The following is a 57,671-nucleotide window of genomic DNA, read 5'->3' as shown; positions in this document are numbered from 1 at the left end:
CAACAGGGCAATTATAATTATTTGTGCTTGAATCTTTGTGTTTTTCATCGCCAGCAAAACTATAACTCATACAAGGATAAAAGATTTTATCCACTCCTTTTTTCAAAAGATTCTCAATATGTCCGTGCAGGAGCTTAGCAGGGTAGCATACCGTATCGCTTGGGATACTATATTGCCCTAAGGAAAAGGTTTTTCGTGTGGTAATATCAGAAACTACCACTTCATAGCCTAATTCACTAAGCAATGTATGCCAAAAAGGTAGATTCTCATACATATTAAGCCCTAAGGGAATGCCTATTTTTCCCTTTGTAAGGCGAGATTTGTCCATATTTTCATAAGCACAAAGAGATTTAATTTTATTGAGTTTATAATCATACAAGTTGGGCAAAAAGAGGAGCTTTTTAAAGCCTAGTGGCTTATCACAGCGATTACCTGATATAAACTTTTTGCCCTCGCCAAAGCGATTAATCGTTAAATGGCAATTATTCCCACAGATTTTACATACACTTGCGGTTGCAGTATGTTTGAAAGTGGCTAATTCCTCTTGTTTCATTGTGCTTGAATGTTCTAACCCTAAGTCTTTTGCATATAATGCTGCGCCAAATGCTCCCATAAGTCCGCTGATTTTAGGTCGGACAACCTCTCTACCGATTTCTTTCTCAAAGCTTCTAAGCACTGCATTGTTGAGGAATGTTCCACCTTGCACGACAATTTGCTTACCCAAATCATCTGCATCGCGTGCGCGTATAACTTTATAAATAGCATTTTTAACTACACTCATAGAAAGCCCAGCACTAATATCTTCAATGCTTGCACCCTCTTTTTGTGCTTCTTTAACCGAGCTATTCATAAACACCGTGCAGCGGCTTCCAAGCTCCACAGGTTGTTTGGATTCTAAACCAAGCTTAGAAAAAGTTTGTATATCATAACCCATAGATTTTGCAAAAGTTTCAATAAAGCTTCCGCAACCTGAGCTACACGCTTCATTAAGCATTATAGAATCTATGGTTTGGTTTTTGATATAAAAGCATTTCATATCTTGTCCGCCAATATCAATAATAAAATCTACTTTAGGATTAAAGTATTTAGCAGCTTTAAGATGTGCCATTGTTTCTACAAGTCCAGCGTCTAAGGTAAAGGCAGCCTTTATAAGCTCTTCACCATAGCCAGTAACCGCACTTCCTTTAATGTTGATTTTATCACCAAAATGTTCATAAATGTAAGTAAGTTGCGTTGATATGACTTCTACGGGATTGCCTTTGTTAGAATTATAATATTGATATACAATGGCATTATGACTATCAAGCATAACAAGCTTTGTTGTTGTGCTTCCGCAATCTATGCCGATATACACATCAATTTTGTGATGATTATTTGCCTTGTAGGCTTGCTCAATTTCTATTTCTTCTACACTTGCACTTTCGTGCCGTGCAATAAAGGCATTATAATCAGATTCTGAAGCAAAAAGTGGCTCAAGATATTTATTGCTTGAAGTAGTGTTTTTGCTTTCTTCAAGTATGGTAATGAGTGACTGACAAGTATAAGTTTTTTCTAACTCACGTGCTTGAAGAGAGACGCCAATCGCCACGGCATATTGTGCAAAATTAGGAAAAATGGCGTGTTCTTTATCAAGTTTTAAAGTTTTTGCAAATCGCTCTTGCAAGCCCTTATAGTAAAAAAGCGGTCCTCCAAGAAAGAGAATCTTCCCTTCAATTTTGCGTCCTTGAGCTAATCCTGTGATAGTTTGATCTACGACAGCCTGAAAAATACTTGCAGTAATATCTTCTTTATTGACACCTTGATTAAGCAATGGCTGGACGTCAGTTTTAGCAAATACGCCACAACGAGATGCTATGGGGTAGAGTTTTTGGCATTTAAGTGAAATATTATCAAATTCTTCTGGTGTAATTGCAAGTAAAGTTACCATTTGGTCAATAAATGCGCCTGTTCCACCTGCACAAGAACCATTCATACGCTCCTCTGTTCCACCTGTGAGAAATATAATCTTTGCATCTTCTCCGCCAAGCTCAATGACTGCATCGGCATCAGGCACAAGATGGCGCACTGCTCCAGCTGTGGCAAATACTTCTTGCACGAAATCAATCCCTGTAAGTTTGCAAATACCAAATCCCGCAGAGCCTGAAATAGCAACTTTAAATTCTCTATCGCCAATAATTTGAGCAATACTTTGCACGATTTGTATGCTTTTTTCGCGCACTTTTGAATAGTGTCGCTCATACACTTGAAAAATGATGTCATCTCCATCCATAAGAGCGACTTTTGCTGTTGTGCTACCAATATCAATCCCTAGCGTTAAACTCATAAAAACCCCTTAGTAAAAACAAAACTCAAGCATAAAATAACATTGTATCAAAAAAAGGAAAAAAACGATGCATCAACAACAACAAATTTTTAATATATTGTCGTGAATCTGTATCCATATTGATGAATCTATATCAATATGTTTTTTGCATTTATAGCATTCAAGATTGGCGACTTGCAAAGCAATCATTTCTTTTTGCCGCAAGGTGGGATTTGCTTCCAAAAGTTCTAAATATTGATTTTTAAAGACATATACACTTAAGGTGCTATCAATAGTTTGTCCTTCTCTCATTTGTTTTAAAATATCACTGCATAATGGGCAGAGCTCAAGTGGGTAGTCGTTATATAATCCCACTTCGCTTATTCCTTGTTTGATGCTCAAGCTAAAAGCATTGCGTTTTGTAATCTTGGCGGTGTAATGGCGATGAGTGAGTGTGTGGTGCTTATTTGTTGGATTAAAGTCAGTTTGAATATTATCACATTGACAAAAATGCAGACGAGGCAAACCATTTGTTTGAGATTGTTTATAACTAATGCGCTTTTCATATAAAAACACAGGCGCAAGCATACCCTCGCCTAGAAGAACATATATAAAATAGTGTCCAAAGATTAAATCTACCGATGAGACACTGATGCCATCACTATGGAGCATATCAAAAAGTGTATCTTTGATAACGTGTTTTTGCGTGTTTTGGAAAGATTGAATAGTTTTAGGAAATAACATTTGTGTTGCCATTTTCGCCACATTCGCTTTCAATAATATCACATAAAATATGAATAATTAAAATGTGTAATTCTTGGATTCTAGGCGTGTCATTATCTGGCATAATAAGATTAATATCACAAAGCGCACTAAGTTTTCCTCCATCACGCCCACTAAGTCCGATAACGAAGCAGCCCATATCGCGTGCTATTTGTGCAGCTTTAAGAACATTATGAGAATTGCCACTTGTAGAAATACCAAAAAATACATCGCCCTTTTGTGCGAGAGATTCTACTTGTCGTGAGAATACATATTCAAAACCATAATCATTGCCAATGGCTGTAAGCGCAGAAGTATCTACACTTAAAGCAATGCCTGCCAAGCCTTTTCGTTCTCTTTTGTAACGTCCTGTGAGTTCCGCAGCGAAATGTTGTGCATCAGCTGCGCTACCACCATTGCCACAAATGAGAATTTTGCCCCCATTTTTAAGAGATTGAATAAGAATATCTGCTGCTTTTTGTATTGCAGGAGTGAGAGTAAAAATCTTTTGTGCGCTTTGTAAATGAGCGTTGAATTCAGATTCTATGAGTGTTTGCATATTTTGCTCCTTTGGATAGATTCTATGATATTTGAAGTAGAGTGCCCTTCAATAAAATCAATAAGCACAACTTCTTTGGCGTATTCTTTCCCAACAACTTCCTTATTATGATAATCACCGCCTTTGACAAGCACATCGGGCTTAATAGCCTTAATAAGCTCTAAGGGTGTGTCTTGACAAAAGCTCACTACATAATCTACACATTCTAAGCCAGCAAGCATAAGGGCACGATTATGTAAGGTATTGATAGGACGTTCCTTTCCTTTAAGTCGTTTTATAGAATCATCATCATTTAATCCCACAATCAAAATATCGCCCAAATCACGTGCCTTGTTGAGATAGCTCAAGTGTCCTATATGTAAGATGTCAAAGCAACCATTTGTAAAAACGATTTTGCTTTGTTTCAAGTCTTTAAGGAGCGTGAATAAGCTTTCTTGAGAGATGATTTTAGATTCTATATATTGTTGTAGATTAGAGGGTTGAGTGTGGATATATTGTAGAATCTCACTATGAGTTGCAACTGCACTCCCAACTTTACCCACAACGACTGCTGCTGCGACATTTGCAAATTCACACGCTTGAAAAATATCACAACCACTACTTAGAGCAAAACTAAGCGCAGCAATTACCGTATCTCCCGCACCTGTAACATCATATACTTCTTTTGCACGAGTAGGGATAATATGTATTTGATTATTATCAAATATGCCAATCCCATCTTCGCTGAGTGTAATGAGTGAAATATCAAGCTGGCATTGAGTTTTGAGTGCCATACCTGCTTTGATGAGCGAATCTTTATCGCAGATAGTAATGCCTGTGGCAAGTTCAGCCTCTTTTTTATTAGGAGTGAGGAGTGTTGCACCTGTGTATTTACTATAATCTTTGCCTTTAGGGTCGCAGAGGACAAGCTTAGATTTGCTTTTTGCATAATCAATGACAAAATGTGTGAGTTCATCATTTAATAATCCCTTGCCATAATCAGAAATAATAATACAATCCACTTCATCAAGTACAACGTGGAGATGTTGGACAATATTATTATGAATATGAGAATCTATGGGCATTTTACTTTCCCTATCTACGCGTAAAACTTGTTGATTAGCAATGATAACGCGCGTTTTTTTAGTCGTAGGACGCGAAGTATCTACAAAAAGATAAGAAATATCCACCCCCATAGATTCTAATTTTTCACCAAGCCAGAATCCTGCCTCATCATTACCCACAACGCCACACACAAAGACTTGTGCATTCAAAGCAATGAGATTATGCACGACATTGCACGCTCCACCTAAGCGATTATTTTCATCTTTGACATCTACTACTTGCACAGGAGCTTCAGGCGAGATACGCTCACAGCTTCCCCATACATAATGATCTATCATTAAATCACCAATAACAAGAATTTTAGGACTCTTAGATTCTAAACCAAACATTATCTACTCTTTTATCCTTAATATTATATTTTTGGATTTTCACGTTCAAAAATTGCTTTGATTTCTTTAAGGTATGTCTTTATGCCTTCTTCAAGACTAAAACGTGGCATATAAGAGAGATGTTCTTTTGTAGAAGCAATATCAGCTTGTGTATGAGTTTGGAAAAAAGCATAAGGATTATCAAAATATTCCACTTCAAAATCTCCAATTCCATCTTTAAGACACGCAATAATATCATTAAAGCTTCTTGCCTCGCCACTGCCGACATTATAAATACCACTTTGCATAGATTCTATGGCTTTGATATTAGCTTGAATAACATCTTTAATATAGACAAAATCTCGCTTTTGCTCACCATATTTAAAGAGTCTCACTTTTTTATGTTTAAGTGCTTGTAGTCCAAGTTGCAAAATCATTGAGGCAGTTTTGCCTTTATAAAATTCCCTCTCTCCATAAACATTAAAATATCTTAATCCAATAATAGGATAACTAGGATTTGAAGTAAGAATCCTCCTTACACTTTCGTCCATACAGAGTTTAGAATATCCATAAATATTTTCCGGCATTTCGCCGCTTCCTACACTATTGGGTGCAGGAGAATTACCATAAGTTCCAGCCGATGAAGCATAGATAACCATTGCTTGGGATTGAGTGGCAATATCAAGCAAGCGCAAGAATGATTCGTGATTAGTTTTCATAACAAGCTCTTGATTAAGCACGGTGGTATCAGAAATAGCAGCTTGATGAAAGATAATGTCAAAATCATAAGATTTAAGCTTTTCTAAATCGCTAGGATTATTAATATCGCCTACAATCACTTTGTCTTTAAAACCAATAAGATTCTTAAAATGTCCAAGTGTTGTTGGGTTGCCACTAGGGAAAGTCTCATCATTACGAAACTTATCAAATACATATACTTGAGCAAGTGGGTGATGTTTTTGAAAATAAAAGGCGAGATTGCTTCCAATGAATCCAGCTCCACCTGTAATGAGTATTTTTTTTTCTGCAAGGTCATCATAAATGTATTTCATACTTGCTCCTTTAAAAGTGAGATTCTTTTATTATACTATGGAGTTGGTGTAAAGTTGCAATCTTTTGCACATTTTTAAGCGAATTATCATTTACTTGTGCCTCTCCTAGTAAAAATTTCCCATTAATATGTGCATTTTGTGCACATTGCATATCTGTAATTTTATCGCCTATAAAAAATGAATGTGCTAAATCAATATTAAAATCTCTGCAAGCCGCTTTAATCATACCTATTTTAGGTTTCCGACAATCACAATTTTCGCTCGGTAAATGAGGGCAGTGATAGATTCTATCAAAACCAAAGCCAAGTTGTGCTTTGAGTCTCTCTTGCATATATTGATGAAGTGTGTTCAAATCAGATTCGCTATAATAGCCGCGCGCAATGCCAGATTGATTTGTAATAACAAGTAAGAGGTAATTTTGTGCTTTAAGTGTCTCTAGTAATGCAAAAAGCCCATCACAAAAGATAAAGTCTTTAATTTTATATACATAGCCATTATCTTGATTAATCACTCCATCTCTATCAAAAAATGCACATTTTTGCATAAACTCTCCTCAAAATATTTAGAGTATTTATAACAAATTTTATTTATTTTTTGTGAGTATTTTATAAATTTTGTGCAATTTTTTTAGATTTTCACTTCACTTTCTCTCAAGTTTAATATAGAACTAAGAATATCCGTTTCCTATAATTTATAATTTTGCCATAAATTTAATGTCATAAAATATCAAAACATAAAAAATTATAATACAAAAAAGCTGTGTTTCTTTTGTATTAATCAAGCACTTATAAATCCTAGAGCCCTAAGAGCTTTATATATTTCATAGCAACCAAAGCCTATCATACCCACGCCTCCAAGTCGCAAAAATAATATTCGCTTATTTTGCATTTTTGTGCTTATAAGACCTAGTGCAAGTAATGCAGGTGTAGCAGCTATGCCAAAAAGGCACATTGTGATTGCGCCATTGATACCGCTGCCAGATACCGCGGCAGTGAGTAGAAAATAATAGACTATGCCGCAAGGGAGTAATCCATTGCATAAGCCAAGTGCATAAAGTCGCCATATTGAACCTTTTGTGAGCAAAAAACGCATTATTTTGCTAAGTGATTGAAAAGGAAGTGGTGTATGTAAAAATCTCGTAACTTTAGGTAGCCACGCTATTCCTATGCCAAAAATGACAAGAAGCGTGCCTACAATAAGCATTATTGCATATTTTATTTCATTATTTGGTGAAGCAATATATCCTATGCTCCCAGCTAAGAAACCAAGTATAGCATAAGTAGTAGTTTTACCGCAATGATAAAGGAGGTGAAAGGGTATTTGTGTAATGAATGAGGAGATAAAAGATGTGATATGGCTTTTTGGCTTTTGTAAAGTGTGTGAAGCTGTGCTTACTTGCGAATCTTGCACAGGCATATAAAGTGTGCTATATGCTAATACTATACCTCCGCACATACCTATGCAATGCCCAAATGAGGCAAAAAAAGCAATGCTTAAAAGGCTTATAATCTCTATATTTCCCATAACGATTTAGAAGAAGAGTGAATTGACACTTTCATTATGGCAGATTCTACGGATAACCTCTGCAAAAAGTGGTGCAACACTTAAAACTTTAATTTTTGGGTGTGCAACGCGCAGAGGAATAGAGTTTGTTACCACAACTTCATCAAGCGCACTTTTGGCTATTCTCTCAAGTGCTGGACCACTAAGCACAGGGTGTGTGCCTAATGCAATAACACTATTGGCACCACGAGATTTGAGCACATCAGCGGCTTTGCACATTGTCCCAGCAGTGTCAATCATATCATCTATGAGAATGACGTCTTTGCCATCTACATTACCGATGATATTCATCACCTCACTTTCATTTGCCCTCTCACGCTTTTTATCTACGATAACCAAATCCATTCCGATTCTATCAGCAAAATGTCTAGCTCTCGCTACACCTCCAATATCAGGTGAAGCAACAATAGGATTTTTAAAGGATTTAGTTTTCAAATAGTCACGAAATACAATAGAACCATAGAGGTTATCCACGGGTATGTCAAAAAATCCTTGAATCTGCTCTGCGTGTAAATCCATTGTGATGACGCGGTGGATACCGCTTTGTTCTATGAGATTTGCTACAAGTTTAGCAGTAATGGGCACGCGTGGGACTACTTTTCTATCTTGTCTTGCATAGCCAAAATATGGAATCACTGCATTGATATTTTTTGCTCCACTGCGTTTAAGTGCATCAGTCATAATAAGAAGTTCCATTAAATGGTCATTTGCTGGAGCACAAGTAGGTTGAATAATAAAAATGTCTTTGCCACGCACAGATTCTCCAATTTGCACATTAATCTCACCATCGCTAAAGCGGTTGATTGTTGTTTTAGAGAGGGAAATATCAAGGCATTTGGCAACTTCATTGCTAAAAAGTGTATGAGCTGAACCACTAAAGATTTTAAAACCTCGCATAAAGAATAGCCTTTAAAAAGTAAAGTTAAATGTTTTGTATTATAGGTAATGTCATTTTATATTTGGCTTATTTGGTTTGAAATATCTTCATTTTCTTCTATGGAGCATTCTAAGAAAAGTTCTGTTTCTTTTTGACTTAAAAGCTTAGCATTGATATGTTTATCAAGATTAATGAGCATTTCACTCCGTGCCCTATCACGGATAAATTGATTACTTTGGACAATAATACAAGGCGTATTTAAAATGGCTTTGTTAAAATGATGGATTCTATAAATTTGTAAGATTTCGTGAGGTTCTTTACTTTCATCGCTAAATTCTTCAAGCGTGAGTTTAAAGCGTTTAGGAGCGATTCTATTATAGAGATTTGAGCCTTTGGTGCTTGAGTAATAAAAAAGAATATTTTTACCTTGATTGTAAATTTGCGTCATACTTTTGTTGGAGCGAAGCGTGCGCACATCAAATATTGATTTTTGCTGATTAAGAAATGCTTTAAGAGCTTTAGAGCGAGGTAAAAGTGCGTAAGATTTACCATAGAGGGCAATATTTGCATCATCTTCTTTTAGTATAAAGATTATACCTTCATTGACATAGACTTCTTCAAATTTTGATTTTGTTTTAAAATGAGATTGGGATTTGGCACTTTCTTCCTGAGCTTGTTTAGCAGAGGGTTGATTTTCTAAGGGTGCATTTGTTTTTGCGCAGCCTGTGATAAGTATGCTTAATCCAAGATATATATAGCAGATGGCGAGATGCAGAGATACTCTCATTTGTGCTTCCTTATTGCTAATCCGAATCTAAGTTTAATAAAATATCGTTGGAAAAATATTTTATTAAAAGAAGCTATAAAAAGTCTTTAAATATTTTATTCCCCTTTTTATTTTCACACCTTAAGTAAGCAAAAAATGAGTATTATAAAGCCTGATATTTGGTATTTGCAAGGGGTTTAAGCGAAAATTATCAAAAAGTTATTTTATCAATCTAAAATCCAAATTTAATCCAACTTTGGTTAAGATGTCTTGTAAAAATATTTTATCAAATAGAGAATCTCAATGAAAACAATTGCAATTTTGGGCAAACCCAATGTAGGCAAAAGCTCCCTTTTTAATCGACTTATCAAGCAACATTTAGCTATCACTTCAGATGTAAGTGGGACAACGCGTGATGTAAAAAGAGCGTGTTTTGATATAAGTGGCGTAGAAGTAGAACTACTTGATACAGGTGGAATTGATAAGGTAGAGGGTTTATTTGCCAAAGTATCTGCCAATTCGCTCAGAGCAGGGCAAGAGGCAGATTTAGTTTTATATATGGTTGATGGGAATGTTGTGCCTCAAGATGATGATATTGCATATTTTCGCACAATTCAAAAGGCTAAAAAACCGCTTGTGCTTGTTATCAATAAGGTTGATAATGATAAAATCAAGCAACAAGCGTGGGATTTTGCGTGTTTTGGTGCAGAACAGATGTATTTTATTTCTGTGCATCACAATCGTGGGTTAAGTATTTTGCTTGAAGCTATTTTTGAACTCCTCTCTCTTGCAAAGGAGCAATCTTTAAGTAATAATTTGCGCTCACAAATGGATAACGAAGAGATTGATGAGAGTTTAGAGGAGTTTTTGGGTATTTTAGAATCTACTCCAAATAAGAGTGAGGAAAACATTGCTGTTGGGATTATTGGACGCGTAAATGTAGGCAAAAGCTCCCTCTTAAATGCACTTTTGGGTAAAGAGAGAAGTGTAGTAAGTGAAGTGGCTGGAACGACTATTGATCCTGTAGATGATGAAATGGATATAGAGGGCAAAAGAGTAAGATTTGTGGATACGGCAGGGATTAGACGCGCGAGTAAGATTTGGGGGATTGAAAAATTTGCACTTTTACGCACAAATGCAGCACTTGCCCAAAGTCATATTGTGATTTTAGTCCTTGATGCGAGCGAAAGTTTTGTTGAATTAGATGAAAAAATTAGCTCTCTTATTCCTAAACACGCTTTGGGAGTGATTGTTGTGCTAAATAAATGGGACAAAAAGCATAAGGAATATAAAGAAATCATCAAAGAATTTAAGCATAGATTCCCATTTCTTTCTTTCGCTCCAGTGATGACATTGAGTGCTCTTAATGGGCGTAATATTGATAAACTTAAAAAGGAAATTTTGAAGGTTTATCAGCGTTTTGCATATAGAATCCCTACAAGTGCGCTTAATGATGTTATCGCTCAAGCAGTAGCACATCATCATATTCCAAGCGATCACGGCAAGATTGTCAAAATTTATTATGCTACGCAATATGCCACACATCCGCCACAAATTGCGCTTGTGAGCAATCGCCCAGAAAGTTTGCATTTTAGCTACAAGCGATATATTATCAATATGTTAAGGGAGCAATTTGATTTTGAAGGTGTGCCAATTTTATTAAGTGTAAAGGGCAAAAATGCCAAAGATGAGGAAAATACATCTGCAAAAAAAGAATCTCCAAGTAAAGTATCGCATAGAGAATCTAAAAATCGCAGATTTGTATAAGAAATTTCTATAATTTATTTTATACCACAAAAATCTTTAATTGCTTCAACTTTATCTGTTTTTTCCCAGCTAAATTCGTTTAATTCGCGTCCAAAATGTCCATAAGCTGCTGTTTTACGATAGATTGGACGGAGCAAATCAAGCGATTCTATAATACCCTTAGGTGTTAAACGAAATACTGCTTTTACGCATTCAGTGAGTTTAGAATCTTCAACTTTTCCTGTGCCTTGCGTATCAACAAGAATTGAAACAGGTTCTACTACCCCAATAGCATAGGCTACTTGCACAATGGCTTTATCACATACACCGCTTGCTACGAGATTCTTAGCAACATAGCGTGCTGCGTATGCAGCACTTCTGTCCACTTTACTAGGGTCTTTGCCACTGAATGCACCACCGCCGTGAGGGCAGCTTCCGCCATAAGTATCTACAATGATTTTGCGCCCTGTCAAGCCTGCATCACCTTGTGGTCCTCCAATAACAAACTTGCCTGTGGGATTAACAAAATAGCGAATATTATCATTTAAATATTCTTGTGGAAGCACTTTTTGCACGATTTCTTCAATTACAGCATCTTTTAAATGACTTTGTTGCGTTTCTGGGCTATGTTGGGTTGAGATAACAATCGTATCAATACTCACAGGTTTGCCATCTTCATAGCGCACGGTTACTTGTGATTTGCCATCGGGGCGCAAAAAAGGTAGAGTGCCATCTTTTCTTTTTTGTGCCAAACCTTCCGTAAGGCGATGAGAGAGCCAAATAGGCAGAGGCATAAGTGAAGGTGTCTCTTTACACGCATAACCAAACATAAGTCCTTGGTCGCCTGCACCAATTTCGCCATCTTCTCTATCTACGCCTTGATTAATATCTGGGCTTTGCTCACCAATGCCATTAAGCACTGCTGCTGAACGATAATCAAAACCATAAAGTGCGTCTGTGTAGCCAATTTCTTGCACTACTTTGCGGGCAATTTCTTGCATAGGCGCATACACACTTGTTTTTAGTTCGCCTGCAATAACACAAAAACCATTGCTCACAAGCGTTTCACACGCTACACGAGCTTTTTTATCACGCTCAATAATATAATCAAGAACTGCATCGCTGATTTGGTCAGCCATTTTATCTGGATGTCCTTCTGTTACGGATTCTGAAGTGAATAGAAACGATTTTTTCATAAACTCGCCTTGTAATTTAAATTTTATGTGAAATGCTAACACAAAATTTTAAACTTACATATTGTATTTTGTATTTTCTGCAAATCTTGCACATTGCATTTAGCAAAACATTAAGACTTGCACACAATTCAAATTTGTTTTTTTTTGCAATAATGTCTAGAAATTAATTTGGGTTGGAGAGTTTTATGGGAAAAATTTATGTTTCTATGGGAGTAGCGATGCTTTTTAGCACTTTTGCTTATGCAGATAATATTTTAGAATCTGCTGCAAATGAGCGCTCAAACACGAGTAGAGGCATTGTAGAAAATAAACGTGTATTACCTAAATCTGTAGTAAAGGCGGTTTTTAGCAAAGATTTACAATCTACAACAAATATAACCTGGCAAGGTAAAGATACGATTTTGCACAGCGGCGATATTGCCAAGTCAATGCTGCAAGTACCTGGATTCTCTATGACTCGCAAAGGTGGTGGTGGAAGTGAGGTTATATTTCGCTCACAAGTTGCTTCAAGATTACCTATATTTTTAAATAGCGGTGTGTTAAATGGTGCTTGTGGCGGGCGTATGGATACGACTACGACTTATATATTTCCGGAAAATTACAATCGTATCACTTTTCTTAAAGGTCCTCAAGATGTTCGTTATGGTGCACTTATAAGTGGTGGCTTACTTTTTGAACGCGATATTTTAAGACTTGGTAAGGGAAGTTTTAATGTTGATACAAGTGCAATGTATGGGAGTTTTAATCGTTTTGATATAAATGCGAATGCTTTAGCTGGGGGAAAATATGGTTCTTTGCAGGCGATAGTTTCACATTATGAATCTGCAGATTATCGTGCTGGAGATAGGAGAATCGTGCATTCAGCCTATAATAGAGAATCTGCAAGTATTATAGGCACACTTACACCTACTTCAAGCACAGCTCTTGAGTTTGATATTGATATAGGACGTGGCTGGGCTTCTTATGCAGATAGAGCAATGGACGCTCGGACATTTGATAGAATCTCCTATAACCTTGCCTTAGAGCAGCATATTAATGATACTTTTGATAGGCTTGATGTGCGGCTTTGGCATAATGCTATAGACCATATTATGGATAATTTTTCACATCGCCCACCACAAGCAATAAATAATAATCTTTACAATATTAGTAATCCTAAACGCACAAATACAGGTGGTAGGGTAGAGGGGAGATTCTATTTTGGTGAGAATGTAGAGTTTTATGTGGGGAGTAATTATAACCACGATTCGCACGAGAGTCGCAATGGTGGAGGTGCGACTTTGCAAGATGCAAATAATGTGCTTAACCAAAAATACAATCCAAACTTTACTTTCAAAAATCTAGGGTTTTTCACACAAGGGCAATATCATTCACAATCAAACTTTGGTATAGCCTTTGGTGCAAGATATGATTATCTTGTAACAGAACGAAAACAGCTAGCAGCACGAAGTGCAGCAGAGGATAAAAATAACCTTGCAAGTGCCTTTGTGCGATATGAACATTATCTAGATAAATCCACATTATATGCGGGATTAGGTGTAGCGCAGAGAGGAGCGGACTTTTGGGAGCGAAGTAAGGCTAATGGTATGAATCTTTCACCAGAAACAAATACCCAGTTTGATGTGGGGCTTACTTATCAAGACGATGTATTTAAGAGTAAGGTTTCAGCCTATGCTTCGCATATGGCAAATTATATTTTAATCAACTATATTCCAGCAACAGCAAGTGCTTTTAATACCGATGCTTTTCTTGCAGGTGGGGAGGTAGAAGCAGAGTATATTGTGTGGGATAGTTTGCACTTCTATGGTTCACTTGCTTATACTTATGGTTTAAATCTAAGTACCCAACAAGGCTTACAATCTCATTCACCACTTCCACAAGTCGCCCCACTTCAGGCTCAAATCTCAAGCTTTTATGAGAATGGCAATTGGCTTTTACGCCTTGATGTAATTGCAAACGCTGCACAAAATCGTTATGCATTTAATTATGGTAATGTGGTAGGTAAGGATTTAGGGAATTCTAAAGGATTTGTAACGCTTAATCTTTATGGAGGCTACAAACATAAATATTTTATGCTTCTAGCAGGAGTAGATAATCTCACAAATACACTTTATGCTTATCATCTCTCTAAAAATGGCATAGACATTGGAGCATTAGATATTGCGCCCACAACTAGAATCTATGAGCCAGGACGCAGTATATGGACAAAAATGAGAGTGTATTTTTAAGCAGAATTTAAGGGGGTATAATATCGCTTTTAGTAAGAATCTAAGGAGATTTTGATGAAAAAGCGATATTATATATTTTATGCTTTAGTAACTGCGCAGATTCTTAATGTAGATAGTTTGAGTGAAAGAAAAGCGGAACTTGAGCGAAAAATTCGTGAGATTGAATCTCAACAAGCCATAGAGGAACAAAAGAAGTAAAAAGAAGTAGAAAAGCTTGAGCAGAGGCTCAAATCACTTCAATATTCCTATCCTGAAGAAAAATTACAAAATAATCCTGTGCAGCAGGATTTTGCGCAAACTAATAAAATCACACAAGAGCTTGATGAAGAATCTGATAAAATGTTTGGAAAAAATCGTAGCGGTGTGTTATTGGGCATTAGTGCGGGATTTATGCCTATGGAATATAAGACTTTATTACATTCTGCAAAAGGTGATTTGGCTGTGGGTGGCGCAAGATTGGGTTATCAATATTTTTCCATCAATAATAGTATATTTGGCTTTAGAATCTATGCTGATGCACATATTGGCAGAGGAGAAACAGAGAATACTTTAACACAAGTTGAACAAGATTTTATGGCTTGGAATATTGATGTACTTGTTGATTTACGTATTCCTAATACTTATCAATATATTGGGTTTTTTAGTGGAGTTGGATTTGGAAGTTTAAATTTTGAAAGCACAAAAGTATATTGAACTATGTGTATTTAAAAGGTGGAAGAAATTTTTATAATTTTGGTTTGGCTTTTACCGGTGGTGCAAAACATCATTTGGAGTTGTATTGCAAAATGCCGATGAAAGCAAACTATGATGAGGAATTTTATTGGAAAAGCCCAATGCTCGCAAGCATAGCTTATCAATATACTTTTTAATACAATAAATTGATATTGTTACTATTGAGTTACTTGTGCGTATTACAATAGCATTTCAATAACAATTTGTTATTAATATTTTTTATTAGGAGTTCAATATGTTAGTTACAAAACCAGCACCAGATTTTACAGCGGAGGCGATTAAAGCAGATGGAACTTTTGAGGATAGTTTTAACCTCTACAAAAACATCGGTAAGAATGGTGCAGTTGTATTTTTTTGGCCTAAGGATTTTACTTTTGTATGTCCTAGTGAGATTATTGCTTTTGACAAACGCGTGAAAGATTTTGAAGCACGTGGTGTAAAAGTGATTGGAGTATCTATTGATTCTAAAGAAGTGCATTTTGCGTGGAGAAATGTGCCTGTAAATCAAGGAGGGATTGGCGCAGTAACATTCCCTATGGTATCTGATATTACAAAACAAATCTCTCGTGATTATGATGTGCTTTTTAATGGTGCAGTTGCACTTCGCGGTAGCTTCCTTATTGATAAAAATAAAGTAGTTCGCCACGCAGTCATTAATGACCTTCCACTTGGACGTAATGTTGATGAAATGATTCGTATGGTAGATGCGATGTTGTTTGTTGAAGAGCACGGCGAAGTATGTCCTGCAGGCTGGAATAAAGGTGATGAGGGTATGAAAGCTAATGCTAAAGGTGTAGCAGAATACCTTGCTAAAAATGCTGATAAGCTCTAAGATGATACAAAAGCTACAACCTTGCACTTTTTGTGCGAGGATAGCTTTAACAAGCTACTTTATTCTTTAATTTCTTTGTTATTTTATAATTCTGTTTTCTTGCTTTTGTCTAAAATCTCAAATAGAACTATGAAATTATTATGTTACAATTCTTCTATTTTTCAATAAAGTTTTATACAATAATTACTTTTAGTTTCATATATTTTTTTAGTATAAATATATGTTACCTTTTGCACAAGCTTTTGAGTAATGGGATTAACGTAAATAAATTTAGGAGGAGAGTATGAAGCTATCTGAAAATCAGCAAAAGGCAGTTGTAAAGTTTAGAAATTTTATTGCTTTTAGAAATAAAATTTCACTTATCTTATCACTTGTTGTTTTGGTTTGTTATTATGTATTTGTAATAGGTGTGGGGCTTTTCCCCGAAGTATTGGGCTATCGTTTAGGTCCTAGCTCTATTACACTTGGTATTATACTAGGAATTTTTCTTATTGCGCTTTGTATTATTGCCACAGGGCTTTATACATTTTTGGCAAATACTTATTTTGATAAAGACCAAAATGAAGTGCTTGAGCAATTAGAAAAAAATGGTGTGCTTGAAGCACTTAAAAGTGGCGAGATTCACTATAAAGAGCAAGCAGCTGAAACAGAAAAGGAGGAAAAGTAATGAAAAGTTTATTTTTTAGCTTAAGCTTATTAAGTGTAAATTCGCTTTTTGGTGCATCTATTGATTTTGGTGGTGCAAAATCAGACATTAATCCAATAGCGATAGGTATGTTTTTAGCCTTTGTGCTTGCAACTTTATTTATTACTTATCTTTCTAACAAAAAGAGTCAATCTGCAAGTGGTTTTTATACTGCAGGGGGTAATATCACTGGTATGCAAAATGGTGTAGCTATTGCTGGAGATTATATGAGTGCAGCGAGCTTTTTAGGTATTACTGCGCTTGTATTTACAAATGGCTTTGATGGACTTATTTATTCCATAGGATTTTTAGCTGGGTGGCCTATCATTTTGTTTTTGATTGCTGAAAAATTTAGAAATTTGGGTAAATTCACTTTTGCTGACATTACTGCCTATCGTTTAGATGCAAAGCCTATTCGTATTATTTCTGCTATTTCTGCTTTGAGTGTTATAGTGTTTTATCTCATTGCACAAATGGTTGGTGCAGGACAGCTTATACAGGTGCTTTTTGGCTTACCTTATAGTGTAGCAGTGGTGCTTGTGGGAATCTTAATGATTTGCTATGTCGTTTTTGGTGGAATGCACGCTACAACTTGGGTGCAAATTATTAAAGCAGTGTTGCTTTTAGCGGGTGCAAGTTTTATGGCAATTATGATTTTGTATTTGACAAAATTTGACTTAAGCTACTACTTCTCACAGGCGGTTTCACATCACCCTAAGGGAGAATCTATTATGTCGCCTGGAGGTTTTTTACCTGATAGTATTTCTGCAGTATCGCTTGGGTTAGCTCTTATGTTTGGAACAGCAGGATTGCCTCATATTTTAATGAGATTTTTCACGGTAAAAGATGCCAAAGAAGCTCGTAAATCTGTATTTTATGCAACAGGGTTAATTGGATATTTTTATATTCTAACTTTCATCATTGGTTTTGGTGCAATTGCACTTTTACTTGGGAATCCAGATTATACAGATGCAAATGGTGCTTATAATGGTGTTACAAATATGGTTGCTGTAAATCTTGCTTCTGTGCTTGGCGGAGATTTCTTCTATGGCTTTATTTGTGCGGTGGCATTTGCTACAATTTTGGCAGTTGTTTCTGGATTGGCAATTACAGGTGCAGGTGCAATCAGCCACGATTTATTTGTCAATGTTTGTAAAAATGGACAATGTGACCCTGCACTTGAAATGAGAGTAACTAAAATCGCTACAATTTGTATTGGAATATGTGCAATTGCACTTGGCATTGTATTTGAAAAGCAAAATGTTGCTTTCACCGTTGGATTAGCTTTTGCGATTGCCGCAAGTGTGAATTTTCCTATTTTGCTTTTGTGTATTTATTGGAAAAACCTTACCACAAAGGGTGCATTTTGGGGCGGACTTATAGGGCTTATAGTGGTGCTTACACTTGTAATTTTAAGTCCTAGTATTTGGGTGAAAAGCTTTGGTTTTGAAAGTGCGATTTTCCCTTATGATCACCCTGCGATTTTTACTATGCCACTTACCTTTATCCTTATTTTTATTATTTCAAAATTGGATAATTCTAAACGAGCACAAATTGATAGAGCAGGTTTTGAAGCACAGGATTTCCGTGCACAAAGTGGTATAGGAGCAAGTGAGGCTGTAGCACATTAATTATAGAGTTAGAATCCTGCTACATAGTGCGGATTCTAGCAATTTCATCTCTTAATCTTGCTGCCTCTTCAAACTCAAGTGCTTTAGCTGCTTGGTGCATTTTAATATTGAGCTCTTTAATGATACTTTCGCGCTCACTTTTTGGAATTTTTTTGCTTGCTTTTTCATAAAGCCTACTTAAGCCACTAGATTCTATTTTAAGCTCTTGCTCTACATTCCTTTGCACAGATTTGGGCGTAATGTTATGAATGCGATTAAATTCTTCTTGCTTAGTGCGGCGATAATCAGTAACTTCGAAGGCTCTTTGCATTGAACCTGTAATCTTTTTTGCATACAAAATTACTTTTCCCTCTACATTGCGTGCAGCTCTACCCATTGTTTGTATGAGACTTGTTTCAGAGCGCAAGAATCCCTCTTTATCTGCGTCCATAATGGCAATAAGGCTCACTTCAGGTAAGTCAAGTCCTTCACGCAAGAGATTTATACCTATAAGCACATCAAATTCTCCAAGCCTTAGAGCGCGTATTAAATGATTACGTTCAATCGCGTCAATATCGCTGTGCATATAGCGCACCTTAATGCCAAGTTCAGCATAATATTTACTTAACTCCTCTGCCATTTTTTTTGTAAGTGTGGTAATGAGCACTCGTTGATTTTTGGCAATTCTTGCTTTTATCTCATCATATAAATCAAGCACGGCATTATCAGCATCTCGCACTTCATAGAGCGGGTCAAGCAATCCTGTGGGGCGGATAATCTGCTCGGCAATATGTTCTTGGCTAAGTTCTAATTCTTTTTGAGCAGGAGTTGCAGAGACAAAGAGAAAATGAGGCGTTTTATTGATAAATTCATCAAAGCGTAAAGGACGATTATCAAGCGCGCTTGGCAAACGGAAACCATACTCTACAAGCACTTCTTTACGACTCCTATCCCCTGCATACATACCTCCAAATTGTGGCAAACTTACGTGTGATTCATCAACGATAAGAAGATAAGGTTTGCCTTTTTGTTCAAAATAATCAAGGAGCGAATAAGGCGTTTCACCTGCTTTTTTGCCTGTGAGATGGCGTGCATAATTTTCAATCCCTTTGCAAATTCCTGATTCTTTTATCATTTCCAAATCAAACTCTGTGCGGGTTTTAAGTCGCTGATATTCAATTTGTTTATCTTGGGAAACAAATTCTTCAAGGCGATTTTCAAGTTCAGCTTCTATATTTTTAATTGCACTCTGAAGTCTTTGTGCCCCTACAATAAACTGATTTGCTGCATAGAGGACAAAAGATTCTAATTGTGTAAGAGCGGTGCGCTCTAATGCATCAAATACGCCAATACGTTCAATTTCATCGCCAAAAAACTCAATGCGAATAAACTCTTTTTCATTGTATGCAGGAAAAATATCAATGACTTCTCCATTTACGCGGAAGTTTCCACGTTCAAAAATGGTGTCATTGCGTGTATAACCCATATCTACGAGTTTTAAAAGAAGTGTTTTTTGAGCTTCTTCTTGTCCGATTTCAAATTTGTGAATCATTGTGAGATATTCGGCAGGGTTTCCTAAGCCGTAATTTGCCGATACACTTGCTATGACAATAATATCATCATAAGCTAAAAGTGAGGTTGTAGCTGATAGACGCAATCGTTCCAAATCTTCATTAATACTAGAATCTTTTTCAATAAACAAATCACGGCGCGGTATATATGCTTCTGGTTGGTAATAATCAAAATGCGAGATGAAGTATTCCACGTGATTTTTAGGAAAAAATCCACGAAATTCGCTATAAAGCTGCGCAGCAAGAGTTTTGTTATGTGTCATAATAAGTGTGGGGATATTAAGGTTAGCGATAATATTTGCCATTGTGTAAGTTTTGCCACTGCCCGTAACACCTACAAGAGTAGAGTATTGTGCGCCATTATGAATAAATTGTGTGATTTTTTGGATAGCTTGGGGCTGGTCTCCTGCGGGCGCAAATTGAGAATCTAAGATAAATTTTCCCATTTTATCCACACTCCTTGAAGATTTTGTGTTAAAATTATAATCTATTTTTCACAACCAAAGGATTGTAAAATGAGTAGCGTAATGGAAAAACTCTCCCACAAAATTGAAGAAATGCTCTCAAAAATTGCTCATCAAAAAGAAGAAATAGAATCTTTACATCTTGAAATTTCTTCACTTAAAGCACAAAATGAAGCCAAAGATAGCCAAATCTCTAATTTATATGAAGAAATTGCTTCTAAAGATAGAGGCTTTGAAAACCTTTTTGCTAGAATTGATGAAGGTTTAAAATAATGGCACAAGAAAGCCTTGAAATAGCACTTAATGGCAAACGTTATATGATTTCGCTTGATTGTTTGCACGATGAGGTAAGGGGGAAACTTAAAGAACTTTCTGCCCAAAAAATTGAACCACTCACTCTATTAAAACTCTATATCACTAAGGCACAAGAATATGCCCTCATCTGTCAATCACTTGAAAATCTCTATAAAAGCCTTGAAAGTGTAGAGATGCCTACTCCGCATACAAGTGTGGAGATTCACGCCATAGAGAATCTGTGAATTATTACCTTATAGCTCCGATTGGACTAAAATCCCCGCCGCTTGTTTATGAGTGTGAAGAGGAATGTGCCAAAGAGAGTATCTGTTCTATTGTTGTGCGCGGTAAATCCTATCTTGGTGTAATATTGCAATCGCTTGATAAACCTTCTTTTGAATGTAAAATTGCGCATAAGATTACAAATTGTTTTTTGCCCCATCAGATACTTTTAGCTTCATTTATTGCACAATATTATTGTGTGGGATTAGGGGAAAGTTATGGGCTTTTTGTCCCTCAAGAAAGCAAGAGCGAAGAGAGCGCAAATAAGAATCTCGCAGAGCTAACATTTGAGCTTAAAACTTTAAGCCGGGAGCAAAATGAAGCTCTCAAATTTTTGTTATCTCACACTAATCCTTTGCTTTTTGGTGACACAGGAAGTGGAAAGACAGAAATATACATTCATCTTATTGCTCACACACTTGCTCAAGCTAAAAACACACTTTTTTTAATGCCAGAAATCGCTCTTACGCCACAGATAGAATCCCGCCTTAGAGAAGTATTTGGTGATGCGGTAGGAATTTGGCATAGCAAAGTTACTCCGGCACAAAAAAGAAAACTTCTTTTGGCTTTGCATAGTGGCACGATACGCATAATTGCAGGAGCAAGAAGTGCATTATTTTTACCTATAAGAGAGCTTGGGCTTGTTATTGTTGATGAAGAACACGATGACGCTTATAAATCCCAAAGTACACCATATTATAATGCACGTGATATGGCACTTTATCTCGGGAGCAAAACAAATATCAAAGTTGTTTTAGGTTCGGCAACACCAAGTGTAGTCAGCTACTATAATGCAATTAAGCAAGACAGCGTATATCGCTTGAGGGGGCGATATTTTACTTCGCATAAATCTATTTATATAGTAAGCCAAAATCCGCAAATGACAATAGAAACAGAATCTACACCCATTGATGAAGGGCTTGTAGCAAAAATCAAAGAAAAACTTGAGCATAATGAACAAGCCATTGTATTTATCCCTACGCGTGCACATTATAAGATGCTGGTATGTAGTGAATGTGGAAGTGGTATAGAGTGTGCATTTTGTTCGGTAAATATGTCTTTACATCTTGATAAGAATGCACTTATTTGCCATTATTGTCATTGGAGTTCACCTATTCCTACATTATGTCCTAAGTGTAAGAGTGAGAGTTTGCACTCTCATCGTATTGGCACTGCTCAAGTTGCACAAGCCTTACAAAAAGCACTTCCAAACGCAAAAATTACACTTTTTGATAGGGATAATATCACCTCACACACAAAACTCAAAACGATACTTCAAAAGTTTAATGATGGTGACATTGATGTGCTTGTTGGCACACAAATGTTAAGTAAAGGGCACGATTATCATCGTGTGAATCTTGCGATAATATTAGGTATTGATTATGTGCTCAAAGGAAGTGATTATCGCTGCAATGAGCGAGCAATAAGTTTGTTACATCAAATTGCAGGGCGTAGTGGGCGTAAATACGATGGCGAAGTGTATGTTCAAAGTGCTAATAGTATATTTTTAGAGCAATTTTTGAGAGATTATGAGGATTTTTTACATTATGAATTGCGCAACCGCCCTCATCTCTATCCGCCTTATCAGAGATTAGCTACTCTTACTTTTTCACACAAGATAGAATCCAAAGCTCTTAATGCTATGCAAAATGTGCGTGAAATACTTTTAAAACGCGGTTTAGGAGAGGTAGAGATTGTGGGGGATTCTAAGGCATTGGTAGAGCGACTCTATAATAAGTATCGTTTTATATTATTGCTTCGCTCACCTTCTGCACGAGCACTTTTAGAGTTATTACATTATCTTAATGCTCATACTCATCAGGATTTAGGGCGTATGTATGAAATTGATATAGACCCTTTAAATATAGTATAGAGGTAGATTAGCTATAATAAAGTATTGTATAACCTAACATAATAAAGGAGAGCAAATGAAAATTGCTATATCTTGTTTTTCGCCATTAATGCAAAATAGTTTGAGTTTTTTCTTAAAAGACTATCTGAGTAGTGAAAGTGAATGTGATTTTATTATTACTGATGATGTCAATGAGAAAAAATATACCAAAGCAGTGTGTTTTGTGAGTGATGATGTGCATTCACACATTCGCAAACCTTTTACACAACAAAGTTTGTTTGAAGATATACAAGCTTTTTATGAGAATATTCAATCTCAAGCAGTAGATATGCCTAGTCAATCCGCACATTTACAAGAAGTGCAGAGTTTGCCAGAAGTCTTTGAGCCACCTATGTCACCACCTAGTTATCCACAGCGCAAAATTCAAGGGCAACTTGAAGCACAAATAGAACAAATTTGTCAAGAAAGTGCAAGAGATCTTACACAAAAAATTATCGCTCTTTTGAAGCATACATAACATTTTAATAAATATTGAGCACATTAACATAGAACAAGCGATACAAAGATGGGCGTTGTAAAATTTCATATTCAAGCAGGCATACTTAAACATCTCCCTTTAATATGGAATAATCAAGAAAGCACGCGCCCAACGAAATCTATTGTGCGAGAATCTTTTTTTAACACAATGGGCACAAATATTGTAGAGTGTGTATTTGTTGAAGCATTTGGTGGTTGTGGTTCGATGGGAATTGAAGCACTTTCTCGCGGAGCAAGTGAAGCAATATTTTATGAGATAGACAAAAGAGCATATAATATTTTGTTGCAAAATCTTGCATTTGCACAAAAAAGAGCATCAGGGCTAAAATTTTATGCTTACAATACCGATTTTTTTACACAAAGTTTTCAAAGATGGATTACTGCAAAAGAAAATGTGATTTTATATTTTGACCCACCCTTTTGCATTAGGGAAGGTATGGGAGATATTTATGAACGTCTTTTGACAATGGTAGAAAATCTTGGACAATGTAGTGTGAATTTTATTGTTTTTGAACATTGGAGTGGGTATAATATGCCTTCCATTGTTGGGGAATATATACTGCTTAAGACTCGTCAATTTGGTAAAAGCAGCCTCACTTATTACATATTAAAGGATTAATTATGGCAGAAGAAGAAAAAGCAGCAGAAAGTGGCGGAGATAAAAAAAGCAAAGCAATTTTATTTGTTATTATTGGCATTGTGGTAGTGCTTCTTCTATTAGTAGGTGTTGTAGTGCTAATGATGACAGGCGGAGGACACGATGAGGAAGAACACGAACAAAAACCTGCAGAGGTTGCCCAGACTCAAACTAGTGCACCTTCACAACAAGCTGCTAAAATCATTGTAGGCAATACGGTTTCAGTGCGTAGCACAGATAAATTTGCTCCGGGATTGATTTATCCTGCAGAGGGTCCTATCCCTTTTACGGTGAATTTAATGACGCAAACAGGCAAACGTTATCTCAAAACAAGTGTGCAATTTGAGCTTGATAAAGATGAGATAAAAGCAAATGCTACTAAGGCAGAGTTGGATAAAAAACTGCCTATGGTGCAAGATACCATTATTGAGATTCTCTCTTCAAAATCTATTGAAGATGTTGCTACAGTAAAAGGAAAAAATCGTGTCAAAGATGAGATTGTAAAACGTATTAATGAATTTTTGATTGATGGACAAGTGAGTGATATCTTTTTTGTTGAATTTGTGGTGAGTTAGTTGATTGATAGGGATTGATATTATTAGTATTGCTCGTATGCAGAAATTTATAGAGAAGTTTGGCAGAGGTGCATTGGAGCGTTTTCTTTGTGAAAAAGAGATAGCTCTTTGTATGAATACCAATAAATCTATAAATATTCCTCGTGCAGCTGGATTTTGGGCGGCAAAAGAAGCGTGTTCTAAGGCATTAGGTGTAGGTATAGGGAGCAAGCTAAACTTTTTAGATATGCACATAAGCAAGAGTAGTACAAACGCACCCAGCATTCATCTTGCATCTGAAAAAATAAATGATTTTAATGTAACAAATATTGCACTAAGCATCAGCCACGATGGGGGATTTGCCATTGCTGTGGTAGTTGTCATTTAGGCTTTTTTGGTCTTTGTTTAATCCAATCAACATTACTTAAATCATTTATCTTTATATTTGTTTTATCATAATTTTTGATAATTATTTCATTTGCAAAACTATGAGATAGTATGCCAAAAGCAATACCAATAAAAACTAATATTTTCATCATATGATTTCCTTATATAATTTTTTTAAAATGAAATCTTATTCTACCATTTAAAGTTTAATTACAAGGTTTATTAAAACTTTATAGAGAGTTTATGAGCGATTTTTAATCATATCTGCAATAAGAAAAGCCATTTCAAGAGCTTGAGTAGCATTAAGTCGTGGATCACATTGAGTATTATAATTACAAGCTAACCCTTCTTCGGTAATTGCTTGTGAACCGCCAATACACTCTGTTACATCTGCTCCTGTCATTTCTAAATGCACCCCTCCAGCATAGCTTCCATAGGCTTTATGGATTTCAAAAAAGCTTTTAACTTCATCAAGCACACTATCAAATACACGCGTTTTGTAACCATTATTTGCCTTGATTGTATTGCCGTGCATAGGGTCGCAACTCCACAAAATCTCACGTCCTTCTGGATTGATAGAATCTAATAATAGAGGCAGATTACTTTTGATTTTTTCAGCCCCCATTCGCACAATGAGATTAAGTCTGCCACTTTGATTAAGCGGATTAAGTTTATCGCAAATACCCATAATATCTTCTTTTGTGGCATTTGGTCCAATTTTTACACCCACAGGATTATTTACACCACGCAAGAATTCGATGTGTGCTTCATCAAGTCCTCTTGTGCGCTCACCAATCCATAACATATGTGCCGAACAATCATACCAATCTCCCGTAAGAGAATCTTGTCGGCAAAGTTGTTCTTCATAATGAAGCACAAGAGCCTCGTGTGAGGTATAAAATTCTGTCTCGCGCAATGTAGGAGAATGTTCAGAATCAATGCCACAGGCTTTCATAAATTCAAGAGCTTGAGTTATACGAGAGGCGAGTTCTTCATATTTTTGCCCAAATGTATTATTCTTAACAAAACCAAGATTCCATTTATGCACCTGATTGAGGTCTGCGAAGCCTCCTTGTGCAAATGCACGCAAAAGATTGAGTGTGGCTGCACTTTGATTATAAGCTTGAATAAGGCGATTTGGGTCGTGCTCACGCGCTTGTTGTGTGAATTCCATACCATTAATCATATCACCGCGGTAACTTGGGAGTTCAATATCTCCATTTGATTCTATATCACTTGAGCGAGGTTTGGCAAATTGTCCTGCAATACGCCCGACTTTAACGATTGGACACGAAGCACCAAAGGTAAGGATTGCACCCATTTGAATGATGACTTTAAATAAATCGCGAATATTAATGGCATTAAATTGTGAAAAACTCTCTGCACAATCTCCACCTTGTAATAAAAATGCTTCTCCTTTGCATACTTGAGCTAAGCGTTCTTGTAATGCACGCGCTTCACCTGCAAAAACAAGTGGCGGATAAGATTTAAGCTGCATTTCAACAGATTCTAAAAGCTGTTGATTTTTATAAATAGGGTGTTGTTTGATGGGTTTGTTTCTCCAACTTTTTGCGTGCCATTGCATAATATCCTCCTTTATTATCGTGCATAAAACCTAAAAAAGATGAGATTTTACCATACTTTTTGTTATTTTGTATTTTTATATACATTTAGTGCTGCTGGAGCTTGGGTTGTGGGCATTATTTCAAGTGTATTAACATTGATGTGTTGGGGCAGTGAGGCAACCCACAATACACTTTGAGCAATATCTTCAGGCATAAGAGGTGTTGTGCCTTCATATACACTTTTTGCCTTACTTTCATCACCCTTAAAGCGCACTTGTGAAAATTCACTTCCACCACATAAGCCCGGTTCAATATCACTTATACGGATATTTTTATCATATAAATCAGCACGGAGATTGAGGCTAAATCTTTTTACAAAAGCTTTTGTAGCACCATACACATTGCCACCCGGATAGGAGTAGGTGCCTGCGATTGAGCCAATGTTGATGATATGCCCATAACCTTGAGCTACCATTTGGGGCAAAATAAGATGTGTAAGCTTTATGAGAGCTAAGATATTAACCTCTACCATTTGTTCCCAATCGGCAATATTTGCTTTATCCGCGCTGGTTAAACCAAGTGCTAAACCTGCATTATTGATAAGCACATCAATGTTTTGAAATTCTTGAGGAAGCAATTTGAGTGCAGATTCTATTTTTTGTGTATCTCGCACATCGCATATAATTTTTTCACATAATGCACCAAGCTCATTTTGTAGCGTATTTATTCGTTCTTCTCTTCGTGCAAGAATAATTACTTTGTGCCCATTGCGGACAAAAAGCCGAGCGATTGCTTTACCAAAACCAGATGATGCTCCAGTGATGAGTGCTGTCATAAAATCTCCTTTTTTTGAGGTTTATTGATGCGTTCAAACATACGCTTGTGACTTATGAATTCAATCTCACCTTCTCTTGTGAGTTCATTAATAAGTCGTTTAAAAAGTTTTTTGCTCATTTGTAGAGTATTAAAGACTTTTTGGGGCGAGGCAGAAAAATCAAGTGCTAAGGGCATTTGATTAAGTAAAAATTGCTTTTGTTCTTGTGAGTGTGGAGGATTAAGTGTGAGGTCAAGTTTGCCATCAGAGCGTTGGTGTGAATGTGATGAGGTATTTTTGATGTAAGCATCAATGTGTGTGCCTATATTTAATGTAATCCCTTGTGGTAATTCATTATGATAAAGTAAGCCATAATAAGCATTTTCTACCACACAACCAAAACCTAAAGGTGTTTGCTCAAAGACAAATGCTTTTATTTTTTTGTGTAATAGTAGCATTGGTGCGGGTTTGAGATAAGATTTGATATTAGTTTTAGCAATAAGGCGTGATTGTTTATCAAGTGTGATAACTACGACTACTTTTTGGTGCAATTTAAAGCGTGTAGGGTTTTGAGTTGGCATAAAAATATGCTTATCAACGCCTATGTCTAAAAAGCAGCCAAAAGGAGCATAATCTATTACTTCAAGCTCTACTATATCGCCATATTGTGCTTTTGGAGTTTGTGTAGTCGCAACAAGCCGATCATCTGAATCTGTAAGCACAAATACTTCTAACTCATCATTGATTGCACTTTGTGGGGGAAGGAATTTATTAGGTAAAAGCACTTCTGTAAAAATCTGTGCGGAATAAGTAGATTCTCTATGTTGTATAGAATCTTGTGGTAGTGTGCCAAGATATGCACCATACTTGCTTAGGCGCATAATGCGTAACTTTTGTATTTTGCCTATTTGTATAGCTTTTGCAATATAATGTTTGTTTGTTGTTTTGGTATGCGCAAGAGTTTTTTTAACCCCTGCATTTTTAGATTCACTTGATAGTCTTAAGAATGGTTTTGAATGTCTCAATTTCTTGTCCTTGAGATTGGATAATACGTTTAGCGATATTCTTGATATTTTCATTTTGCGTGTATTGTAATATTTGTTTTGAAGCGTCAATCGCGCCTTGATGGTGAGGAATCATACCTTCAAGGAAATCGCGGTCAATTTGGTGAGTAAGCTTAGTTGCGTTCATATTCTTCATCATAGTATCCATATCTGCTTTAGCTTGGTTATTAAAGAGTGTTACTTCTTTGGGACTATAAAGATTCTTTTGTTCTTGAAGCTGTGGGAGAAGATTTTGAAACTCCTTAATTTCAGCTTTTTGTTCTTTAATAATTGCTTGAGCTTGAGATCTTACTTTTTGATTGTTAGAATATTTTAAAAGTATTTCTGAAGCGTCAATTGCGCCTTGATGGTGAGGAATCATATTTGAAAGGTAGTTTAAATCTATATTATCACTTTCTGCAAATGTTGTATCCATCATAGGTTTATGCATTGAATTTATCATTGTCTCTGAAATAGTGGGAGATTTTTTCTTATGTTGGTGCATATGAGACGAATGCACAGCTTCTTCTGCCATTGCAGTATCAGCATTTATCAAGCCTATAATAGCTACTAGATTTAATAAAACTTTTGATAACATTATATTTTTCATAAATATACTCCTTTAGTGTTTTATATAAAAACAACTATAACAAAGAAATTTGTTATTTGTGTAAATATAAGAGATGATTTATGTTTAAGAAAGTAGAAGCTTACTTAAAGGATCCCATTGTAATAGAGTGTGCAAAACTCTTGAGCAATTCGTGGGCTACATGAGCCTTTGATAGCACTAAATTGTAATGCTTTTTGTTTGATATTTTCATCAAGTGGCATATTAAGAAGTATTTTGAGAATCTGCATAAATTCAGTGCGACTAAGGGTATAAAATCCTAGCACGAGCCCGAACCTATCACTTAAAGAAAGAATCTCATCTTGAGCATCATTGAGATGAAGAGTATCTTGAGCGTAAGATTCTGTAATGAGGTGGCGATGATTTGAAGTAGTGTAAAAAAGAATATTATGTGCTTTATTTTCAAAAGAGCCTTCAAGGAGTGTTTTAAGGGATTTGTAATGCTCCTCATAAGGAGTAAAACATAAATCATCACATACGATTATAAATTTATAAGGTAATTCTCGCACACAATCTTGCACCATAGGCACAATTCCTAAAGATTCCTTACTGATTTCTATGACGCGTAAGGGTGAAGTAGGTGAGAGCAAATGACTTAATACAAAGTGAATTAAGGAGCTTTTGCCACAACCTCTAGCCCCCCACAACAAAGCGTGAGAAGCTTTTTTTCCTTGCATAAAGGCAAGTGTATTATTTTTTAAGGCAGTAATTTCTTTTTCTAAACCGATAAGTTGAGTATGCCGTGTAAAGTCTGCAGTGGGTTTAAAATATCCATTAAAGCTTTCAAATGTTGCGCGATACACACAAGCAAGATTTTCTTCCCAAGAAAAATTAAAGAGCTTTGGCAACATTTTTTTTGCATTTGGAAGTAATTTTAGGTTTATGTGAGGGTTTATCGCATAGGAGTGTAATATGTGGGTTAGGCAATGGAGCAATCGTAATTTTTACATTCCCACCTTTTTTAAGCGCACCAAAGAGAATTTCATCACTAAGAGCAAGTTTAATTTGACTATCAATGATTTTTTTCATCTCCCGCGCGCCAAGAGATTTATCCATACTTTGTGAAGCAAGATAATTAAGTGCTTTAGAATCTATGCTAAGATGAATTTGACGTGCTTTTAATGAAGTAGCAATGTCATCAATATATTTTTTAGCTATCAGTTTGTATTCTCGTAAGCCAAGTGGATTAAATGCAATGATTCTATCAATGCGGCTACGAAGCTCAGGAGAAAAGAGTGATTTTATCGCTACATCATTTTTGCCCTGTAAATTGGCGTTAAAACCAAGAGTATTTGCATCTTGGCTACCCGCATTACTTGTCATAATAACGATTACATTTTTAAAATCGGCTTTATTCCCTGTATTATCGGTTAAACTTGCCGCATCAAGCATTTGTAATAAAATATTATAAATATCGTGATGAGCTTTTTCTATTTCATCAAATAATAAAACACAATGAGGAGTTTTACGCACCGCATCTACAAGTAATCCTCCTTGTTCAAAGCCTACATATCCAGCAGGAGCTCCAATAAGACGCGAAATAGAATGGGATTCCATATATTCGCTCATATCAAACTTCACAAAGCCTATCCCAAGTATTCGTGCTAACTCTTTTGCAAGTTCTGTTTTTCCCACACCACTTGGTCCAGCAAAAACAAAGCTACCAATGGGTTTATTGCCTTCACTTAACCCTGCTTTGTTTGTTTTAATAACATTGCTTAGCTCATCAATAGCTTTATCTTGCGCAAAAATCCGCTCTTTGAGTTTGGCAGAGAGATTTTGTAGAGATTTTCCTTCATCTTTGCTTATAGAACTTTTGGGAATATGCACACTTTTGCTAAGGATAGATTCTATATCTTTAATTGTAATAGTTGGGATAGAATCTATTTTGTTGTGATAGATTCTCATATTTGCACCCACTTCATCAAGTAAGTCAATAGCTTTGTCAGGAAGGAATTTATCGCTTACATACCTTGCAGATAAATCCACACAGGCTTTGAGCGCATTTTTTGTATATTTAATATGATGATAAGATTCGTAAATAGGGGCTAAGCCCTCAATAATTTTATAGCAATCTTCTAAGCTTGGTTCTTTGACTTCTATCTTGCTAAAGCGGCGTAATAAAGCTTTATCTTTATCAAAATGCGTCTTAAATTCAGCAAATGTGGTCGCTCCAATACATCGCAATGAACCATTGGCAAGGGCAGGTTTAAGGAGATTTGACGCATCAAGATTTGACCCAGAAGTGGCTCCTGCACCTACAATAGTATGAATCTCGTCAATAAAAAGCACACTATGAGGCATTTGTGTTATTTCTTTAAGCACACCTTTGAGACGTTTTTCAAAATCGCCACGATATTTACTTCCTGAAATCATTGCACCTACATCGAGTGCAAAAATTTGTGCATTGTGTAGCACTTTTGGGAGTCGTTTATGGTAAATCTCAAGTGCTAAGCCTTCGGCTATGGCAGTTTTGCCTACGCCTGGCTCTCCTACAAGGATAGGATTATTTTTTTTGCGCCGAGCGAGGATTTCACTTACACGCCAAATCTCTTCCTCTCGTCCAATTACTGGGTCAATTTTTCCTTCTTTGGCAAGAGTAGAAAGATTTTTTGTGTATTTGTTTAGGTAGCTTTCATTTATATCTCGTGGTGATTCTTTTTGCTCTTGATATATATCTTGCTCTTGTTCTTGATGAGTAATAATTTCTAATACACTTAATCTATCTATGCCTTGAGACTTGAGAATCTGTGTGCTAAAACTTTGATTTTCCTCCATAATTGAAGCAAGTAAATCGCCAACATCTATATTTTGACGATTGCTATTTTGGGCGTGTTTTACCATTGCTTCAATGATTCTATCAAGTGCTGGTGTTTGTTTTGGATTTTTAGTGAGCTCGTGAGAGAAAGGGACATATTTTTGTAAATAGAGATTTGTCATTCGGCGCATTTCTTGGATATTACCGCCACATTTTTTTAAAATAGACATACCTTGCGTGTTGTTCAGGGTAGCAAGGAAAAGATGTTCTGTTGTGAGTATATTATGTCGCATTTCACGTGCAATATCAATAGATTCATTAAATACAAGTGTGAGGTTTTGCCCTATCATTAATATTCCTCGTTAAGGCATTTCTTCAGTAATGACGCGCAAGGGATATCCGTGCTGTTTCGCCATTTGACTTACAATTTGCATTTTGAGCTCAGCGATATCATAAGTGTAGATACCGCATACACCTTTTCCATCATTATGGATTTTAAGTGTAATTGCTGTAGCTTCATCAGAAGTTTTGTCAAACACTTCCATAAGAATGCGCGCTACAAAATCCATTGCTGTCCAATCATCATTTAAAAGCAAAACACGATACATTTTTGGTTCTTCAAGCAAAGTGTCCAAGCTTGTTTCAAATGCCGTATGTGCCAAGAGAATCCTTTATGAAGTAAAATGTTTAGGGGATTCTATCAAAAATAATATAACAATGTAAAATGGTTTTTTAGAAGTTGTATTTAAAGATGGGACACTTAATGTAAAAAGGTAAGTAAAGAACAGAAAGTTTAAGATTTGAGAGAGCAAAATCTCTTACTCTCTCAATTATGAGTTATGAACTCACTTTGGCTTCTTTTGCATACTTTTCACCAAGCTCAAAAGCTTTTTTGTTTGCTTCTTGAACTTTAGCAGGCACTTTTTCTATCATTGTTTGGAATACAAGATTTCTATCTACGCATTGAGTAAAGGTAGTTGTAATAGCAAGTGCTACAACAGATTGTGTTACGACATTGCCCACCTCTTCTTTAGCAATCGTAATAATGGGAATCTCATAAATTTTAAACCTTTTAAAATCCTCTTGGCTTGGTCGCACAAGGTTGGGCTCTACAACAATAACACCCCCTTCTTTTACACCATTTTTAAAAGAATCATAACTCACTTGTGCTGTAGAAAGCATAAACTCAATTTCGCCCTCATTTGCATAGGGATAAAGGATTTCTTCATTACTCAATAGAATATCCACTTTTGTTGGTCCTCCACGCACTTGGCTCGTATAAGTTGCCGCTTTTACTCCATAACCTTTATCTTTAATTTGTGCTTCAGCGAGAATTTCTCCTGCCAAAAGCACACCTTGTCCTCCTACACCCGTAAATCGTAATTGATGCATCATCTTAGTGTCCCCCTTTAGCTTGAGCTTTTTTAATTACCTCTTCATACGCTTGACAATATTCAATTCTATCTGTCTGATGTTTAAGGATTCCAGTGGGGAATTTGCCTACACGTTCCTCTGCAGAAAGTGTATCAAATTTACTTTTAGACACAAGGCGAGATTCTATCCATTTAAGCATAGATGTTGCTTCACCCATTTTATTTTTACGACCAAGATTAATATGGCAATTACTATGAATGTCAAAAAAGCTAAATCCTTTATGGGTAAAGCCTTCCATAAGGACTTTTTCAAGTTTTTTGGGAGTGAGCACACTTTCACGAGCAACAAAACTTGCTCCTGCTGCACTCGCTACTTCACAAGGGTCAAAATTAGGGTCAATATTACCATATTGCGCCGTAACCGTCCAAAAATCTTTAGGTGTAGTAGGCGAAGTTTGAGAATTAGTAAGCCCATAAATGAAGTTATTAATCATTACAAGGTTAAGGTCAATATTGCGCCGACAAGCGTGAATTGTATGATTCCCGCCAATCGCCATAGAATCTCCATCACCAGAGATAACAACTACTTTTTTATCTGGGTTGGCAAGCTTAATACCTGTAGCATAAGCCATTGTCCTCCCGTGTGTAGTATGCACAGTGTTGCAATTTACATATGAAGAAAATCTTCCTGAGCAACCAATACCACTTACTATACACACATCATTCATATTCCAACCAAGTGCATCAATAGCGCGTATCACACTTTTTAAGATAACACCATCGCCACAGCCCCAACACCAAAGTGTTGGCATTTTGTCCATTCGTAAATATTCTTCGTAATTAAAAGCCATCTTACATCTCCTTGATTGTTGTGATAATCTCTGTGGGCGAAATACTGCGTCCGTTAGCCTTGCCTAGGAAAGTAATATCTTTTTGCATAATACGTTCCACTTCTTGCTTGTATTGTCCTTTATTGAGTTCAATCATAAGAATTTTCTCAAACTTTTTGCCCAATGTTTTAAGCTGTTTTGCAGGGCTAGGCCACATTGTGATAGGACGGAAAAGCCCCACTTTCACACCTTGTTTTCTTAAAGTATGAATAGCCTCTTTTACAGAAAGCGAAACAGAACCATAAGCGATAATGAGAATCTCTGCATCATTAAGCTCATATTCTTCATATTCCACAATATCATCAATGTGGGATTCAATTTTGTTAAAAAGTCTGTCAATGAGATTTTGCGAAAGCTTTTCATTTTCAGTTGGGAATCCACTTCCTCCGTGATGAAGCCCTGTAATATGGTATTTATAACCCTTAAAGAATGGATTAAGGACAGCAGGTTTGTCTTGCGCAACACCATAAGGTTGGTAATCTTTTGGGTCACCTTTAAATTCTTCGCGATTGTAAATTGTAGGCTTAATGTCTTTTAAATCAGGAATAAGTGTTTTGCCGTGCATATGCCCTATTGTTTCATCAAGAAGCAAGAAAACAGGTGTCATATACTTTTCAGCAAGATTAAAAGCACGAATAGTTTGTGTATAAGCCTCTTGAAGATTTCCTACTGCAAGAGCGATTGAACAAAAATCACCATGACTTGGAGATTTGGTTTGATTAATATCACCTTGCGATACACGCGTAGGTAGTCCTGTAGAAGGTCCTCCACGCATTACATCAACTACCACAAGAGGAATCTCAGCCATAAAACCATAACCAATTTGTTCAGATTTAAGAGATATACCCGGTCCAGAAGTGGCAGTCATCGCTTTGACACCACTCATTGATGCTCCTAATGCCACAGCGATACCGCTAATTTCGTCTTCCATTTGAATAAACTTTCCTCCAATTTTTGGTAACTCAACACTCATCTCGTGGGCAATTTCGCTTGAAGGCGTAATGGGATAGCCACCAAAAAAACGACAACCTGACTCTATCGCAGCTAACGCGACAAGTTCATTTCCTCCTGTAATTAACTCACGCATTTTCTCTCCTTATATCACCATAAATTTATTTTCTTTGATTTTTGCAGCACGTTCTTGTGCCTCTTTGCTGACCTTAGCAAACTTAAATTCTTCCTTATCAGCAACAAAAATCGCAAAATCAGGACAATGCAGTTCGCATTCTCTACAACCAATGCAACTTTCTGGATAAGCTACAGAGATGATTTTCCCTAGAACTTTATGTTCGTCTTTTCTCATACCTAAAACGCCACTCGGACAGAGCGACACACATACATCGCACGCTTTACAACGTGTCTCATCGACCCATACCGGCACATTTTGCGGTGCTTTTTTGATTCCCATTTCCCTTCCTTTCTCGTTTTAGAATAAATCTACTTTAAGATTCTTTAATACAACAACTTGTTATCTTTAAGAATCTCAACTTGTTCTTTGATACCTTGTGTGGAAATATTTAACATTTCCTGCTCTTGCTGATTTAGTGGTAATTCTACAATGTGTTCTACTCCTTTTTTGCCAAGTTTAATTGGAAGTCCAAGATAAATATCTTTTATTCCATATTCACCCTCTGTAAATACGCTACATACGAGTATTTCCTCATTTAGAGTGCTAATAGCTTCAAGTATTTTTATCACCCCGCTCGCAGGAGCAAAATACGCTGAGCCTTTCTGATAATAATTTACAATTTTAGCTCCACCCCCCTTTGTTTCCTTGATGAGCTCCTCTTGCATTTTAGGAGTGAAAATATCAGTAAAAACTTTGCCCTCACATAGGCAATGACGTAGCAAGGGTAACATATCATCGCTATGAGAGCCTATTACATACGATTGTATATGTTTGTTAAAATCTCCAAGCATTACTTTGCTTTCATAGGTAAGTCGCGCACTATCAAGAATCCCTGCCATACCGATGACACGTTCTTTTTCAAACTTGCTCCACTGCTTTGCTACAAGACACATTGCATCAAGTGGATTTGAAACAACAATTAGTAAAGATTGAGGAGCGATTCTAGCGATATTTGAGCTGATTTCTTGTATAATACTTGCATTTTTAAGAAGCAAATCATTACGCGTCATATTTGGTGTGCGTGGAAATCCAGCGGTGATAATAACCACTTCACTTTCAGCTATTTCTTCATAGCTATTACAACCCTTAATAAGAATAGGAATATCAAAAATAGCTGCAGCTTGGGAAATATCAAGCCCTACACCTTTGCAACGAGGAATATCATTGCTAAAAAGGAGAATCTCTTTTGCAATATGTCGCATAGCACCTAAGAATGCAATATGAGAACCGACATTGCCAGAGCCGCCTATGATAGCAATTTTCTCAAACATTTTTTTCCTTTTTAGAGATTGAAAATATCTTTGTATGGCTTTTAAGACATTCATCACAATACTTAAAAGTTAAACAAAAAATTTAACTTGCTAACTATGAAACAATTTAACTTAAAAGCAAATAAAACTTAGAAATAGCTACGATGTTCTTCGTAAGTTTTACTAAATTTATGTGTGCCTGTGGCTCTATCTCGTACAAAATAGAGATAATCCACATCAGCAGGCTTAAGCACCGCTTCAATGGCTTGTAGGCTTACGCTTCCAGCAGGATATGGTGGCACACCTTTATTTTTATAAGTATTATAGGGGCTATTGTCATTACGGATACGTTCAGGTGTAATCTTAGAATGTGAATATTGCCCATAATTAAGTGAGCCGTCCATTTGTAGAGGCATATTTTTTTTGATACGATTAAACACTACGGCTGCAACAATGGGCATTTCTTCGTTATTTGCTGCTTCTTTTTGCACCACAGAAGCAATACTCACATTTTTAAACCATTGTTCTTGATTGTATGAGCCGAGTAGCTTTATCGCATTTTGTTCGTGTCGTTTTATGGAGATTTCATAGAGAATCTTCATTATTTCATCTTCTTTAATACCAACAGGAAGGCTATAGGTATCGGGAAAAATCACGCCATCAGGATAAGGAAAATATTTATCATAAGCGCTTTGGAGTTCTTCTGTAGAAAGATTAAATTTTTGGGAGAGTATGCGAATGAAATAATACAGAGTTTCACCCGGAATCAGTGTAACTTCTTTAGTTGCAGCTTTTGAGCTTACAAGAGATTTAAAAAATGCACCTTTAGGTAACAATTCAGCTTTCATATCAATATATCCACTTTGTGGTTGTCCTAAGAAACGAATAAAAAGAGTGTCTAATTTATTAATGTGTTGCCCGTTATCATTTAAGTATGCTATAATTTTGGGCAGTGAGCCTTTGGGCAGATTGATTATGCGTTCAGTTTGCACAGGGTGAAGCAAATAAAACAATATGGTTATAACAATGATAATAAAAAAATCCAAAAGCATTGCAAGTATAGTTATTTTTTTACTCATTTTACTTTCGCTCTCAATTATAGGATATAAGGTTCTTTCCAATGGTATTTATAGTCCTTCTATTAGTTTTGGAAAGACTCATATTGAGGGATTGTATCTTAGATTAAATAACAAGTTGATTTTAGAAATACAAAAACTTGACATCTCGGCGTGGCAAACTGAAGATAATTCCCAATTACAGGACAAAGAAGATACATCTATGAGTGCTGATGAGATATTGGGCTGGATTAAGAAGTTTTTATTTGTTACTTCTTATTTTGAAAAACTTGATATTAAGAATCTTGTTTTTGCAGATAAACTTCAGCGAAGTGTGCATTATGATGGTAAAGAGTATGTTATTAACTTGCCCGCATTTATTGCACGAATGGGTGTAGAAGATAATAATAAAATTATAGATCTTTTTATTTATCAACTTGATTTTTTGCAGTTTGGTTTGCAAGTGCAGGGAAAATTTTCCTACCAACCACTCAAAAAAACACTTGAAATGAACATAGCAATTTCACCTAAAGAACCAACTAATGACCCGGAACAACCTACGCTTTTTGTGCATAGTATTACAGATTTTCACAAAATCAATATGGAAGCTTCCAGTTCTCACCTTTATAACCTTGAAAGCATTAAGCCTTATATTTTAAAGCTCAATAATCCAACACTTAATGATTGGTTATTTAAAAATGTGCATTATGATGTTCTCAAACTCCATTCTCTTAGATTTCAAAGCACACTTAATAAGCATTTTTTTGCTCAACTCCAAAAAACGCTTGCTCTTGATTTAGCTATAGAATCTCCAAAAGTTTATCTTGCACCTCATCTTAAGCCTATTGAGGCTACACGAGCGATTTTGTATATGCGAGATGAAAAACTTACTTTTTTGCTCAAAGAGCCATTTTTTACAAATATGAATCTTGATGGTTCCGAAGTTACTATAAGTAATATTTTTACCCAGCCGCTTGGTGTTCAAATTGCCATTCGTTCTCATAATGCTATGCTTAACAATGAGTTGAGTGATTTGCTTCATACATATCACATTAATGTGCCTTTGCGCAGCGTAGATTCTAATTTAGAGGTAAATCTAAATATTGATATACAGAGCAAAGATAAACAGCTTCATACATTTGTTAATGGTAATATCACTACGCCAAACACGACATTAGAAGCAGGAGGACAAAAGCTTATAGCAGATAATTTCAATCTTATTTTTGTTAATGCGCCTAATAGAGCTTATATACAGCTTCTTAATACAAAAATTAATTATGCTAATAATATTCAGGGCATACTTAATATCTTATGGAATCTACAAGATTCTAAGTTACAAGGAGATTTGCTTATTGATAAGTTTGCTCTTAGCTCACAGAATCTCTCTCAAGCTAAGTCTTTACCGAAAATACCAAAAGAAAGTGATGAATTAACAAAGCGGATTATTCAAGCTATTTATGAAGAATCACAAAAAGGTTTTAGTGAAGAGATTGTGAAAATTGATAAAAGTAATCTTAAAAAAATTAGTATTATAGGAGATTTAGGAGAAGATAAAATTATTACTTTGCCAGATTTTGGTATGAAAATTCGCATAGGAGAAGAGAGTGTATTTGAATTGAGTGATATTGCCAAAATTTATCCATATTCACCTATTTTGCAGTATTTTGGCATACCAAATGGTTCAGTTAAGCTTTGGACAAAGGATTTTGAAACGATGCACTTAAATGCTAAAGTAGATAATCTAACCTATCCACTTTACGATAAAGATGCTCAACGTTTAAGTCATTTCTTCCTTGAGGGAGTAATTAATAAGAGCGGTATATTCATTGATTCAAAAAATAAAAAATTTACATTTATAAAAGAGGGTAATGTTGTTAAAATTATTCTTGATGGATATAATCTGCGCATTGACGAAGTTTTTTCAAGCAAGATTCCCGCACTCGCACAGATTAAACAAGAAAATGAGAAAGAAGAGATTCTTACTCCAGAGCAACGTAGAAAACAAGAAGAATTTATTAGAGCAAAACAAAGATATGAGCGTGAAAATAAGCTCTCGCCACATATTGTTTATCTTGAGACACGTAATATGGATTTTTATTTCAACCAATATGTGATTCCATCAGACGTAGCATCGATTACCTTGCGTGATGGGATAATACGAGCTGATGTTACCTATGGCAATGGAGTGGCAAATGTAGATATGGCATATTCACGTGCAGTTTTACGTTTGAGCAATTTTAGCGATAAGTTTCTTAATCGTGTATGGCAACGTGATATTTTTCGTGGAGGACTTTTTAATTTTAAGGGCATTTATGATGAGGGCATACTTAAAGGCGAAATTAGTATGCAAAATACGATTTATCAAGATTTAGCCATTGTGCAAAATGTTCTTGCACTCATTGATACAATTCCTGCGTTACTAACTTTTCGCAAACCCGGACTTGGTGCAAATGGTTATGAGATTAAAAATGGAAAGATAAATCTTGTTATTAATGATGAGTATTTGGTGCTTGAGAATATTAATTTGGAGGGAAGTTCTATTGATGTGGAGGGTGGAGGACTTGTTGAGTTAAAGAATAAAGAACTGGATATAGTGTTAAAAGCTTCTACTCTCAAGACTTTAACGGATATTATTAATACTATCCCATTGCTTAATTATGTTATTTTAGGGAATGATGGCAAAATAACTACGGGAATTATGCTAAAGGGCACACTTGATAATCCAAAGAGTGAAGTGAGTGTTGTAGAAGATATTTTATTAAGCCCTTTTGAAATGGTTGGTAGAATCTTAAAGCCAGTGGAAAAACTTTTAAATAATATTTCAAATGCGCTTGATGAAAGTATAGATGCGCCACCAGAGATGCTTGATTCTACCCAATTACCTCAAGATAACCTCAATATCCCACAACAAGAATAATAACAAATAAAAATGAGGAGTAATCTTGTTATCTGATTTGAGTTATAATTGTGCTTTTTAAAAGCACAAATAAGGATAGTGAGCAAAGGATTAAAATGACGCTTTATGATTGTAATCTTGGAGAAGAGTGCAAAATAGTGCGCTGTGATACGCAAGATAATGCACTTAAAGACAGATTCATATCTTTTGGTATAGTTAAAGATAAAGTATGTCGTGTAGTGAGTCATTCAATTAATCATTTGGCAGTTGCAGTAATAATTGAGGGCACACAGGTAGCTTTGCGAGATTCTGAAGCAAAATTGATTATTGTTGAACCCATAAAGTGAAAGTATCTTGGCAACACAAAAAGTTATAAAAAAATCTGTATCCAAATCAAAGGATTTTAAAAAGCACAATAAAAGAGAAATTGAGATTATCAAATCGCGATTTTTAGAACATTATGGTGATGCAAAAACTGAACTTGTATATCATAATATTTATGAGTTGCTCGTATGCGTAATGCTTTCAGCTCAATGCACAGATAAGCGTGTGAATCTTGTAACGCCAGCATTATTTAAGGCTTATCCAAATGTAGCGACTTTAAGTCAAGCACATCTTGAAGATGTTAAGATTTTGATTCAATCTGTTTCATTTTTTAACAATAAGGCTAAACATCTTATCACAATGGCGAATCAAGTAATGAATGATTTTAATGGGGAGATACCAACTACACAAGCGGAGTTAAAGACTCTTGCAGGTGTAGGGCAAAAAACTGCTAATGTAGTGCTTATAGAATTTTTTGAGCAAAATTATATGGCGGTAGATACACACGTGTTTCGCGTTTCTCATCGCTTGGGATTGAGTGGAGCTAAAAGCGCTCTTGAGACGGAAAAAGAGCTTACACAAGTTTTTAAAACGCAACTTTCTACTCTTCATCAAGCCTTTGTGCTTTTTGGTCGCTATACTTGCAAGGCTTTGAAACCAATGTGTGAAAATTGTTTTGTAGGTGAATTTTGTCAAAAAAAATGTAATTTTAAACCTGCTTGAAATATAGACTTCAATATTTTAATTGTATATTGTATAATGCTATACAATATTATCTTGTAAGGTAAAGGTGGTTTGGTATGGATATTATTCATCGTAGTTTTTTTGATATTGTGCAAAACAGCATTAATAAAACACCCCATGATTCAATTATGCCGCTTAAAAAGGGGTATTTAAGCAGGATTAGTATGATTGGCACACATAATAATGTGTATTTGCTTTTTGATAAAGCATTTTTGCGTATTTTTTGCGTAGAGTTTTTGGGTGAAGAGAATCCAGATGAACAAGCGCTAGAAGATATGGCAAAAGAGTTAGCGAATCTCACCGTTGGAAGAGCAAAGGTAATGACACAAGAGCTCGGTAAAAGCTTTAATATTTCTACGCCTGATTTTTTGGGACATCGTTTGATTAAAAATTATGACCACGGATTGCATTTTCGGCTTGATAATGGACGATGTAGCATATATATAAGGCGTGTAGATTAATTTTTAGGGAGTTATAATGGCAGGCGAAAGTATTTTAGATAAGCAACGTATCCATTCAGCCAAAGAGATAGAACTTGCTACATATCTTGAAGATATGATGAAAAACTATACGGGACTCTTGGATATGGAGGCATTATTTAATGCCGAGCTTGGCAGCACAAAAATTCCACTTGGTGAGATTTTGCGTTTTGAAAAAGGCTCAATTATAGACCTCGGCAAGCCTGCTGGAGAGAGTGTTGAGATTTTTATTAACGGACGTGTAATTGGAAAGGGTGAAGTAATGGTTTATGAACGCAATCTTGCTATTCGTATTAATGAAATTTTAGATTCTAATGCGATTGTATATTATCTCACACGTGAGAAAAAATAAATCAAGCGAGAGAAACAAATGAGAATTCATATATTTCTCTTGTTTTTTGCTTTATCTGCAAATATACTCTATGCTCAAGTGCAAGTGCAAAATATGGAGATAAAGCAAGAAGGCAATATGCTTGAGTTGATTCTCACATTAAGCGATGCTTATAGCAAAGCCCCACGTTTAACAGAACAAAATGGTTATAAAGGTGTCATATTTCCTGATTTACAAGCAAAATCTCGTAATCAAAGCTTTAAAAATTTTTTTGTGAATGAAATGCAAATTTTTAATATTCAAAATAACCTTTATGTATTAGGTATAGGAGATACGAAATTTATAGATGTAAGTGTGAGCAGAGCATCTCGTGCGCTTAAAATTACTTTTAATAAAATCATACCACCACAAAGTGAGATTGAAAAACTTTTAGAAAAGTCCCATCAAGCACAAGTGCCAGTTATTGATATAACTCCCCAGCCCTTAGAGGCACACAATAAGAAACAAGAGAGTATTTTGCCTTTTAAGAATGATATAGGAATTGATACGTGGCGATATGTAGCAGTTTTGGCTGTAATGGGTATGCTCGTGCTCGTGCTATGGTTTGTAAAGCGATATGTGGTAAATAAAAAGCAATTTGGACATTATCTTGGGCGTTTTGGCTCTCAAAAAGAGGCATTTGACCCTACTAAAATAGAAGTGGTATCACAAAAAAACCTTGATTCTAAACATCGTATTCTTACTATAGAATCTAATGGCTATCGGTATTTGATACTTATTGGAGCTGCAAATACAACTTTAATTGACCGCTATCCTATTCCACAAAACATTAGCGCACAGGAAAGATTACGTTTTGATGACCAATTTAGCAAACTTTTGGAACAAAAGCAAGAACGACTTTCTAAGTATCTCCATAATGACAAGTCATAATGATATATAAAATTCCTACACATTTTCCCTCCCGCCTTTGGTTGTGGTTCACTATATCATTTTTGATTCATATAATAATTATTGCTTTCTTACTTATACATTTTAAACAAATGCAGTTTAAGAAAGGAACTTCTACTGATACACGTATGAAAGTAGCCGGATTCCAAATCTTGGGCGGTGGAGAGCTAGAATCAATGCAAAATACACAACAGCAGACATCAAGCTCGTTTTCTAAACAATATTCTTCCACATACATTCCCAAACCACATTCTCCATTGAATGCCTCACAGCCTTTTGATTTTGGCTCTTTAAGTCTTTATGAGGGTAAAGGTAAATCAAGACAAACTCTTAAGCCTAAAAGTCGTGTTAAAGCTCTTGCGAAATTTCCAAATGTGGATAACTTTGCACAAAGGGACATTGAGGAACTTTATGGAGCTGAATTTGGTGATTATGGATTAGCTGAACAAGAATTTTTAGTTAATCATTTACGAGATATTGGTCGCATTACACAACGTTACTTGCAATATCCACCGAGTGCATTGCGTTTAGGGCAGGAAGGTTTAAGTGCAGTGGAATTTTATCTCCACCCTAATGGCGATATTAGCGGGCTTAAAATAATTGTTTCTTCAAATTATATGCTATTAGACCGCAATAGTGAGCGCACAATAGAAATTGCCTATAAAGACTATCCACGTCCCACAAGCAAAACTAAAATTCGTATTTTTGTCAGCTATGGCATTTCTTATTATAGATATTAGAGATTTTAAAATTATTGTTTTAAAAAATCTGTAAGTATTTGTGCGTGAAGTATAGGCTCAAACTCAAAAATCTCATATCGTGCGAGATTATGCTGTGTAAAAGGGTCAGCTTGAGAAAAGCTTAAAGCTTCATCTTTATTTGCAAATTTACCAATAATAATGCCACCATCTCTAGGGATTCTAGCGCCTGAGGCGAGTAAAATCCCCTTATCATAACCTTTTTTAAGATAAGCACGATGAGCATCAAGCTTTTGGAGCACTTCCTCAAGTGGTTTTGTATAATGCACGAGGCAGACAAATAAATTTCCCATATAATTCTCCTTATCATTGATTTGATGCTAGAGGTTGAGTATCTTCAGATTCTCTAGCATTATGGGCTTTAAAAATATCTTGTGAGATTTTATAGCTACAGAATTTTGGACCACACATTGAGCAAAATTCAGCATCTTTAAATACTTCTTGAGGTAAGGCTTCATCGTGGTATTCACGCGCTCTATCTGGGTCTAAGGCAAGTTCAAATTGCCTATTCCAATCAAAACTATATCGTGCATCACTCATTGCATCATCTCTATCACGCGCACCTATACGCCCACGAGCAATATCTGCAGCGTGTGCAGCAATTTTGTAAGCTAAAATACCCTCACGCACATCTTTGGCATTAGGAAGCCCTAAATGTTCTTTTGGCGTTACATAACAAAGCATTGCTACTCCTTTCCAAGCGGCAACACACGCACCGATAGCACTTGCGATATGGTCATATCCTGCCGCAATGTCTGTAACCAAAGGTCCTAGCACATAAAAAGGTGCGTGGTTACAATATTGTTTTTGAAGCTCAACATTGCGTTCAATTTGGTTAAGCGGCACGTGTCCGGGTCCTTCTATCATTACTTGCACATCAGCCTCCCACGCCCTTTTAGCAAGTTCACCTAACACTTTGAGTTCGGCAAATTGTGCCTCATCACTCGCATCAGCCAAGCAACCCGGACGCAAGGAATCTCCAAGCGAGAGAGATACATCATATTCTTGGCAAATTTTGAGAATCTCATCAAAATACTCATAAAAAGGATTTTCTTTGTGGTAGTGCATCATCCAACTTGCCATAAGGCTACCACCACGTGAGACAATACCCATTTTTCGTTTAGCGACAAATGGCATATGTGAAAGTAAAAATCCGCAGTGAATAGTGAAATAACTTACCCCTTGTTTAGCTTGTTTTTTGAGCACCGAAAGCATAGTGTCAATATCAAGCTGCAATATATCATTTTTTACATCATAGAGAATCTGATACATAGGCACCGTTCCAATAGGCACACTTGAGGCTTGAATAACTGCAGTGCGTATTTCATCTAAATCCCCACCTGTGCTTAAATCCATAATCGTATCCGCACCATATTTAATAGATACTTTAACTTTTTCTACTTCTTCATCAATGGAGCTTGCAAGTGAGGAGCTACCAATATTTGAATTAATTTTAGTGCGTGTAGCTATGCCAATTCCCATAGGTTTAAGATTGGTATGATTGATATTTGCGGGAATAATCAGTCTGCCACGTTCAATTTCTTGCCGTATAAGTTCAGCGCTTATATTTTCAATATTAGCTACATATTCCATTTCTTTTGTGATAATGCCTTTTTTTGCATAGTGAAGTTGTGTGCGAATTTTATCGTCCGCACGCTGTTGCACCCATTGTGTTCTCATTGAAAGTCCTCCAAAATATGATTTGATTTTAAACTTGCATTTATGCTATTTAAATTTCCAAAATATACCTTAGATTCTTTAAAAAAAAGTTAAATAATATGGGTATTTAAGTAACAATTTTTAGTTTATTTTTTGTTTTGAAGTGATACAATACTGATTTTAAAATAGAGTTTAGGACAAGAATTTGGTTTTAGATAATGTTTCACTTATTATGATGGCAGCAGGAGATTCTACAAGATTTTGTGCTTCAAATGCACAGACTTTTAGGTGTAAAAAGCAATGGTTACGCGTGGGGGAAGAGCCATTATGGCTTGTGGCTACACGCAATCTTACTCATCATTTTTCTTTCAAACAAGTGATTTTGACTGCCTCAAGCAAAGATTATGTTTATATGCAAAATATAAGTCCTTATAAAGTCGTGCAAGGTGGGCAAACGCGCTGTCAATCTCTTAGGAATGCTCTTAAATATGTTGATACGCCCCTTGTTCTTGTAAGCGATGTGGCACGATGGGATAGTTCAGATTCTATCATTAAAACAATGTTAGAAGCACTTGATGAAAGTGTAGCTTGTGTTGTGCCTTTTGTAGGTGTGGCAGATACAAGTTTTTATGAAGGAGAATATCTTAAACGTGAGAACATTAAACTTATTCAAACACCGCAATTAAGCAGAGTAGAGGATTTACAAGAAGCTCTTAAGGACACAAGTAAGGATTTTAGTGATGAAAGCTCCGCACTTTACGCACTTGGTAAAAAAATTGCTTTTGTGCAAGGAAGTGAGTTAATGAATAAATTAACCTTTAGTAGTGATTTGAAGGCACATATCACACGTTTATCTCCGCCTTCAAAAAGAGTTTTTATCGGTAATGGCATAGATGTGCATCAATTTGAAAAAAATAAGCAAATGTGGCTTGGCGGAGTTGAGATAGAATCCCCATTTGGCTTTAAAGCTCATAGTGATGGTGATGTGGTGTTACACGCTTTGAGCGATGCGATTTTGGGGGCTATTGGTGGAGGTGATATAGGGGAGTGGTTTCCTGATACAGACGAGACATATAAAAATGCAGATTCTAAAATGATGTTGAGCGAAATTTATACTTTTGCCCAAAGTGTGGGTTATGAGCTTTATAATGCAGATATAAGTATCATAGCGCAAACACCCAAAATTGCTCCTTATAAGAGTGCAATGCGTGAATGTATAGCTCGTATTCTGAAAGTGCCAAATGCACACATTAATATTAAGGCAACTACAACAGAGGGATTAGGCTTTGTAGGTCGTGAAGAAGGTGTATGTGTGGAGGCGTGTGTAAGTATGGGATTTATAAATTGGCATACATATATAAAAGATTTGCATTAAATAAGGAGGCTGCACGATGTATAAAATTCATTATAAAGGGGAGTTTGTATGAAAGTTTTAATTATTGAAAATGAAATTTATCTAGCACAAAGTATTGCCAATAAAATAAGCGATTCTCATTTAGAATGTGTTATTGCTCATTCACTCAAAGATGTTCAAAAAGATCACTATGATGTTATTTTAGCTTCTTTTGGCACGATTGGTGAAGGCTATATGGAGCTTAGCAAAACATATCCACAAGCTATTATGATTCTTATGATTGCATACATAAATGATGATACTGTTATTAAGCCTTTGCGTAATGGCGTAACAGATTATATTGTTAAGCCTTTTATTGTTGATGAACTTATACGTAAAATAACACATTATAAAGCTTATCGTGAGATTAATGAGGAAATTAAATTTTATCGGAGTTATTTTAGCTTTATAGAGCGTGAGCTTAGCACACCCGAGCCATTCTTATATAATCCACCTTTTGTGATTAAAACCAATACTCAACGGAGTGCAGATATTTATGCAATGCGATATGCACGCGAGAAACATATTCATTTCCAATTCTATTCGCTTAAAGAAGAAACTTGGAAAAGTATCTTTCGTGTGCCGCCAAAGAAGAATGAGGTTTATTACATTACTAATCTTGAGGAACTTAAAAAAAGCGATAGAAAAGACTTTTTAGAGATGGCTTTAAAGCATAGTGTTATTGTTTCGGTTGTCTCAAGTGAAAAAATTACTTTTCCACAAGTGATTGATATTTCGCGCCAAACCAATAGTGTAGAGTTAAGCGGGGAGATTTTATCTGTGAAAGAATATGAAAAAATCATTATTACCAAATTTGAGAGTCGTTATCCTGATATTGAGCTTGCCAAAAAACTTGGTATGAGTCGCAAGAGCTTGTGGGAAAAGCGTAAGAAGTATGGTATTATTCGTAAAAATAAAAACACCCCACAATCCCAATGAAAAAGCAAAAACTCATCAAAGACTTATTTTTAAGTCTATTTTATAGTGGATATTCTCCCAAAGCTCCGGGCACAGCAGGGAGTGCTTTAGCTTTAATCTTGGGTATGCCTATTGTGTATTATTCCCAAGAAACACTTTTTTTGGCAAGTATTTTTATTGCACTCGTAGCAATAAAGCATATTGATATTTATGAAGAACACACTCAAACCCACGATGACAAAAGTATTGTCATTGATGAGTTGGTGGGTATGTGGTTAGCAATGTCAATCGTCGGCTTTGGGCTTTGGGAACTTATTTTAGCTTTTGTCTTTTTTAGAATCTTTGATATTTATAAGCCCTCATTTATCGGCAGACTTGATAAAAAGGTAAAAGGTGGCTTAGGTGTGGTAGGTGATGATGCACTTGCTGGTGTTTTAGCGGGGATTGTAAGTGTGCTTGTGCTGCAAATTGCTCAAAGCATATTTTCTTTTTTTTAATTTATAATAAATCACTTGACTCTAAATCTTAGCAGTTTGATGAAGTTTCTACAATATGAATATTATTATTTATTCTTTTGAAAATAATGGTTGAAGATACGCATTCTTCTTCTATATTTATTTGGATTGTATCTTTATTGATAATATAATCTACATCAGTTAGAGAGTCTGTGGGATTGTATTTTGTATTCTTGCTTGGTAAATTTGATTGCAATATGCTTTTGTCTATTCTGCTCTTATGAGGTTCGTTATGGGTAGGTGGTTCATAGCTAAAATAGAGATACTTATTGTAGGCTTGTATTATATCGCTTGTTTCTATAATAGTCTCTAAGGGAAAACCACATGGTTCCATATCTTCTAAATGGTTACTATTTTCTTCCCAATGTGATAATCGCTCAGGTTCATATTTTTCAAAATATACCTTACAATTTGGAAATTTTTTCCAAGTAGTTTCATTGCCATACATAATACTTAAAGTAAAAAATACGATAAACGTTGCAAATATAGATTTAAGATATATATTTGAAGTTTTGCAGTGTTTGAGATTCATTGTATTGCCCTCCAAAATAAATTCTACACTATTTTAATCTACTTTGGAAGATAGTTGGTAAATCTATCCTGCAAAAAGGTATTTTCCATTAGATTTCGTTTAAATGCCGCTTGTTCTCTTGTCATTGTTTATCCTTATGTATTCCTTTAATACACGCCAAGCTCCATAAAGCTAAAGCCTAAAAGATTATTTTCCCTTACTCTTTTTCTAAACTTTTGCGATACAAAGACGGGAAGCTCATCGTCTTTTAATCTAAAAATATGGCTTTCATCAAGCTTTGAGTGTATAAGCGCGGCTTTGGTAATGCTCAAATAGTCATTATTCTCACCCATATATCTATAAACAGAATGTTCATAATCCAAAGCGTCAAGTGATTTAATGACATGCATAACCTTGCACCCTGAGTAATCCCCCGTTTTACTCTGTATCTCAACATCCAAATATTGCACGCAATCTTGAATTAAATCTCCCATAACTTCCATAAATCGCGGCGAAACGATATGCCAACTACAATCATTATGCACAAGATCAGTTAGTATCTTACCATCATTCTCATCAATCTTAAATATCGGCATTTGCCAATTTAAAATAGGTTTGGATTCCATAAGGGCATATTCATTGTTTCCTTTCATATCCATTAAATCACAAGAACACCAAGTATTCACATCATTATGTTGTCCGTTATACATCATTTTATAGTATCTCATCTTATTTTGCTGTATTATCTCAATATACCTTATCTAAAGAGTTTGATTTCGCACGTAGGATTTGTATATTCTTGAAGCTGTGTGATACCCTCATCTCCACATACACGACATTTTGGATTTTTTTTGAGCTTGATTTTGCGAAAATTCATCGTAGTAGCATCAAAACTTAGGAGCTGATTATAAAGAGGTTGTCCTATGCCTGTGATGATTTTAAGCACTTCGGTGGCTTGGATTGTGCCAAGCATTCCCGCAATTGCTCCAAATACTCCTGCACTTGCACAATTTGGCACACTCCCTTCCGGCGGTGGGCTATCAAATATGCAGGCATAGCAAGCACTCTCTTTTGGCTTTATGCTCATACTTTGCCCACTAAAGCGCAAAATACCTCCGTGTGAATAAGGTTTATTGAGCAATACACACGCATCGTTAATAAGAAATTTTGTAGCAAAATTATCAGTGCCATCAACAATAACATCATAGAGGGAGAGAATCTCAAGTGCGTTATGCGCTTCAAGCATAGTAAAATGGGGAGTGAGTGTGATTTCCGGGTTGAGTGCGGAGAGTTTAGCCATAGCAGATTCTATCTTTGGTGTGCCCACTTCTGCAGTAGTGTGAAGAATCTGCCTTTGTAAATTGCTTAAATCTACATTGTCTCCATCAATAATGCCTATCTCTCCCACTCCAGCTGCTGCGAGATAAAATGCAACAGGCGAGCCAAGCCCTCCTGCGCCAACAATTAACACTTTAGATTTTAAAATTTTCTCTTGTCCCTTGAATCCGCATTCTTTCAAACTAAAATGCCGTGCATAGCGCCTTAGCTGCTCTTGCGTAAAATTATACATTAAGGATTGCCTTTGAGAATATCAAGTGCTTGAACACAAAGGTTTTTCCAAGCGCCCTCATAGGGGATAGCAGTGCATTGTTCAAATGTGCTTTGTGCATCTTTTTGCAAGGTTTTAAGAAGTGAGCCTTTAAGGTATAAAGCCTTTTGTTTATTATCGTTATTTATATCTTTTTTAAGTAGATTATCAAGCACGGAAATAGCTTCATCTGCGCGTTGTGTGCGTATATAGCTTTGTGCTAGAGCAAAATCCACATAAGGAGAATCGGCAGTATTTTGAGTGAGACCTTGCAGACGTAAAATATCTTTAGCATAAATTTCAATACCCAACTCATCTTTTTCTGATTCTGCATTTTTAAGCAGACTAAGATTCACGGCAAACATTTGCGGGCTGTCTTTTTGATACTCTTTTAAAAATGCATAAGTTTTGAGCGCACCCTCTTTGTCATTAAGGTTTGTAAGCGCATCAAAAAGTATAAATGCTACATCATAATATTTTGTATTTTTTAGATTTTTTGCAAGTTCTAGAGCGTCTCTTCCTGCAAGTGCTGTGCTTTTAGAATCTCCAAGTTTAGCAAAATTAAGTGTATCGCGATAGAGCCATTCAAGCTTTAAGGGAAGCTCATTACTCTCTTGTGCCATATTTGCAGATACTTGAGCTGCCTCTTTATTGAGTGCAAGAGAATAAAGACAATCAAAGAGTGGCATTTTTTCTTGTGGTTGCAACGAGGCTTGTGGATATTTGAGATAATAGCTTGTGGCTTGTTTGCAATCATTATCTTTGAGGCTTTTGTGAAGTAACTCGGCATAAGTTTGTGCAATGAGTGTATTGTCTTTGAGTATATCTTTGAGTGCTAAAACTTCTTGATATTTACCCTCATCAAAGAGTGTTTGAGCTTTTAATTCAAGTGCTTTTTCTTGCTCAGGTGTATTCGCATAATTTTCAATAATATAGTCATATTTTTCAATTTTGGCATCTGCACTTTCATCTTCTGCAAGGGCAAAAAGAAGCTTATCATCTCTTTCTTTGATTTCTTCTGTTTTAGGGCGATGTTCAAACTCTTGAAGAAAAATTTTATTGATTCTATGAGCATCTTGGGTTGCATTGGCAGCTTGATACCAAAGACTTACATTATCAAGCAAATCTTCTTTAGATATATCATCATTTAAAAGATTATTATAGAGATATTCACCAAGCTCGGCAGCTATAAGATAAAGCTGCTCTTCGGCTAGGAATTTTAAAAATTCGTAGTTTTTGATAGGATACCTGATAATATAGCTTGGATTGACTTTTACCATTGTTTCAAGAAGTTTTTTGGCTTGTTCTTTGTCGTGATTATGTAAGCGAAATTTACTCCACTCAATCGCTACTGCACTTGCACTATCAAGGTCTTTGGCTTCTTGATAGGCTTGAGCAAAAAGTTTAGAAGCAATATTTGCATCAGCTCCTGTATTAAAATTTTTAGCGAGTGCCATTTTAGCAAGGGGCATATAACGCGAATTTGGATATTCACTAATGGTTCTATCAAAATAATATTTTGCTTCTTGAGGGATACGCATATCTGCATAGGCATTGCCAAGATAATAAAGCACTTCAGGGACATTAGCATCTGTAGGATATTTCTTAATCCATTTTGTTCCCATATCCACAATCATATCACTATTTTCTACAGAATCAAATGATTCTAAAGCTCTTAGTCTAAAGAGCAGTAAATCTTTTGCAAAAATAGTTTTTGGATACCCAATGAGCGTTTCGTCAATAAGTTTTACAGCTTCAATATAATTTTGATTGTTCATCAGCGTTTTAATTTGGCTATAAGTTACAAAATCTTCACCCTCATCATAATATAAAGGACCTCTATTAATATCAATATCATTAAAAAATAACTCTTTATTTTTGATGATTTTAATAGGGAAATTCAGCCCTCGCGGCTTATCTTGATTAGTATAATCATTAAGAAAAGGTATTTCATTTTTATAACCAATAATTTGCCACGATAAACTTTTGCTTGGCTGCTCTTTTGTAATGAGATTGTGTTTTTTTAAATCGCTTGGTGTCGCAAAAAGCTTGATTTTATGTTTTGGCTCAACATAGAGATAGAATCTGCCATCAATAACGCGACTCCAAAAACGAAAAAAAAGTGTTTCTGTGGGAGAGAAGCTTGCAACAGGTGTGCGCTCTAATGTGCAAACGATATAAGTAACCTCATCTTGTGTATTTTTATTTTCAGAACAGCTAAGGGGTTCTTTATGGATAATATTAAGCACAGAGAAATGCTCTTTTGCTTCTTTTCCATAATTAATGGTAACATCAAGCCCAGTAGCATAAAAGGGCAGAAAAAATGCTAAAGCCACCATAAACCTTCGCACACACACTCCTAAAGTGGCTTAAAGCGAGGGGCTAAACCACTATTTCAAAATATATTTTTCGATAATCTCAAGCAAATTTTGGACCATAAATAAACAAGCTACACTGACAAAAGCAGTGATACTGAGAGCAAATTTGCTTGAAAGCTCAAGAGATGATTGGGAATCTTTTATCTCATAAGGCTCTTTGGCAAAGATATAAACAACAAGTTTGAGATAATAAAATCCTGCAATGATGCTATTTATTGCCATAATAAGTGCGAGAATAGTGTAATTAGCGCTAATGGCACTTTGCATAAGATACATTTTTCCCCAAAAAACGCAAAAAGGAGGAATACCAGCGAGAGCAAACATAAATAAAGTAAGTAAAATAGCGAGTGTAGGATTAGTTTTTATCATACCGCTGAATTTTTCAAAAGGGTGGCTTATTTGTGTCTGATAATTTTTTTTGCAATCTACACTCAACCATAGAATCCCAAATGCCCCAATATTGGCAAAAAGAAATAAAAACCAATAGAAAAATATAACACTATGAGATTGTGGAGTGTTAATCAAAACAGCAGCAAGCACAAAGCCAGAATGAGAAATTGAGCTATATGCAAGCATACGCTTCACATCTTTTTGGGTAAGGGCTATGAGGTTGGGTATAGTCATTGTGAGCACTACGATTGCATAAAGAGTATATTCAACAAAGGCACTATGAGAATCTATAAATACACTAAAGATTCGTATTATTACTGCAAAAGTGACGATTTTTGGCACAATGGCAATAAATGCTGCAAGAAGCGCGTTTGAACCTTCATATACATCTGGTCCCCACGAGTGAAAAGGCACAAGAGTAACCTTAAAGCCCAATGCACAAAGGAGAAAAACAAAACCTGCAAACACAAGAATTGAGGGCTGATAAGTTTGTTGGTGGAGAAAAGTTGCAATACTTATTATATCTACACTTCCGGTAGCAGCATAAAGAAGCATTGCTCCAAAGGCATAAAATGTAGTGGCTAAAGCACCCATTATAAAATATTTAATTGAAGCTTCAAATGCACTTTTTTGATTATGAAGTGCAATAAGTGCATATAGACATAAAGAGGCAGTTTCTAGCCCTAAGAGGATAAGAATCAGATTCTGACTTGATGCCATAAAGGCAAATCCTGCAATACTAAATAAAAGAAGGGCATAAAATTCAGCCCCTTGTGTTTCGGGCAAGTTATTTTGATTCATAAAAAAGAGTAAGAGCACAAATGTTGCAAGAAGCATAATAATCTGCGTTAAAAGCGAGATACCATCAACAAGTAAGAGGTTAAAAAAGCCAAATTGACGTATAGGGTTACCCTCAAGGAATAAAAAACCAAGGTTTAAAACAACAAAAAGCATACTGATGGTGATATAGAGGTCGCGTGATTTTGTTTTGTTAAACACGCCAACACCAAGTAAAATAATTCCGCCAAAAAGCGAAATACACATAGGTATAAGGAGTTGCAAATTAAGTTGGTTTAATGAAAAGCTCATAGATTCTGGCATATTAATCTCCTATTTTTGGGATAATAAGCACCCCTTCATCATCAAAATCTTGAGGTAGTTCGAGAGGTGGATAGGCAAAATCCTCTGGGGTATTGACAGGGGTATTAGGGCTGGATTCTGAAATTTTAAGCCCAATAGTTTGAGAAAGCATTTCTGCACTTGTGCTAATGGGATTGAGTAAGGGTTTTGGATACACACCAAGCCATACAATAAGGATTACCACGGGTATAAAAACAACTTTTTCTCTTGAATTTAAATCTTTTAAATTTATAAATTTGGGTAGAGCAGCACCAAAAAAAACTTTTTTAAAGCACACTAACATATAAATAGCACCGACAAAAAAACTACTTCCTGCCAGGAAAGCCATAATGGGATTGACTTGGAAAAAACCATAGAGACAAAGCACTTCGCCTACAAAACCCATTGTAAGAGGTAACCCTAAAGAACACATCATTACGATGCCAAAAATAGTGCTAAATTGCGGCATTGAATGAGCTAAGCCTTGCACCTGTTCTATCTGTCTTGTTTGCACACGTTCATAAAATACGCCTATGAGCAAAAAGAGTGCAGCTACAACTACGCCGTGAGATACCATAAAAAATACTGCCCCACTTAATCCTTCTGTATTGAGTGAAAAAATGCCAAGCACAATAATTCCCATATGTGAAATAGAGCCATAAGCAAGGAGAGTTTTTATATCTTTTTGTGCGTAAGCAAGCATTGCGCCATAAACAACCATAAATACGCATAGTATACTTATAAAAATGCCAATATTATTACTTGTATCGGGAAAAAGAGGTAATACAAAACGCAAGAGTGCGTAAGTCCCCATTTTGCTTAATACACCAGAAAGCAGGGCAGAGCCAATAATGGGTGCTTGAGTATAAGCGTATGGTTGCCACGAATGAAGTGGAAAGAGTGGAATCTTTACTGCAGTGCCGATGAAAAAGGCAACAAAAAGCCATTTTTGTATATCTGTATCAAGCGAAAGTTGATACCAATCAATAAGGCTAAAACTCCATACACCCATAATAAGTGAATATTGATAGGCATAATATAAGATTCCCACAAGCATAATGAGTGAAGCCCCAAAGGTGTAGAGAAAATATTTGATTGAGGCATAGATTTTGTTTTCACCACCCCAAACACCGAGTATATAAAGCACGGGTAAAAGTGAAAGTTCCCAAAAAATATAAAATAGTATTACATCAAGTGCGCTAAATACTCCCATTACAATGCTTTCAAGGAATAATACTGAGATAACAAGAGAAGTCTTAATGTATTTAAAAAAGTAAAGTGCAAGAAGTGTAATAAGAGCATTAAGAGCAAGGAGAAAAAGTGAAATACCATCAACACCTACATAATAACTTATGCCATAAGAGGCAATAAGTTCATAGCGTGTAAAAAACTGAATCCCTCCGTAATTAACATTGAATTCGCTCCAAAGCAGAATGATAAAAAGTAATTCAAGGGCAGAAGCAATGATGGCAAAAATGCGACTATTTTCACCTTTGAGCACATATAAAAGCAGCGCGGCAAATGCTGGAAAAAAGATAACAATATTTAAAAGATAATTCATAACTGCCTCCACATAAAATAAACACCACACACAAGCAACAAAATACAAAGTCCTGCAGCCATAAGACGCAACATACGTGTAAGTGAGCCATTTTGGTATGATGAAAGTTTAGCACCTAGTGCTTTTGTATAATGTGTTAAAGAATCTATAAATACATCAATGCAACCAAGCTCAATTTTTTGCCATAGGAAGTGAGCGCATTTTTCATAAGGTTTGATAAGTATTATTTCATAGAGTTTGGGGATATAATAGTGATTACTTAAAATTTTATATATAAAAGTGCTCTCCCAAAAAGATGAGAATCCTCCTCTAGCGTATTTAACAATACTAAAGAGTGCTACAAGGCAAACAAATCCTAGTGTTCCGCCAATAAGAAGAATATGTGTTTGATGAGGAATAGAAAGTGTTACGGGAGGCAAAAAGTTGCTTAAGAAATGTTCAAGCACTTCACCCATTCCACCAATAATGGCTAAAACTGCTAAAGGAAGCATAGAGAGAAGCATATAAGGATAAGCTTCGTGGGGATTATCGTGATGTCTTTTTGGAACAAAAAATACAAGCATAAGAAGCCTAAAACTATAAAATGCCGTGAATAAAGCACTCACAAAGAGTGTAACCCATATGAAAAGATGATTGCTAAAAGCGACTTCTAAAATTAAATCTTTAGAGAAAAAGCCCGCAAAAGGATAGATTCCTGCAAGAGCCACCGAAGCAATGCTCATCATAAGCATTGTCCAGCGCAGAGGTTTATGTAAGGCACCCATTTTGCTAATATCAAGTTTGTCATTCATAGCGTGCATTACATTTCCTGCTCCAAGGAAGAGTAAGGCTTTGAAAAATGCGTGTGTAATAAGGTGAAAAAGTGCTATCCAATATGCTCCAAGTCCAGCAGCTACGAACATATATCCAAGTTGTGAGAGCGTAGAATAGGCAATAATACGCTTTAGATCCTTATTGACAAGTGCCATACTTGCGCCAAAAAATGCTACGAATGCTCCAAGTGAGGCAATAAAGAAACCTACATCGGGTATCATTTGATAAAGCGGGTGAGCACGCACCACTAAATATACACCAGCAGTTACCATAGTTGCTGCGTGTATGAGAGCTGATACAGGCGTTGGTCCTTCCATTGCATCAGCAAGCCAAGTGTGAAAGGGAAATTGTGCAGATTTGCCCATAGCCCCTACAAAAAGTAATGCACCGATCCAAAGCAATATGCTCATATCAAAGTTATTTGATGCTAAGGATAAAAACACTTCTTCATATTTCAAACTTTCGCAATGATAAGCAATAAGGAATATGCCAATAATCAAAGCAAGGTCAGCAATTCTATTTGCTACAAATGCTTCAATGGAGGCAAAATTTGCTTTAGGGCGTTCATACCAGAATCCTACGAGCAAATAAGAACATAATCCTACCCCCTCCCAACCAGCAAAAAGTCCAAGAAAGTTATCGCTCATCACAAGGAGCATCATTGAAAATACAAAGGCACTTAGATAGCTAAAATAGCGGTTAAATCCTGCATCGTGTTTCATATAGCCAATAGAATAAATATGTACCATTGCGGATACAAGACTTACAACAACCATCATACTTACGCTAATGGTATCAATCATAAAGCCAAATGAGCTATAAAAACTGCCTGCTTCAATCCAATCTAAAAAATCAATATGAATTACCACATTAGAGCTATATATTTCCAAAAAAAGAACACAAGAAGCTAATAGAGAGAAAAAAAGCAATATTGTAGGGAT

Annotated in this window: 59 protein-coding genes (2 of these 59 cut by a window edge); 25 read left to right on the top strand and 34 right to left on the bottom strand. The window is 35.9% G+C overall.

The annotated features are described in order from the left end of the window. From LS66_RS05660 to LS66_RS05620, 9 genes are all read right to left on the bottom strand, one after another. Nucleotides 1-2,323, bottom strand: partial view of an acyl-CoA dehydratase activase gene (locus tag LS66_RS05660; protein WP_034364925.1) — the 5' portion only. It extends 707 nt beyond the left edge of the window; 2,323 of the gene's 3,030 nt are visible here — the first part of the coding sequence; its start codon is at nucleotides 2,321-2,323; its stop codon lies off the left edge, out of view. Between the two features lie 72 nt (nucleotides 2,324-2,395). Continuing rightward, nucleotides 2,396-3,058: a hypothetical protein gene (locus LS66_RS05655; protein WP_236096984.1), complete on the bottom strand. Its 663-nt coding sequence runs from the start codon at nucleotides 3,056-3,058 to the stop codon at nucleotides 2,396-2,398. Next, nucleotides 3,033-3,623 carry a D-sedoheptulose 7-phosphate isomerase gene (gene gmhA / locus LS66_RS05650; RefSeq protein WP_034364922.1) on the bottom strand — a complete coding sequence of 197 codons (591 nt, stop codon included), beginning with the start codon at nucleotides 3,621-3,623 and terminating at the stop codon, nucleotides 3,033-3,035. The genes LS66_RS05655 and gmhA overlap by 26 nt, the downstream gene beginning before the upstream one ends. Next, nucleotides 3,608-5,056 carry a D-glycero-beta-D-manno-heptose-7-phosphate kinase gene (gene rfaE1 / locus LS66_RS05645; protein ID WP_034364919.1) on the bottom strand — a complete coding sequence of 483 codons (1,449 nt, stop codon included), beginning with the start codon at nucleotides 5,054-5,056 and terminating at the stop codon, nucleotides 3,608-3,610. Before rfaE1 ends, gmhA begins: the two co-directional genes overlap by 16 nt. A gap of 23 nt (nucleotides 5,057-5,079) precedes the next feature. Then, a complete protein-coding gene (gene rfaD, locus LS66_RS05640; protein WP_011116373.1) occupies nucleotides 5,080-6,087 on the bottom strand; it encodes an ADP-glyceromanno-heptose 6-epimerase in 1,008 nt (335 codons plus the stop codon). A 10-nt stretch (nucleotides 6,088-6,097) separates the two neighbouring features. Continuing rightward, entirely contained in the window at nucleotides 6,098-6,631 is a 534-nt protein-coding gene (locus tag LS66_RS05635; protein WP_034364916.1) for a D-glycero-beta-D-manno-heptose 1,7-bisphosphate 7-phosphatase, read from the bottom strand. Nucleotides 6,632-6,864: 233 nt separating this feature from the next. Continuing rightward, nucleotides 6,865-7,611 (bottom strand): sulfite exporter TauE/SafE family protein, encoded by a 747-nt coding sequence (locus tag LS66_RS05630; protein WP_034364912.1) that lies wholly within the window; start codon nucleotides 7,609-7,611, stop codon nucleotides 6,865-6,867. Nucleotides 7,612-7,617: 6 nt separating this feature from the next. Next, nucleotides 7,618-8,547 carry a ribose-phosphate pyrophosphokinase gene (locus tag LS66_RS05625; RefSeq protein ID WP_034364909.1) on the bottom strand — a complete coding sequence of 310 codons (930 nt, stop codon included), beginning with the start codon at nucleotides 8,545-8,547 and terminating at the stop codon, nucleotides 7,618-7,620. Between the two features lie 56 nt (nucleotides 8,548-8,603). Then, nucleotides 8,604-9,314, bottom strand: a complete 711-nt coding sequence (locus LS66_RS05620) for a hypothetical protein (protein ID WP_052057253.1) — start codon at nucleotides 9,312-9,314, stop codon at nucleotides 8,604-8,606. A 282-nt stretch (nucleotides 9,315-9,596) separates the two neighbouring features. Here LS66_RS05620 and der point away from each other — a divergent pair, with 282 nt between their 5' ends. Continuing rightward, a complete protein-coding gene (gene der / locus LS66_RS05615) occupies nucleotides 9,597-11,060 on the top strand; it encodes a ribosome biogenesis GTPase Der (protein WP_034364907.1) in 1,464 nt (487 codons plus the stop codon). 14 nt (nucleotides 11,061-11,074) lie between these two features. On the opposite strand, the gene metK is transcribed toward der, so the two are convergent. After that, the gene (gene metK / locus LS66_RS05610) at nucleotides 11,075-12,235 is read right to left on the bottom strand and encodes a methionine adenosyltransferase (protein ID WP_034364904.1); all 1,161 of its coding nucleotides are present in this window, start codon (nucleotides 12,233-12,235) and stop codon (nucleotides 11,075-11,077) included. Nucleotides 12,236-12,420: 185 nt separating this feature from the next. Between metK and LS66_RS05605 the strand changes: the two genes are divergently transcribed. From LS66_RS05605 to LS66_RS05580, 7 genes are all read left to right on the top strand, one after another. After that, the gene (locus LS66_RS05605) at nucleotides 12,421-14,463 is read left to right on the top strand and encodes a TonB-dependent receptor domain-containing protein (RefSeq protein ID WP_236096983.1); all 2,043 of its coding nucleotides are present in this window, start codon (nucleotides 12,421-12,423) and stop codon (nucleotides 14,461-14,463) included. A gap of 54 nt (nucleotides 14,464-14,517) precedes the next feature. Then, on the top strand, nucleotides 14,518-14,661 hold the full coding sequence (locus tag LS66_RS10080) for a hypothetical protein (RefSeq protein WP_161594731.1): 144 nt from the start codon (nucleotides 14,518-14,520) through the stop codon (nucleotides 14,659-14,661). Nucleotides 14,662-14,739: 78 nt separating this feature from the next. Then, nucleotides 14,740-15,156 (top strand): outer membrane beta-barrel protein, encoded by a 417-nt coding sequence (locus LS66_RS05600; protein WP_034364901.1) that lies wholly within the window; start codon nucleotides 14,740-14,742, stop codon nucleotides 15,154-15,156. Then, nucleotides 15,153-15,332 (top strand): hypothetical protein, encoded by a 180-nt coding sequence (locus tag LS66_RS05595; RefSeq protein WP_034364898.1) that lies wholly within the window; start codon nucleotides 15,153-15,155, stop codon nucleotides 15,330-15,332. The genes LS66_RS05600 and LS66_RS05595 overlap by 4 nt, the downstream gene beginning before the upstream one ends. Nucleotides 15,333-15,430: 98 nt before the next feature. Next, on the top strand, nucleotides 15,431-16,027 hold the full coding sequence (locus tag LS66_RS05590; RefSeq protein ID WP_011116384.1) for a peroxiredoxin: 597 nt from the start codon (nucleotides 15,431-15,433) through the stop codon (nucleotides 16,025-16,027). 283 nt (nucleotides 16,028-16,310) lie between these two features. Then, nucleotides 16,311-16,694: a DUF485 domain-containing protein gene (locus tag LS66_RS05585; RefSeq protein WP_011116386.1), complete on the top strand. Its 384-nt coding sequence runs from the start codon at nucleotides 16,311-16,313 to the stop codon at nucleotides 16,692-16,694. Then, nucleotides 16,694-18,343: a cation acetate symporter gene (locus LS66_RS05580; RefSeq protein ID WP_011116387.1), complete on the top strand. Its 1,650-nt coding sequence runs from the start codon at nucleotides 16,694-16,696 to the stop codon at nucleotides 18,341-18,343. Before LS66_RS05585 ends, LS66_RS05580 begins: the two co-directional genes overlap by 1 nt. 19 nt (nucleotides 18,344-18,362) lie before the next feature. Here the strand turns inward: LS66_RS05580 and uvrB are convergent, their stop codons facing one another. After that, entirely contained in the window at nucleotides 18,363-20,339 is a 1,977-nt protein-coding gene (gene uvrB / locus LS66_RS05575) for an excinuclease ABC subunit UvrB (RefSeq protein ID WP_034364895.1), read from the bottom strand. A gap of 69 nt (nucleotides 20,340-20,408) precedes the next feature. On the opposite strand from uvrB, the gene LS66_RS05570 reads away from it, so the two are divergent. The 7 genes from LS66_RS05570 to acpS are packed head-to-tail and all read left to right on the top strand — an operon-like array spanning nucleotide 20,409 to nucleotide 24,901. Then, a complete protein-coding gene (locus tag LS66_RS05570) occupies nucleotides 20,409-20,630 on the top strand; it encodes a hypothetical protein (protein ID WP_011116389.1) in 222 nt (73 codons plus the stop codon). Next, the gene (locus tag LS66_RS05565; protein ID WP_034364891.1) at nucleotides 20,630-20,896 is read left to right on the top strand and encodes a hypothetical protein; all 267 of its coding nucleotides are present in this window, start codon (nucleotides 20,630-20,632) and stop codon (nucleotides 20,894-20,896) included. Before LS66_RS05570 ends, LS66_RS05565 begins: the two co-directional genes overlap by 1 nt. After that, the gene (locus LS66_RS05560) at nucleotides 20,893-22,806 is read left to right on the top strand and encodes a primosomal protein N' (protein WP_034364889.1); all 1,914 of its coding nucleotides are present in this window, start codon (nucleotides 20,893-20,895) and stop codon (nucleotides 22,804-22,806) included. The genes LS66_RS05565 and LS66_RS05560 overlap by 4 nt, the downstream gene beginning before the upstream one ends. A gap of 55 nt (nucleotides 22,807-22,861) precedes the next feature. Further along, nucleotides 22,862-23,302: a hypothetical protein gene (locus LS66_RS05555; RefSeq protein WP_052057251.1), complete on the top strand. Its 441-nt coding sequence runs from the start codon at nucleotides 22,862-22,864 to the stop codon at nucleotides 23,300-23,302. A 48-nt stretch (nucleotides 23,303-23,350) separates the two neighbouring features. Beyond that, a complete protein-coding gene (rsmD, locus tag LS66_RS05550; RefSeq protein ID WP_034364887.1) occupies nucleotides 23,351-23,941 on the top strand; it encodes a 16S rRNA (guanine(966)-N(2))-methyltransferase RsmD in 591 nt (196 codons plus the stop codon). Between the two features lie 2 nt (nucleotides 23,942-23,943). Then, nucleotides 23,944-24,534, top strand: a complete 591-nt coding sequence (gene fliL, locus LS66_RS05545; protein WP_034364884.1) for a flagellar basal body-associated protein FliL — start codon at nucleotides 23,944-23,946, stop codon at nucleotides 24,532-24,534. A gap of 4 nt (nucleotides 24,535-24,538) precedes the next feature. Next, complete coding sequence (acpS, locus tag LS66_RS05540; protein WP_034364881.1) at nucleotides 24,539-24,901, top strand: holo-ACP synthase; 363 nt, start codon at nucleotides 24,539-24,541, stop codon at nucleotides 24,899-24,901. Here acpS and LS66_RS10075 read toward each other — a convergent pair. From LS66_RS10075 to mltG, 14 genes are all read right to left on the bottom strand, one after another. Next, on the bottom strand, nucleotides 24,894-25,052 hold the full coding sequence (locus LS66_RS10075) for a hypothetical protein (RefSeq protein WP_161594730.1): 159 nt from the start codon (nucleotides 25,050-25,052) through the stop codon (nucleotides 24,894-24,896). The genes acpS and LS66_RS10075 overlap by 8 nt on opposite strands. Nucleotides 25,053-25,141: 89 nt before the next feature. Further along, nucleotides 25,142-26,485, bottom strand: coding sequence for a class II 3-deoxy-7-phosphoheptulonate synthase (locus tag LS66_RS05535; protein WP_034364879.1), 1,344 nt, complete (start codon nucleotides 26,483-26,485; stop codon nucleotides 25,142-25,144). 62 nt (nucleotides 26,486-26,547) lie between these two features. Next, nucleotides 26,548-27,300 carry an SDR family NAD(P)-dependent oxidoreductase gene (locus LS66_RS05530; protein WP_011116399.1) on the bottom strand — a complete coding sequence of 251 codons (753 nt, stop codon included), beginning with the start codon at nucleotides 27,298-27,300 and terminating at the stop codon, nucleotides 26,548-26,550. Then, complete coding sequence (locus LS66_RS05525; RefSeq protein WP_201273658.1) at nucleotides 27,297-28,304, bottom strand: S1-like domain-containing RNA-binding protein; 1,008 nt, start codon at nucleotides 28,302-28,304, stop codon at nucleotides 27,297-27,299. Before LS66_RS05525 ends, LS66_RS05530 begins: the two co-directional genes overlap by 4 nt. Continuing rightward, the gene (locus tag LS66_RS05520; protein ID WP_034364874.1) at nucleotides 28,267-28,932 is read right to left on the bottom strand and encodes a DUF305 domain-containing protein; all 666 of its coding nucleotides are present in this window, start codon (nucleotides 28,930-28,932) and stop codon (nucleotides 28,267-28,269) included. The genes LS66_RS05525 and LS66_RS05520 overlap by 38 nt, the downstream gene beginning before the upstream one ends. A 104-nt stretch (nucleotides 28,933-29,036) precedes the next feature. Continuing rightward, nucleotides 29,037-29,801, bottom strand: a complete 765-nt coding sequence (locus tag LS66_RS05515; RefSeq protein ID WP_034364871.1) for an ATP-binding protein — start codon at nucleotides 29,799-29,801, stop codon at nucleotides 29,037-29,039. After that, nucleotides 29,782-32,058: an AAA family ATPase gene (locus LS66_RS05510; protein ID WP_034364869.1), complete on the bottom strand. Its 2,277-nt coding sequence runs from the start codon at nucleotides 32,056-32,058 to the stop codon at nucleotides 29,782-29,784. The genes LS66_RS05515 and LS66_RS05510 overlap by 20 nt, the downstream gene beginning before the upstream one ends. 12 nt (nucleotides 32,059-32,070) lie before the next feature. Next, complete coding sequence (locus LS66_RS05505) at nucleotides 32,071-32,370, bottom strand: ATP-dependent Clp protease adaptor ClpS (RefSeq protein ID WP_034364865.1); 300 nt, start codon at nucleotides 32,368-32,370, stop codon at nucleotides 32,071-32,073. A gap of 175 nt (nucleotides 32,371-32,545) precedes the next feature. After that, nucleotides 32,546-33,103, bottom strand: coding sequence for a 2-oxoacid:acceptor oxidoreductase family protein (locus LS66_RS05500; RefSeq protein WP_011116407.1), 558 nt, complete (start codon nucleotides 33,101-33,103; stop codon nucleotides 32,546-32,548). Nucleotide 33,104: 1 nt separating this feature from the next. Then, nucleotides 33,105-33,932 carry a 2-oxoglutarate ferredoxin oxidoreductase subunit beta gene (locus tag LS66_RS05495; RefSeq protein ID WP_011116408.1) on the bottom strand — a complete coding sequence of 276 codons (828 nt, stop codon included), beginning with the start codon at nucleotides 33,930-33,932 and terminating at the stop codon, nucleotides 33,105-33,107. 1 nt (nucleotide 33,933) lies between these two features. Further along, a complete protein-coding gene (locus LS66_RS05490; RefSeq protein WP_034364862.1) occupies nucleotides 33,934-35,058 on the bottom strand; it encodes a 2-oxoglutarate synthase subunit alpha in 1,125 nt (374 codons plus the stop codon). Nucleotides 35,059-35,067: 9 nt separating this feature from the next. Next, nucleotides 35,068-35,379: a 4Fe-4S dicluster domain-containing protein gene (locus tag LS66_RS05485; RefSeq protein ID WP_011116410.1), complete on the bottom strand. Its 312-nt coding sequence runs from the start codon at nucleotides 35,377-35,379 to the stop codon at nucleotides 35,068-35,070. Nucleotides 35,380-35,423: 44 nt separating this feature from the next. Then, the gene (locus tag LS66_RS05480) at nucleotides 35,424-36,371 is read right to left on the bottom strand and encodes a malate dehydrogenase (RefSeq protein ID WP_034364859.1); all 948 of its coding nucleotides are present in this window, start codon (nucleotides 36,369-36,371) and stop codon (nucleotides 35,424-35,426) included. A gap of 128 nt (nucleotides 36,372-36,499) precedes the next feature. Beyond that, complete coding sequence (gene mltG / locus LS66_RS05475) at nucleotides 36,500-37,429, bottom strand: endolytic transglycosylase MltG (RefSeq protein WP_034364856.1); 930 nt, start codon at nucleotides 37,427-37,429, stop codon at nucleotides 36,500-36,502. Between mltG and LS66_RS05470 the strand changes: the two genes are divergently transcribed. The 7 genes from LS66_RS05470 to LS66_RS05440 all read left to right on the top strand — a co-directional run bounded on the left by LS66_RS05470 (nucleotide 37,377) and on the right by LS66_RS05440 (nucleotide 43,867). Next, on the top strand, nucleotides 37,377-40,322 hold the full coding sequence (locus LS66_RS05470; protein ID WP_236096982.1) for an AsmA-like C-terminal domain-containing protein: 2,946 nt from the start codon (nucleotides 37,377-37,379) through the stop codon (nucleotides 40,320-40,322). The genes mltG and LS66_RS05470 overlap by 53 nt on opposite strands. Nucleotides 40,323-40,417: 95 nt before the next feature. Beyond that, entirely contained in the window at nucleotides 40,418-40,648 is a 231-nt protein-coding gene (locus LS66_RS05465; protein ID WP_034364948.1) for a FeoA family protein, read from the top strand. A gap of 25 nt (nucleotides 40,649-40,673) precedes the next feature. Beyond that, a complete protein-coding gene (gene nth / locus LS66_RS05460; protein WP_034364946.1) occupies nucleotides 40,674-41,348 on the top strand; it encodes an endonuclease III in 675 nt (224 codons plus the stop codon). Between the two features lie 77 nt (nucleotides 41,349-41,425). After that, nucleotides 41,426-41,830 carry a chemotaxis protein CheX gene (locus tag LS66_RS05455; RefSeq protein ID WP_011116416.1) on the top strand — a complete coding sequence of 135 codons (405 nt, stop codon included), beginning with the start codon at nucleotides 41,426-41,428 and terminating at the stop codon, nucleotides 41,828-41,830. Between the two features lie 16 nt (nucleotides 41,831-41,846). Continuing rightward, nucleotides 41,847-42,200 carry a flagellar motor switch protein FliN gene (gene fliN / locus LS66_RS05450; RefSeq protein ID WP_011116417.1) on the top strand — a complete coding sequence of 118 codons (354 nt, stop codon included), beginning with the start codon at nucleotides 41,847-41,849 and terminating at the stop codon, nucleotides 42,198-42,200. Nucleotides 42,201-42,218: 18 nt separating this feature from the next. Further along, nucleotides 42,219-43,109 carry a flagellar biosynthetic protein FliO gene (locus LS66_RS05445; RefSeq protein WP_034364850.1) on the top strand — a complete coding sequence of 297 codons (891 nt, stop codon included), beginning with the start codon at nucleotides 42,219-42,221 and terminating at the stop codon, nucleotides 43,107-43,109. Continuing rightward, complete coding sequence (locus LS66_RS05440; RefSeq protein WP_034364847.1) at nucleotides 43,109-43,867, top strand: energy transducer TonB; 759 nt, start codon at nucleotides 43,109-43,111, stop codon at nucleotides 43,865-43,867. The genes LS66_RS05445 and LS66_RS05440 overlap by 1 nt, the downstream gene beginning before the upstream one ends. Before the next feature lie 11 nt (nucleotides 43,868-43,878). Here LS66_RS05440 and LS66_RS05435 read toward each other — a convergent pair whose 3' ends face one another. Further along, nucleotides 43,879-44,178 carry a YciI family protein gene (locus LS66_RS05435; RefSeq protein WP_034325565.1) on the bottom strand — a complete coding sequence of 100 codons (300 nt, stop codon included), beginning with the start codon at nucleotides 44,176-44,178 and terminating at the stop codon, nucleotides 43,879-43,881. A 13-nt stretch (nucleotides 44,179-44,191) separates the two neighbouring features. Then, nucleotides 44,192-45,565: a phosphomethylpyrimidine synthase ThiC gene (gene thiC, locus LS66_RS05430; protein ID WP_034364845.1), complete on the bottom strand. Its 1,374-nt coding sequence runs from the start codon at nucleotides 45,563-45,565 to the stop codon at nucleotides 44,192-44,194. Nucleotides 45,566-45,749: 184 nt separating this feature from the next. On the opposite strand from thiC, the gene LS66_RS05425 reads away from it, so the two are divergent. The 3 genes from LS66_RS05425 to LS66_RS05415 are packed head-to-tail and all read left to right on the top strand — an operon-like array spanning nucleotide 45,750 to nucleotide 48,352. Then, nucleotides 45,750-46,919, top strand: coding sequence for a bifunctional 2-C-methyl-D-erythritol 4-phosphate cytidylyltransferase/2-C-methyl-D-erythritol 2,4-cyclodiphosphate synthase (locus LS66_RS05425; protein ID WP_034364841.1), 1,170 nt, complete (start codon nucleotides 45,750-45,752; stop codon nucleotides 46,917-46,919). A 48-nt stretch (nucleotides 46,920-46,967) separates the two neighbouring features. Next, a complete protein-coding gene (locus LS66_RS05420; RefSeq protein ID WP_034364839.1) occupies nucleotides 46,968-47,876 on the top strand; it encodes a response regulator in 909 nt (302 codons plus the stop codon). After that, nucleotides 47,873-48,352: a phosphatidylglycerophosphatase A gene (locus LS66_RS05415; protein WP_034364834.1), complete on the top strand. Its 480-nt coding sequence runs from the start codon at nucleotides 47,873-47,875 to the stop codon at nucleotides 48,350-48,352. The genes LS66_RS05420 and LS66_RS05415 overlap by 4 nt, the downstream gene beginning before the upstream one ends. Nucleotides 48,353-48,380: 28 nt before the next feature. Here LS66_RS05415 and LS66_RS05410 read toward each other — a convergent pair whose 3' ends face one another. From LS66_RS05410 to nuoL, 7 genes are all read right to left on the bottom strand, one after another. Beyond that, complete coding sequence (locus LS66_RS05410) at nucleotides 48,381-48,902, bottom strand: hypothetical protein (protein WP_034364830.1); 522 nt, start codon at nucleotides 48,900-48,902, stop codon at nucleotides 48,381-48,383. A 146-nt stretch (nucleotides 48,903-49,048) separates the two neighbouring features. Next, complete coding sequence (locus LS66_RS05405; protein ID WP_236096980.1) at nucleotides 49,049-49,594, bottom strand: imm11 family protein; 546 nt, start codon at nucleotides 49,592-49,594, stop codon at nucleotides 49,049-49,051. A gap of 44 nt (nucleotides 49,595-49,638) precedes the next feature. Next, nucleotides 49,639-50,451, bottom strand: a complete 813-nt coding sequence (locus tag LS66_RS05400; protein ID WP_034364824.1) for a HesA/MoeB/ThiF family protein — start codon at nucleotides 50,449-50,451, stop codon at nucleotides 49,639-49,641. Then, nucleotides 50,451-52,820, bottom strand: coding sequence for a tetratricopeptide repeat protein (locus LS66_RS05395; protein ID WP_236096979.1), 2,370 nt, complete (start codon nucleotides 52,818-52,820; stop codon nucleotides 50,451-50,453). Before LS66_RS05395 ends, LS66_RS05400 begins: the two co-directional genes overlap by 1 nt. Before the next feature lie 39 nt (nucleotides 52,821-52,859). Continuing rightward, the gene (gene nuoN, locus LS66_RS05390) at nucleotides 52,860-54,338 is read right to left on the bottom strand and encodes an NADH-quinone oxidoreductase subunit NuoN (protein WP_034364818.1); all 1,479 of its coding nucleotides are present in this window, start codon (nucleotides 54,336-54,338) and stop codon (nucleotides 52,860-52,862) included. Nucleotide 54,339: 1 nt separating this feature from the next. Continuing rightward, a complete protein-coding gene (locus tag LS66_RS05385; protein ID WP_034364815.1) occupies nucleotides 54,340-55,917 on the bottom strand; it encodes an NADH-quinone oxidoreductase subunit M in 1,578 nt (525 codons plus the stop codon). Continuing rightward, on the bottom strand, nucleotides 55,914-57,671 hold the 3' portion of the coding sequence (gene nuoL / locus LS66_RS05380) for an NADH-quinone oxidoreductase subunit L (protein WP_034364811.1). The gene runs 120 nt beyond the window's last position; the window shows 1,758 of its 1,878 coding nt (coding positions 121-1,878); its start codon lies beyond the right edge, outside the window; the stop codon is at nucleotides 55,914-55,916. The genes LS66_RS05385 and nuoL overlap by 4 nt, the downstream gene beginning before the upstream one ends.

The organism is Helicobacter sp. MIT 03-1614 (assembly GCF_000762925.2).
GTDB classification, from domain to species: Bacteria; Campylobacterota; Campylobacteria; order Campylobacterales; family Helicobacteraceae; genus Helicobacter_C; species Helicobacter_C hepaticus.
The sequence above is the reverse complement of the archived record's forward strand: the minus strand, read 5'-3'. Positions and strand labels throughout refer to the sequence as shown.

What these genes read in the sequence shown, in the direction of transcription:
- LS66_RS05655 (WP_236096984.1), bottom strand. Translation starts at nt 3,058, where the DNA reads ATGGCAACACAAATGTTATTTCCTAAAACTATTCAATCTTTCCAAAAC.
- gmhA (WP_034364922.1), bottom strand. Translation starts at nt 3,623, where the DNA reads ATGCAAACACTCATAGAATCTGAATTCAACGCTCATTTACAAAGCGCA.
- rfaE1 (WP_034364919.1), bottom strand. Translation starts at nt 5,056, where the DNA reads ATGTTTGGTTTAGAATCTAAGAGTCCTAAAATTCTTGTTATTGGTGAT.
- rfaD (WP_011116373.1), bottom strand. Translation starts at nt 6,087, where the DNA reads ATGAAATACATTTATGATGACCTTGCAGAAAAAAAAATACTCATTACA.
- LS66_RS05635 (WP_034364916.1), bottom strand. Translation starts at nt 6,631, where the DNA reads ATGCAAAAATGTGCATTTTTTGATAGAGATGGAGTGATTAATCAAGAT.
- LS66_RS05630 (WP_034364912.1), bottom strand. Translation starts at nt 7,611, where the DNA reads ATGGGAAATATAGAGATTATAAGCCTTTTAAGCATTGCTTTTTTTGCC.
- LS66_RS05625 (WP_034364909.1), bottom strand. Translation starts at nt 8,547, where the DNA reads ATGCGAGGTTTTAAAATCTTTAGTGGTTCAGCTCATACACTTTTTAGC.
- LS66_RS05620 (WP_052057253.1), bottom strand. Translation starts at nt 9,314, where the DNA reads ATGAGAGTATCTCTGCATCTCGCCATCTGCTATATATATCTTGGATTA.
- der (WP_034364907.1), top strand. Translation starts at nt 9,597, where the DNA reads ATGAAAACAATTGCAATTTTGGGCAAACCCAATGTAGGCAAAAGCTCC.
- metK (WP_034364904.1), bottom strand. Translation starts at nt 12,235, where the DNA reads ATGAAAAAATCGTTTCTATTCACTTCAGAATCCGTAACAGAAGGACAT.
- LS66_RS05605 (WP_236096983.1), top strand. Translation starts at nt 12,421, where the DNA reads ATGGGAAAAATTTATGTTTCTATGGGAGTAGCGATGCTTTTTAGCACT.
- LS66_RS10080 (WP_161594731.1), top strand. Translation starts at nt 14,518, where the DNA reads ATGAAAAAGCGATATTATATATTTTATGCTTTAGTAACTGCGCAGATT.
- LS66_RS05590 (WP_011116384.1), top strand. Translation starts at nt 15,431, where the DNA reads ATGTTAGTTACAAAACCAGCACCAGATTTTACAGCGGAGGCGATTAAA.
- LS66_RS05585 (WP_011116386.1), top strand. Translation starts at nt 16,311, where the DNA reads ATGAAGCTATCTGAAAATCAGCAAAAGGCAGTTGTAAAGTTTAGAAAT.
- LS66_RS05580 (WP_011116387.1), top strand. Translation starts at nt 16,694, where the DNA reads ATGAAAAGTTTATTTTTTAGCTTAAGCTTATTAAGTGTAAATTCGCTT.
- uvrB (WP_034364895.1), bottom strand. Translation starts at nt 20,339, where the DNA reads ATGGGAAAATTTATCTTAGATTCTCAATTTGCGCCCGCAGGAGACCAG.
- LS66_RS05570 (WP_011116389.1), top strand. Translation starts at nt 20,409, where the DNA reads ATGAGTAGCGTAATGGAAAAACTCTCCCACAAAATTGAAGAAATGCTC.
- LS66_RS05565 (WP_034364891.1), top strand. Translation starts at nt 20,630, where the DNA reads ATGGCACAAGAAAGCCTTGAAATAGCACTTAATGGCAAACGTTATATG.
- LS66_RS05555 (WP_052057251.1), top strand. Translation starts at nt 22,862, where the DNA reads ATGAAAATTGCTATATCTTGTTTTTCGCCATTAATGCAAAATAGTTTG.
- rsmD (WP_034364887.1), top strand. Translation starts at nt 23,351, where the DNA reads ATGGGCGTTGTAAAATTTCATATTCAAGCAGGCATACTTAAACATCTC.
- fliL (WP_034364884.1), top strand. Translation starts at nt 23,944, where the DNA reads ATGGCAGAAGAAGAAAAAGCAGCAGAAAGTGGCGGAGATAAAAAAAGC.
- LS66_RS10075 (WP_161594730.1), bottom strand. Translation starts at nt 25,052, where the DNA reads ATGATGAAAATATTAGTTTTTATTGGTATTGCTTTTGGCATACTATCT.
- LS66_RS05535 (WP_034364879.1), bottom strand. Translation starts at nt 26,485, where the DNA reads ATGCAATGGCACGCAAAAAGTTGGAGAAACAAACCCATCAAACAACAC.
- LS66_RS05530 (WP_011116399.1), bottom strand. Translation starts at nt 27,300, where the DNA reads ATGACAGCACTCATCACTGGAGCATCATCTGGTTTTGGTAAAGCAATC.
- LS66_RS05520 (WP_034364874.1), bottom strand. Translation starts at nt 28,932, where the DNA reads ATGAAAAATATAATGTTATCAAAAGTTTTATTAAATCTAGTAGCTATT.
- LS66_RS05515 (WP_034364871.1), bottom strand. Translation starts at nt 29,801, where the DNA reads ATGTTGCCAAAGCTCTTTAATTTTTCTTGGGAAGAAAATCTTGCTTGT.
- LS66_RS05510 (WP_034364869.1), bottom strand. Translation starts at nt 32,058, where the DNA reads ATGATAGGGCAAAACCTCACACTTGTATTTAATGAATCTATTGATATT.
- LS66_RS05500 (WP_011116407.1), bottom strand. Translation starts at nt 33,103, where the DNA reads ATGATGCATCAATTACGATTTACGGGTGTAGGAGGACAAGGTGTGCTT.
- LS66_RS05495 (WP_011116408.1), bottom strand. Translation starts at nt 33,932, where the DNA reads ATGGCTTTTAATTACGAAGAATATTTACGAATGGACAAAATGCCAACA.
- LS66_RS05490 (WP_034364862.1), bottom strand. Translation starts at nt 35,058, where the DNA reads ATGCGTGAGTTAATTACAGGAGGAAATGAACTTGTCGCGTTAGCTGCG.
- LS66_RS05485 (WP_011116410.1), bottom strand. Translation starts at nt 35,379, where the DNA reads ATGGGAATCAAAAAAGCACCGCAAAATGTGCCGGTATGGGTCGATGAG.
- LS66_RS05480 (WP_034364859.1), bottom strand. Translation starts at nt 36,371, where the DNA reads ATGTTTGAGAAAATTGCTATCATAGGCGGCTCTGGCAATGTCGGTTCT.
- LS66_RS05470 (WP_236096982.1), top strand. Translation starts at nt 37,377, where the DNA reads ATGATAATAAAAAAATCCAAAAGCATTGCAAGTATAGTTATTTTTTTA.
- mltG (WP_034364856.1), bottom strand. Translation starts at nt 37,429, where the DNA reads ATGAGTAAAAAAATAACTATACTTGCAATGCTTTTGGATTTTTTTATT.
- LS66_RS05465 (WP_034364948.1), top strand. Translation starts at nt 40,418, where the DNA reads ATGACGCTTTATGATTGTAATCTTGGAGAAGAGTGCAAAATAGTGCGC.
- LS66_RS05455 (WP_011116416.1), top strand. Translation starts at nt 41,426, where the DNA reads ATGGATATTATTCATCGTAGTTTTTTTGATATTGTGCAAAACAGCATT.
- fliN (WP_011116417.1), top strand. Translation starts at nt 41,847, where the DNA reads ATGGCAGGCGAAAGTATTTTAGATAAGCAACGTATCCATTCAGCCAAA.
- LS66_RS05445 (WP_034364850.1), top strand. Translation starts at nt 42,219, where the DNA reads ATGAGAATTCATATATTTCTCTTGTTTTTTGCTTTATCTGCAAATATA.
- LS66_RS05440 (WP_034364847.1), top strand. Translation starts at nt 43,109, where the DNA reads ATGATATATAAAATTCCTACACATTTTCCCTCCCGCCTTTGGTTGTGG.
- LS66_RS05435 (WP_034325565.1), bottom strand. Translation starts at nt 44,178, where the DNA reads ATGGGAAATTTATTTGTCTGCCTCGTGCATTATACAAAACCACTTGAG.
- thiC (WP_034364845.1), bottom strand. Translation starts at nt 45,565, where the DNA reads ATGAGAACACAATGGGTGCAACAGCGTGCGGACGATAAAATTCGCACA.
- LS66_RS05420 (WP_034364839.1), top strand. Translation starts at nt 46,968, where the DNA reads ATGAAAGTTTTAATTATTGAAAATGAAATTTATCTAGCACAAAGTATT.
- LS66_RS05415 (WP_034364834.1), top strand. Translation starts at nt 47,873, where the DNA reads ATGAAAAAGCAAAAACTCATCAAAGACTTATTTTTAAGTCTATTTTAT.
- LS66_RS05410 (WP_034364830.1), bottom strand. Translation starts at nt 48,902, where the DNA reads ATGAATCTCAAACACTGCAAAACTTCAAATATATATCTTAAATCTATA.
- LS66_RS05405 (WP_236096980.1), bottom strand. Translation starts at nt 49,594, where the DNA reads ATGATGTATAACGGACAACATAATGATGTGAATACTTGGTGTTCTTGT.
- LS66_RS05400 (WP_034364824.1), bottom strand. Translation starts at nt 50,451, where the DNA reads ATGTATAATTTTACGCAAGAGCAGCTAAGGCGCTATGCACGGCATTTT.
- nuoN (WP_034364818.1), bottom strand. Translation starts at nt 54,338, where the DNA reads ATGCCAGAATCTATGAGCTTTTCATTAAACCAACTTAATTTGCAACTC.
- LS66_RS05385 (WP_034364815.1), bottom strand. Translation starts at nt 55,917, where the DNA reads ATGAATTATCTTTTAAATATTGTTATCTTTTTTCCAGCATTTGCCGCG.